The following is a 57,223-nucleotide window of genomic DNA, read 5'->3' as shown; positions in this document are numbered from 1 at the left end:
CGGCGTCAGCCGACCGGTCCGCCGAAGATGTCGATGGTGCCCTCGCGCAGCGTGACGATCGCGCGCTTGGTGTCCTTGCGCTTGCCGAGCCCGAACTTGGTCCGACGGCTCTTGCCCTTGCGGTTGGACGTGTTCACGGAGTCGACCTTCACGCCGAAGACCTGCTCGACCGCGATCTTGATCTCGGTCTTGTTCGCGCGGGGGTCCACGAGGAACGTGTACTTGCCCTCGTCCATGAGCGTGTAGCTCTTCTCGGACACCACCGGCGACAGCAGGATGTCGCGCGGGTCCTTGTTCACGGTGGTCACTTGGTCTCCTCCGCGGCCAGGTCGGACGCCTCGGACTCGGTCGCGACGGCCTTGGCCGCGCGCCCCGCCGGACGCGTGAGGAACGCGTCGAGCGCACCGCGCGTGAAGACGACGTCGTCCGACATGAGCACGTCGTACGTGTTGAGCTGGTCGGCCGTGAGCAGGTGGACCTGCTCGAGGTTCCGCAGCGACTTGATCGAGCCCTCGTCGCCCCGCTCGAGCACCACGAGGACGTGGCGGCGCGAGGTCAGGGCGGTGAGCGTCGCGACAGCGGTCTTGGTCGACGGCTGGTCGTCCGCACCGAGGAAGCTCTCGACGACGTGGACGCGGCCGGCGCGAGCGCGGTCCGACAGGGCGCCGCGCAGGGCGGCGGCCTTCATCTTCTTGGGCGTCCGCTGGCTGTAGTCGCGCGGCACGGGGCCGTGCACGGTGCCACCACCGGCGAACTGCGGCGCGCGGGTCGAGCCCTGGCGGGCACGACCGGTGCCCTTCTGCTTGTAGGGCTTCTTGCCGCCACCGGAGACCTCACCACGGGTCTTCGTCTTGTGCGTGCCCTGACGGGCGGCAGCGAGCTGCGCGACGACGACCTGGTGGATGAGCGGGACGTTGGTCTGGACGTCGAACACCTCGGCAGGAAGCTCGGCGGTGCCGGCCTTCTTGCCCTGGGCGTCGAGGACGTCGACGGTCTGCGTGGTCATCGTGAGCTCACGCCCCCTTCGCGGCGGTGCGCACCAGGACGACGCCGCCCTTCGGGCCGGGAACGGCGCCCTTGACGAGCACCAGACCCTTCTCGGCGTCGACCGCGTGCACGGTCAGGTTCTGGGTGGTCTGACGGACGTGGCCCATGCGACCGGCCATGCGCAGGCCCTTGAAGACGCGCGACGGCGTCGAGGCGCCGCCGATCGAGCCCGGCTTGCGGTGGTTGCGGTGCGCACCGTGCGAGGCGCCCACACCGGCGAAGCCGTGGCGCTTCATGACACCGGCGGTGCCCTTGCCCTTGGTGGTGCCGACGACGTCGACCAGCTGGCCGGCCGTGAAGGCCTCGGCGGTGATCTCCTGGCCGAGCGAGAACTCGCTCGCGTCCGACGTCCGGATCTCGGCGACGTGACGGCGCGGCGTGACGCCGGCCTTCTCGAAGTGGCCCTTGAGCGGCTGGGTCACCTTGCGCGGGTCGATCTGGCCGTAGGCGAGCTGCACGGCGGCGTAGCCGTCGACGTCCTCGGTGCGGACCTGGGTCACCACGTTGGTGCCGACCTGCACGACGGTGACGGGCACGAGGCGCCCGGCCTCGTCCCACAGCTGCGTCATGCCGAGCTTGGTGCCCAGCACAGCCGTGATCGGCTTGGCGTTCTGGGGAAGCGTGGTCATCGTGATCTCCTGAGCCTCAGAGCTTGATCTCGATGTTCACGTCCGCAGGCAGGTCGAGACGCATGAGCGAGTCGACCGCCTTCGGCGTGGGATCGATGATGTCGATGAGGCGCTTGTGCGTGCGCATCTCGAAGTGCTCGCGGCTGTCCTTGTACTTGTGAGGCGACCGGATGACGCAGAAGACGTTCTTCTCCGTCGGCAGCGGCACCGGACCCACGACCGTCGCACCAGCGCGCGTCACCGTGTCGACGATCTTCCGCGCCGAGCTGTCGATGACCTCGTGGTCGTAGGACTTGAGCCGGATGCGGATCTTCTGTCCCGCCATGGCGTCGTCTGACTCTCTCTCTCGAACCGCTGTCTGTCCGACCCCCGCACTCGGGCGTGTCGCTTCTCGCGACGCACCTCCGCGCTGCGCACCGTGAAGGCACGAGGTCGTTGGATGCTGTGGGGATCACCCGGCGCGTGGCCGGCGCATCCCGCTCAACGTCTGTCGTTCGTACGTGGCTGCCGCGCACACCGGTCCGGGCTCGCTCCCCCGCCGAGGCGGTGACGAGCGGACGCAACGGCGCCGGGCAACCTGAACAGTGTGCCAGACGCACGCGGCGATTACCAATCGCGCCGTCTGTGCGCTGCACCACGCCGCAGGCGCACCCGCGAGGGTGGCCGAGCGGCGGCATGACGAGGGCCCGGGCTCGTCGAGCCCGGGCCCTCGTTCACGTCACTTGAGGATCTTGGTGACCCGGCCGGAGCCGACGGTGCGGCCACCCTCGCGGATGGCGAAGCCCAGACCCTCCTCCATGGCGATCGGCTGGATCAGCTCGACCGACATCTCGGTGTTGTCGCCGGGCATGACCATCTCGGTGCCCTCGGGCAGCGTGATGACGCCGGTGACGTCCGTCGTGCGGAAGTAGAACTGCGGACGGTAGTTCGAGTAGAACGGGTTGTGACGGCCGCCCTCGTCCTTGGCCAGGATGTAGACCTGGGCCTCGAAGTTGGTGTGCGGCGTGATCGAACCCGGCTTCACGACGACCTGGCCGCGCTCGACGTCCTCACGCTTGATGCCACGGAGCAGGAGGCCGCAGTTCTCGCCGGCCCACGCCTCGTCCATCTGCTTGTGGAACATCTCGATGCCCGTGACCGTGGTCTTCTGCGCCGGGCGGATGCCGACGATCTCGACCTCGGAGTTGATCGCGAGCTTGCCGCGGTCGACCTTGCCGGTGACGACGGTGCCACGACCGGTGATCGTGAAGACGTCCTCGATCGGCATGAGGAACGGCTTGTCCATGTCACGGACCGGCTCGGGGACCGACTCGTCGACGGCCTCGAGGAGGTCCTCGACCGACTTGACCCACGTGGGGTCGCCCTCGAGCGCCTTCAGGCCCGACACGCGGACGACGGGGGCGTCGTCGCCGTCGAAGCCCTGCGACGACAGGAGCTCACGGACCTCCATCTCGACGAGCTCGAGGATCTCCTCGTCGTCGACCATGTCGGACTTGTTGAGCGCGACGAGCAGGTAGGGCACGCCGACCTGGCGCGCGAGCAGGACGTGCTCACGCGTCTGGGCCATCGGGCCGTCCGTCGCGGCGACCACCAGGATCGCGCCGTCCATCTGGGCGGCACCGGTGATCATGTTCTTGATGTAGTCGGCGTGACCGGGCGCGTCGACGTGCGCGTAGTGCCGCTTCTCCGTCTGATACTCGACGTGCGCGATGTTGATCGTGATACCGCGCTGCTTCTCCTCCGGCGCCTTGTCGATCTCGTCGAACGGCGTGAAGGGGTTCAGGTCGGGGTACTTGTCGTGCAGCACCTTCGAGATGGCAGCGGTCAGCGTCGTCTTGCCGTGGTCGACGTGACCGATGGTCCCGATGTTGACGTGCGGCTTGGTCCGCTCGAACTTGGCCTTCGCCACTGGTGTCCTCCTCGGACTGGGTAGTTGTGCCGAACGGTGCAGGTGCCTTACGACTCCTGCGGGGCGTGCGGGTCTCTACAGGTTGATGGTTGAACTGGTGCGGTCGACCTGTGGGACTACTCGCCCCGGGTCTTCTTGATGATCTCCTCGGCGACGTTCCGAGGAACCTCGGCGTAGCTGTCGAACTGCATCGAGTACACCGCACGACCCTGGGTCTTGGACCGCAGGTCGCCGACGTAGCCGAACATCTCCGACAGCGGGACGAGAGCGCGCACGACCTTGACGCCGGTCGCGTCCTCCATGGACTGGATCATGCCGCGACGCGAGTTGATGTCGCCGATGACCTCACCCATGTAGTCCTCAGGGGTACGGACCTCGACCGCCATGATCGGCTCGAGCAGGACGGGGTCCGCCTTGCGGGCCGCCTCCTTGAGGATCATCGAGCCGGCGATCTTGAACGCCATCTCCGAGGAGTCGACGTCGTGCGCGGCGCCGTCGGTCAGCGTCGCCTTGATCCCCACGAGCGGGAAGCCCGCGAGCACACCCAGCTCCATGGCGGACTGGATGCCCGCGTCCACGCTCGGGATGTACTCGCGCGGGACGCGTCCACCGGTGACGGCGTTGACGAACTCGTACAGCTCGCCCGACTCCGAGTCCAGCGGCTCGAAGGTCATCTGCACCTTCGCGTACTGGCCCGACCCACCGGTCTGCTTCTTGTGCGTGTAGTCGATCTTCTCGACCTTGCGCCGGATCGTCTCGCGGTACGCGACCTGCGGCTTGCCGACGTTGGCCTCGACCTTGAACTCGCGACGCATGCGGTCGACGAGGATGTCGAGGTGGAGCTCGCCCATGCCGCCGATGACGGTCTGGCCGGACTCCTCGTCCAGGCGGACCCGGAACGTCGGGTCCTCCTCGGCGAGCTTCTGGATCGCGACGGAGAGCTTCTCCTGGTCGCCCTTGGTCTTCGGCTCGATCGCGACGTCGATGACCGGCTCGGGGAACGTCATCGACTCGAGGACCACCTGGTTCGCCGGGTCGCACAGGGTGTCACCGGTGGTGACGTCCTTGAGCCCGATGAACGCGTAGATGTGGCCGGCCGTGGCCTCCTCGACGGGGTTCTCCTTGTTGGCGTGCATCTGGAAGAGCTTTCCGATGCGCTCCTTCTTGCCCTTGGTCGAGTTCACGACCTGGGCGCCCGTCGGGACCTTGCCCGAGTAGACGCGGACGTAGGTGAGCTTGCCGAAGAACGGGTGCGCGGCGACCTTGAACGCGAGCGCCGAGAACGGCTCGTCGGCCGAGGGGCGCCGCGTGACGGACTTCTCCTCGTCGCCGACCGCGTGGCCCTCGACTGCCGGGACGTCGAGCGGCGTCGGCAGGTAGTCGATGACGGCGTCGAGCATGGGCTGGACGCCCTTGTTCTTGAACGCCGAGCCGCACAGGACGGGGTAGGCCTCGCCCGAGATCGTGAGCTTGCGGATGCCCGCCTTGATCTCGTCCTCGGTCAGCTCCTCGCCGCCCAGGTACTTCTCGAGCAGCTCCTCGTCCGCCTCCGCGACGGCCTCGATGAGGGCGCTGCGGTACTCCTCGGCCTTCTCGACGAGGTCAGCGGGGATCTCCTCGATCGTGTAGTCCTCGCCCTTCTGCACCTCGCCACGCCACGTGAGCGCGCGCCGGTAGATCAGGTCGACGACACCGATGAAGTCGCTCTCCGAGCCGATCGGGATCTGCAGCGGGAGGGGCTTGGCCTTGAGGCGGTTCACGATCGTGTCGACCGTGAAGTAGAAGTCCGCACCGAGCTTGTCCATCTTGTTGACGAAGCAGATGCGCGGGACGTTGTACTTGTCCGCCTGGCGCCACACCGTCTCGGACTGGGGCTCGACACCCTCCTTGCCGTCGAAGACGGCGACCGCACCGTCGAGCACGCGGAGCGAGCGCTCCACCTCGACCGTGAAGTCGACGTGCCCGGGCGTGTCGATGATGTTGATCTGGTTGCCCTGCCAGTAGCAGGTCGTCGCGGCCGACGTGATCGTGATGCCGCGCTCCTGCTCCTGCTCCATCCAGTCCATCGTCGAGGCGCCGTCGTGCGTCTCACCGATCTTGTAGTTGACCCCGGTGTAGAACAGGATCCGCTCGGTGGTGGTCGTCTTGCCGGCATCGATGTGAGCCATGATGCCGATGTTGCGGACCTTCTTGAGGTCGGTCAGCACGTCCAGTGCCACGGTAAGCCCTTCTCGGTACGGGTCAGGAGGCGGCGCCTCCCGCTGGGGTCACCAGCGGTAGTGCGCGAACGCCTTGTTCGACTCGGCCATCTTGTGCATGTCCTCGCGACGCTTGACCGCGGCGCCGAGGCCGTTGCTCGCGTCGAGGATCTCGTTCATGAGGCGCTCGGTCATCGTCTTCTCGCGACGTGCACGCGAGTAGTCGACGAGCCAGCGCAGCGCGAGGGTCGTCGAGCGCACGGGGCGGACCTCGACGGGCACCTGGTAGGTGGCGCCACCGACGCGGCGCGAGCGCACCTCGAGGGCGGGGCGGACGTTCTCGAGCGCGCGCTTGAGGACGACGACGGGGTCCCCGCCGGTCTTCTCGCGAGCACCCTCGAGGGCGCCGTACACGATCGCCTCGGCGACCGACTTCTTGCCGTCGAGCAGGACCTTGTTGATCAGCTGCGTGACGACGGGCGACCCGTAGACGGGGTCGGCGATGAGCGGCCGCTTCGGGGCCGGGCCCTTGCGAGGCATCAGCTCTTCTCCTTCTTGGCGCCGTAGCGGCTGCGGGCCTGCTTGCGGTTCTTCACGCCCTGCGTGTCGAGCGCGCCACGGATGATCTTGTACCGGACACCGGGGAGGTCCTTCACACGACCGCCGCGCACGAGCACGATCGAGTGCTCCTGGAGGTTGTGGCCGACACCGGGGATGTACGCGGTGACCTCGATCTGGCTCGAGAGCTTGACGCGCGCGACCTTGCGCAGCGCCGAGTTCGGCTTCTTCGGGGTGGTCGTGTAGACGCGGGTGCACACCCCGCGCCGCTGAGGGCTGCCCTTGAGGGCCGGCGTCTTGGAGGAGGACGCCTTGGACGTCCTCCCCTTGCGCACGAGCTGCTGGATCGTGGGCACTACGTCTCCGTGTCTCTCGGTACTGCTCGTCTGGTCGACCGGGGGTTCCCGGTCATGGGGGCCAGGCTTCGCCCGGCCCCAGGATCTTTCGTCCCGCACCGACCCCCGCGTCCGGGCGTGTCGCCCCGTTCGAGCGCGGCTCCACCCGTCGACACCTGTCCGGACGGGGGTTCCGCGCTGCGGGCGGCGGCCCGGCCAACCGTCCCGACCCGGTCCCGTCACGTCCTGGTGGACGTCTGGCGACTCGGTTCGGAGGCGGTTGCGCGCGCGAGAGCCCGACGGCGCGGGCACAGGGTCCCACGTTACCTGTCCGGCCCGTGGACCGTCAAAGCGACGTCGGTCACCGCACGCGCCGCGCCGACGCGGCCCGAGCGGCCGGTCGGCTGGCCGGTCCCGACCACGCGGGAGGGGCCCACCGCGGTGCGGTGAGCCCCTCCGTGCGCGGCGTCCGACGACCTCAGCGCAGGTCGCCGAAGTCGATGTCCTCGAGCGGGATCGCGTCGCCCGAGCCCATGCCGAGCGGCGGGAAGTCGATCTCGTCGTAGCCGAAGGACGGGTACAGCTCGGCCTTCGCCTCCTCGGTCGGCTCGACCGTGACGTTCCGGTACCGGGGAAGTCCGGTACCCGCCGGGATGAGCTTTCCGATGATGACGTTCTCCTTGAGGCCGAGCAGCGGGTCGCTGCGACCGCTCATGGCCGCCTCGGTCAGGACACGCGTCGTCTCCTGGAACGAGGCCGCGGACAGCCACGAGTCCGTCGCGAGCGACGCCTTCGTGATGCCCATGAGCTCCGGACGACCCGAGGCGGGCTGACGCCCCTCGGCGACCGCCCGGCGGTTCGCCTCCTCGAAGCGCCCGCGCTCGGCCAGCTCACCCGGCAGGAGGTCCGTCTCACCCGAGTCGAGCACGGTCACGCGCCGCAGCATCTGCCGCACGATGACCTCGATGTGCTTGTCGTGGATGTCGACACCCTGCGAGCGGTACGTCTCCTGGACCTGGTCGACGAGGTGCTTCTGCGTCGCACGCGGGCCGAGGATGCGCAGGACCTTCTTCGGGTCCACGGCACCCTGGACGAGCTGCGTGCCCACCTCGACGTGGTCGCCGTCGGCGACCACCAGACGCGACCGCTTGGAGACCGGGTAGGCGACCTCCTCCGTGCCGTCGTCCGGCGTGAGGACGAGACGGCGGACGCGCTCTGAGTCGTCGACCGCGATGCGACCGGTGTGCTCCGCGATGGGCGCCTCACCCTTGGGGGTGCGGGCCTCGAAGAGCTCCTGGACACGCGGCAGACCCTGCGTGATGTCCTCCGCCGACGCCACACCACCGGTGTGGAACGTCCGCATCGTCAGCTGCGTGCCGGGCTCACCGATCGACTGGGCCGAGATGATGCCGACGGCCTCGCCGATGTCGACGAGCTTGCCCGTCGCGAGCGACCGGCCGTAGCACAGCGCGCACGTGCCGACGCGCGACTCGCACGTCAGGACCGAGCGGACCTTGACGTCCTCCACGCCGGCCTCGAGGAAGCGCTCGATGAGGACGTCGCCGACGTCGTCACCCGCGTTGCCGACCACGGTGCCGTCGGTGCCGGCGACGTCCGTGGCGAGCGTGCGCGCGTAGACGCTGGTCTCGACCTTCTCGTGGCGCGTGAGCGAGCCGTCCGACAGCCGCTCCGCGATCGGCAGCGTGAGGCCGCGCTCGGTGCCGCAGTCGTGCTCGCGCACGATGACGTCCTGCGAGACGTCGACGAGACGACGCGTCAGGTAGCCCGAGTCGGCCGTCCGCAGCGCCGTGTCGGCGAGGCCCTTACGGGCACCGTGCGACGCGATGAAGTACTCGAGGACCGAGAGGCCCTCGCGGTAGTTCGACTTGATCGGCCGCGGGATGATCTCGCCCTTGGGGTTGGCCACGAGGCCACGCATGCCGGCGATCTGGCGGACCTGCATCCAGTTGCCTCGGGCGCCGGAGGAGACCATCCGGTTGAGCGTGTTCTGCGCCGGGAAGTTCTTGCGCATGACGTCGGCCACCTGGTCGGTCGCCTGGGTCCAGATCTCGATGAGCTCCTGACGGCGCTCGTCGTCGGTGATCAGACCCTTGTCGTACTGCGACTGGATCTTCGCGGCACGCGCCTCGTAGGACTCGAGGATCTGCTGCTTGTCCTGCGGCGTCGCCACGTCGGAGATCGCGATGGTCACGCCCGAGCGGGTGGCCCAGTGGAAGCCGGCCTCCTTGAGCGCGTCCAGGCTCGCCGCGACCTCGACCTTCGGGTACCGCTCGGCGAGGTCGTTGACGATCGCCGAGAGCTTCTTCTTGTCGACGACCCCGTTCACGTACGGGTAGTCGACCGGGAGCAGCTCGTTGAAGAGCGCACGGCCCAGCGTCGTCTGCATGACGATCGACTGACCCGGCTCCCAGCCCTCGGGGGCCTCGAAGCCCTCCGGCGGCACGAGGTCCGTGAACCGCAGGCCGACGACGGCGTTGAGGTCGAGCGAGCCCTGGTCGTGGGCCATGATCGCCTCGGAGACCGAGACGAACGACCGACCCGCGCCCAGCGCGTCGTCCTTGTCCGCCGTCAGGTGGAACAGACCGATGATCATGTCCTGCGAGGGCATGGTCACCGGACGGCCGTCCGACGGCTTGAGGATGTTGTTGCTCGACAGCATGAGGATGCGGGCCTCGGCCTGCGCCTCGGTCGACAGCGGCAGGTGGACGGCCATCTGGTCGCCGTCGAAGTCGGCGTTGAACGCCGCGCAGACGAGCGGGTGCAGGTGGATCGCCTTGCCCTCGACGAGCTTGGGCTCGAACGCCTGGATGCCCAGGCGGTGCAGCGTCGGCGCACGGTTGAGCAGCACCGGGTGCTCGGTGATGACCTCCTCGAGCACGTCCCAGACCTGCGGACGCGCGCGCTCGACCATGCGCTTGGCGCTCTTGATGTTCTGCGCGTGGTTGAGGTCGACGAGCCGCTTCATGACGAACGGCTTGAACAGCTCGAGCGCCATCTGCTTGGGCAGGCCGCACTGGTGCAGCTTGAGCTCGGGGCCGACGACGATGACCGAACGGCCCGAGTAGTCGACGCGCTTGCCGAGCAGGTTCTGGCGGAACCGGCCCTGCTTGCCCTTGAGCATGTCGGAGATCGACTTGAGCGGGCGGTTGCCGGGACCCGTGACCGGGCGGCCGCGGCGGCCGTTGTCGAACAGCGCGTCGACGGCCTCCTGGAGCATCCGCTTCTCGTTGTTCACGATGATCTCGGGCGCGCCGAGGTCGAGCAGGCGCTTGAGGCGGTTGTTCCGGTTGATCACGCGGCGGTACAGGTCGTTCAGGTCCGACGTCGCGAACCGGCCGCCGTCGAGCTGGACCATCGGACGCAGGTCCGGCGGGATGACCGGGACGGCGTCGAGGACCATGCCGAGCGGCGTGTTGGTCGTCGTCAGGAACGCGTTGACGACCTTGAGCCGCTTGAGGGCACGCGTCTTCCGCTGACCCTTGCCGTTCTTGATGATGTCGCGCAGGTTGGCGGCCTCGGCCTCGAGGTCGAAGTCCTCGAGACGCTTCTGGATGGCCGCGGCACCCATGGCGCCCTTGAAGTAGTTGCCGTACCGGTCCTGGAGCTGGCGGTAGAGCATCTCGTCGCCCTCGAGGTCCGCGACCTTGAGGTTCTTGAAGCGGTCCCACACCTGCTCGAGGCGGTCGAGCTCGGCGTCCGCGCGCTTGCGCAGCTGCGCCATCTCGCGCTCGGCCGAGTCGCGCACCTTGCGGCGCGCGTCGGCCTTGGCGCCCTCGGCCTCGAGCTGGGCGAGGTCCTCCTCGAGACGGCGCGCGCGCTTGTCGATCTCGACGTCGCGCCGCGACGTGATCTCCTTCTTCTCGAGGTCGATCTCGTTCTGCAGGTTCGGCAGGTCCTCCTGCCGGCCCTGCTCGTCGACCTCGGTGATCATGTACGCCGCGAAGTAGATGACCTTCTCGAGGTCCTTCGGGGCCAGGTCGAGCAGGTAGCCCAGGCGCGACGGGACACCCTTGAAGAACCAGATGTGGGTCACGGGCGCGGCGAGCTCGATGTGGCCCATGCGCTCACGGCGCACCTTCGAGCGCGTCACCTCGACGCCGCAGCGCTCGCAGATGATGCCCTTGAAGCGCACGCGCTTGTACTTGCCGCAGTAGCACTCCCAGTCCCGGGTGGGACCGAAGATCTTCTCGCAGAAGAGCCCGTCCTTCTCCGGCTTGAGGGTCCGGTAGTTGATGGTCTCGGGCTTCTTGACCTCGCCGTGGGACCACGTGCGGATGTCCTCCGCGGTCGCCAGGCCGATGCGCAGCTCGTCGAAGACGTTGACGTCGAGCAAGGTTCCTACTTCCTTCTCAGTCCGTGTTCACCGTTCGTGGCCGGTGAGAGCCGGTGGCCGGTCCGCGGGGGCCGGGAGGCCCCCGCGGACGGCGAGGTCAGATCTCCTCGATGCTCGAGGCGTTCGGGCGGCGGGACAGGTCGATGCCCAGCTCCTCCGCGGCGCGGTACACCTCGTCGTCGTTCTCCTTCATGTCGATCGAGACGCCGTCCGAGGACAGCACCTCGACGTTCAGGCAGAGCGACTGCATCTCCTTGAGGAGCACCTTGAAGGACTCCGGGATGCCCGAGTCGGGGATGTTCTCGCCCTTGACGATGGCCTCGTAGACCTTGACGCGGCCGGGGACGTCGTCCGACTTGATGGTGAGGAGCTCCTGCAGCGTGTAGGCGGCGCCGTACGCCTCCAGGGCCCACACCTCCATCTCGCCGAACCGCTGACCACCGAACTGCGCCTTACCACCCAGCGGCTGCTGCGTGATCATCGAGTACGGGCCGGTCGAGCGCGCGTGGATCTTGTCGTCGACCAGGTGGTGCAGCTTGAGGATGTACATGTAGCCGACCGCGACCGGGTCCGGGAACGGCTCGCCCGAGCGACCGTCGAAGAGCCGGGCCTTGCCGGTCCCGTCGACCATCCGCTCGCCGTCGCGGTTCGGGTGCGTCACGCTCAGCAGGCCCGTGAGGACCTCCTCGGGCACGCCGTCGAACACCGGCGTCGCCACCGGGTTGCCCGGCTGGCTCGTGAGCGCGGCCTGCGGCACGCGCTCGACCCACTCCGAGCCGTCGGCCGCGTTCGCGACGTCCCAGCCCTGCTTGGCGACCCACCCGAGGTGGGTCTCGAGCACCTGGCCGACGTTCATGCGGCCGGGCACGCCGAGCGGGTTGAGCACGATGTCCACCGGCGTGCCGTCGGGCAGGAACGGCATGTCCTCGACCGGGAGGATCTTGGAGATGACGCCCTTGTTGCCGTGACGGCCGGCGAGCTTGTCGCCGTCGGTGATCTTGCGTCGCATCGCGATGTAGACGCGCACGAGCTCGTTCACGCCGGCGGGCAGCTCGTCGCCGTCCTCACGGTTGAACGTGCGGACCTCGATGACCGTGCCGGACTCGCCGTGCGGGACCTTGAGCGAGGTGTCGCGCACCTCGCGCGCCTTCTCGCCGAAGATCGCGCGGAGCAGACGCTCCTCGGGGGTCAGCTCCGTCTCACCCTTGGGCGTGACCTTGCCGACGAGGATGTCGCCCGCGGCGACCTCGGCGCCGATGCGGATGATGCCGCGCTCGTCGAGGTCGGCGAGGACCTCCTCGGAGACGTTCGGGATGTCCCGCGTGATCTCCTCGGGGCCGAGCTTGGTGTCGCGCGCGTCGACCTCGTGCTCCTCGATGTGGATCGAGGAGAGCACGTCGTCCTGCACGAGACGCTGGCTCAGGATGATGGCGTCCTCGTAGTTGTGGCCCTCCCACGACATGAACGCCACGAGGAGGTTGCGGCCGAGCGCGAGCTCGCCCTCGTCCGTCGCCGGGCCGTCGGCCAGCACGGAGCCGACCTCGACGCGGGCGCCCTCGTCGACCAGCACGCGCTGGTTGTAGGAGGTGCCCTGGTTCGAGCGGCGGAACTTCGCGACCCGGTACGTCGACGTCGTCGCGTCGTCGTTGGCGACCGTGATGAGGTCGGCCGACACCTCGGTGACCACACCGGGCTTGGTCGCGACGATGACGTCACCCGCGTCGACCGCCGCGCGGCGCTCCATGCCGGTGCCGACGAGCGGCGCCTCGGAGCGGACCAGCGGCACGGCCTGGCGCTGCATGTTCGCGCCCATGAGGGCACGGTTGGCGTCGTCGTGCTCGAGGAACGGGATCATGGCGGTCGCGACCGACACCATCTGGCGCGGCGAGACGTCCATGTAGTCGACCTGGTCGCCGGGGACGATCTCGACCTCGCCGCCCTTGGTGCGGCACAGGACACGCTCCTCCTGGAACGTCCCGTCCTCGGTGAGCGGCGCGTTGGCCTGCGCAATGACGAAGTTGTCCTCGTCGTCGGCGGTCAGGTAGTGGACGTCGTCCGTGACCCGGCCGTTCTCGACGCGACGGTACGGCGTCTCGACGAAGCCGAACGCGTTGATGCGGCCGTAGGTCGCGAGCGAGCCGATGAGGCCGATGTTCGGGCCCTCAGGGGTCTCGATCGGGCACATGCGGCCGTAGTGCGAGGTGTGGACGTCGCGGACCTCCATGCCGGCGCGGTCGCGCGACAGACCACCCGGGCCGAGGGCCGACAGACGCCGCTTGTGCGTCAGGCCCGCGAGCGGGTTGTTCTGGTCCATGAACTGCGACAGCTGCGACGTGCCGAAGAACTCCTTGATCGACGCCACGACCGGGCGGATGTTGATCAGGGTCTGCGGCGTGATCGCCTCGACGTCCTGCGTCGTCATGCGCTCGCGCACGACGCGCTCCATCCGCGACAGGCCCGTGCGGACCTGGTTCTGGATGAGCTCGCCGACCGCGCGGATGCGACGGTTGCCGAAGTGGTCGATGTCGTCCGTCTCGACGCGCACGTCGACGGGCTCGCCGTTGCGGGCACCACCGATCGTGGCGACGTCGGCGTGCAGCGCCGCCATGTACTTGATCGTGGCGACGACGTCCTTGACGGACAGCACCGAGTCGCTCAGCGGGACGTCGATGCCGAGCTTCTTGTTGACCTTGTAGCGGCCGACCTTCGCGAGGTCGTAGCGCTTGGGGTTGAAGTAGAAGTTCTCGAGCAGCGCGCGACCGGCCTCGACCGTCGGCGGCTCGCCCGGGCGGATCTTGCGGTAGATGTCGAGGAGCGCCTCCTCCTCGGTGTTCACGTGGTCCTTCTCGAGCGTCTCGAGGACGGCCGGGAACTGCGCGAACTCCTCGCGGATCTCCGCCTCGGACATGCCGAGCGCCTTGAGGAAGACCGTGACCGACTGCTTGCGCTTGCGGTCGACGCGGACGCCGACGGCGTCGCGCTTGTCGATCTCGAACTCGAGCCACGCACCGCGCGAGGGGATGATCTTGGCCGTGAAGATGTCCTTGTCGGACGTCTTGTCGGCGGCGCGCTCGAAGTACACGCCCGGGGACCGCACGAGCTGTGAGACGACGACGCGCTCGGTGCCGTTGATGATGAACGTGCCGCGCTCCGTCATGAGCGGGAACTCGCCCATGAACACCGTCTGGCTCTTGATCTCGCCCGTCGTGTAGTTGACGAACTCGGCCGTGACGAAGAGCGGAGCGGCGTAGGTGAAGTCCTTCTCCTTGCACTCCTCGGCCGTGTACTTGGGCGGCTCGAAGCGGTGGTCGCGGAAGGACAGCGACATGCTGCCGCCGAAGTCCTCGATCGGGGAGATCTCCTCGAAGATCTCCTCGAGGCCCGAGGTCTCCGGCACGTCCTGCCGGCCGGCCTCGAGGGCGGCGGCGACGCGCTCCTTCCACGCGGCGTTGCCCAGGAGCCAGTCGAAGTTCTCGGTCTGCAGACCGAGCAGGTCGGGGACCTCGAGCGGCTCGTGGATCGTGGCGAAGGAGATGCGGCGAGATGCGGTGCGGTTCGCGATAGCGTCGGCGGACGGTGCAGAAGGGGTGCGCGAGGCAGCCAAGAGGGGTCCTTCCCTGCGGATCGTGTGCACACGCGCGGGACGTGCCCTACCGTTTCCCACCTGCCCACGACGATCGTCCGGGCACCGGGCGGAGCTCGGGACCGAAGGGCGGGATGAGGGGAGCAGGCACAGGCCAGCGCAAAGCGCTAGCGTAGCCGGACAGGACAGCATTGTCCAACCCGCCTCGTCAAGGCCCCACGCGGGCGACGCGCCGACGTCGTCGTGCCCGCGCATCCGCCCGGCGGCGCCCGCTCCCCCGCGCCGGCGACGCGCCCCGGGGCGCACCCGCCCGGGCTCCGCGCCCGGCGGACCCGACGCGCGCTCACCTCCCGGACGGCGCGAGGCCCGCACCCGTGACGGGTGCGGGCCTCGCGCTCGTGAGTGCCCGGGGCCGGGCGAACCCGGCTCTCAGGCGCGCGTCACTTGAGGGTGACGGTGGCGCCGGCGCCCTCGAGGGCAGCCTTGGCCTTCTCCGCGGTCTCCTTGTTGACGGCCTCGAGGACCGGCTTCGGGGCACCGTCGACGAGGTCCTTCGCCTCCTTGAGGCCGAGGCTCGTGAGGGCGCGCACCTCCTTGATGACCTGGATCTTCTTGTCACCGGCGGCCTCGAGGACGACGTCGAACTCGTCCTTCTCCTCCTCGGCGGCGGCCTCGGCACCGGCACCGCCGGCGGCGGGGGCGGCGGCGACCGCGACGGGCGCGGCGGCGGTGACCTCGAAGGTCTCCTCGAACGCCTTCACGAACTCCGAGAGCTCGATGAGGGTGAGCTCCTTGAACGCGTCGAGCAGCTCCTCGGTGGTGAGCTTCGCCATGGTGGCGTGTCCTTCCTTGTTGCCCTGGTCCGGTGCAGGCCGGAGAGCAGGTGGGTGTGGTGTGTCGACGAGCGGGTGGTGACGGTGGGCCGGGGCCCGGGCCGTCAGGCCGCCTGCTCCTCGGTCGCCCGCTTCTCACGCAGGGCATCGATGACGCGCGCGGCCTGGGCCGTGGGCGCCGTGAACATGTAGGCAGCCTGGTAGAGCTTGCCCTTCATCGCGCCGGCCATCTTGGCCAGCAGCACCTCGCGGGACTCGAGGTCCGCGAGCTTGGTGATGTCCTCGGCCGCGAGGGTGCGCCCGTCCAGGACACCACCCTTGATCACGAGCTGAGGGTTCGCCTTGGCGAAGTCACGCAGACCCTTTGCCGCCTCGACCGGGTCACCGGTCACGAAGGCGACGGCCGACGGGCCGGCGAGCTGCTCGTCGAGACCCTCGACGCCAGCCTGCTTGGCCGCGATGGCGGACAGCGTGTTCTTCACCACGGCGTAGGTTGCGTTGCCGCTGAGCGACCGCCGCAGCTGCTTGAGCTGCTTGACGGTGAGCCCGCGGTACTCGGTCAGCACGACGGCGTTGGACTCACGGAACTGCTCGGTGAGCTCAGCGACCGCGGCTGCCTTGTCCGGCCTCGCCATGGCAATCCTTCCGGTGGTTGTCCCGCAGTCGTCGACGTCCGGTGCCCCGGTACGAGAAGAGCCCCGCGCAGGTGCACGGGGCTCGGACGACGCGGGCGCGCACGGCGGCCACGATCGGGCTGAGTCACTGTCACCTGCGCCGGCCCCCGCTCGTGAGCGGAGCTTCGGTCCACTGTCCGCGCCTGGGCACGGGCAGCCGACGACCTGCGGTCTTGGGCTCGGACAGCGTACGCGACCGCGGGCGCGGGACCAAATCGTGCCCCGGGCGCCCCACCCGGCCGGCTCAGGCCCACTCCCAGCTCGCGAGCACCGCCTCGACCGTGGCCGTGCGGTCCACCGCGCCCTCGTGCCGGAGGTAGCCCACGGCGACGAGGTACCCGTCCCGCTCGACGAACCACTCCGTGAGGCGGGCGCCGTTCGACGTGAAGTGGGTGTCCGCCTGGAACGCCTCACCGTAGGCGCTGACGACCAGGACCGGGCCCGTCCGCGTCCCAGCGGGGGCCTCCTCGGCGTCCGGCCACGGGGACGCCGCCTCCAGGGCCGTCCCCGCCTGCTCGAGCGGCCCCAGGCACCGCACGGTCACCCACGACTCGTCGTCGAGCTCGAGGTCGGTGCTGCCCTCGGACGTCCGCGGGGTGACCGGGGCCGTCAACCCGTAGCCGGGGCACCCGCCCGACGCAGCGACACGCACCGCGTGCGCGGGCTCGATGGCGGTCGGCTCGAGAGTGACGGTCGCGCTCGGCTCGGCCCTGGGCGGCTCCGGGTCCGAGCACCCCGTCGCGCCGAGGACCGCGGCGGTCACGACACAGGCACCGACGACGGGGCGTGCACGCAGCTGCATGCCCGGACATCGGCGTCACGCGCGCCGATCTTGAGGCCGACACGCGCTGGACGGCCTGGACCGACCCATCCAGCCGGTCCACGGCTCCGAACCACGGGCAGCGCGGGACGTGGCGTCCCGCACCGACCGGAAGGACCGCACCATGACCTCGACCCCCTCCCGCCTGCTCGCCACCGTCCTCGGCGCGGTGTACCTCGTCGTCGGCGCCGTCGGCTTCGCCGTGACCGGCGGCACCGGGCTCACGTCGACCGAGGGCGCGACCCTCCTCGTGTTCGAGGTGAACCCGCTGCACAACGTCGTGCACCTCGGCGTCGGCGCGGCGCTGCTCGTCGCGGCGCGACGGTCCGCGGCCGCGGCGCGCGGCACGTGCCTCGCCGTGGGTGCCGTGTACCTGCTCGTCGGGGTCGCGGGGCTGTTCCTCGTCGACTCCCCCGCCAACCTGCTCGCGCTCAACGGCGCGGACAACGTGCTGCACCTCGCGAGCGCGCTCGTGCTGCTCGGTGTCGCGCTCGCCGACCGCCGCGCCCCCGTCGTCCGGACGGCGTGAGCACGTCCGGGGCGGCGCTCCCGTCGGCCGCCGTCGCCCTCGCAGGCCTCGGAGGGCTCGGTGCGGCGACGGTCGCGACGGGACTGGCCGCCGGGACGCTGGTCCACGAGGGGGGTGCGCCGTGGGCCGCAGGTCTCGCCGCGTCCGCCGCCGGGTTGGCCGTAGCGGGCGTCACGACGCTGGTACGCGCCAGGCCGCTCGCCCCGCGTGGGACGAGCGCGGCGCTCGCCGTGTCGGCGGGGACGTGGTGGCTGGTCGGCACGCCGACCGTCCCGGGCGCGGGCGGCGGCGCTGTCGCACCTTCGGCCGCCGACGCCGCGCTGGTCGCCCTGCTCCTGCTCGGCGCGCTCGGCACCGCGCTCGCCCACCGCCAGGGCCGCCGTCCCGCGCCGCTGCACGCGGCCCCGCGCGGACCCGCCGCCGGGCTCGCGGCGTGGGCGACGGCCGCGGCCCTCGTCGCCGGTCTCACGACGCCCGGTCTCGCCGCCACGTGGGCCGGTCAGCACGCCGTGCCGCACGGGGGCCACGGGGCCGGGGACACCGGGACGCCGTCGTCGCCCGGGCTGCCCAGCCTCCCGGACGGGGACCCGGGCACCCCCTCGGGGCACGGGCACTGAGCCCGACCCCCGCACGCACGAGGGGCCCGGCAGCCGCAGCTGCCGGGCCCCTCGTCGAGCACGTGACGTCAGGCGACGTCGCTCTCCTCGTCGAGGAGGTTGCGCGTCCGGTTCTGGTCGAGCGGGATGCTCGGGCCCATCGTCGTGGTCACGAAGGCCTTCGTGATGTAGCGGCCCTTCGAGGTCGACGGCTTGAGGCGCAGGACCTCCTCGAGCGCGGCCGCGTAGTTCTCCACCAGCTTCTCGTCGTCGAACGACGCCTTGCCGATGATGAAGTGCAGGTTCGAGTGCTTGTCGACGCGGAACTCGATCTTGCCCCCCTTGATGTCCGTCACGGCCTTCGCGACGTCCATCGTGACCGTGCCGGTCTTCGGGTTCGGCATGAGGCCACGCGGGCCGAGCACCTTGCCGAGACGACCGACCTTGCCCATGAGGTCCGGCGTCGCGACCGCGGCGTCGAAGTCCGTGTAGCCCGCGGCGACCTTCTCGATGAGCTCGTCGCCGCCGACCTCGTCGGCGCCCGCGGCGCGGGCCTGCTCGGCGCGCTCGCCGTTCGCGAACACCAGGACCCGCGCGGTCTTGCCCGTGCCGTGCGGCAGGTTGACCGTGCCGCGGACCATCTGGTCCGCCTTGCGCGGGTCGACGCCGAGACGGAAGGCGACCTCGACGGTCGCGTCGTACTTCGTGGTCGACGTCGCCTTCGCCAGGCGGATCGCCTCGAGCGGCGCGTAGACGCGCTCGCGGTCGATCTTCTCTGCGGCGTTGCGGTACGCCTTGCTGCGCTGTGCCATCTGCTTCTCCTCGCAGTCGTGGTCGTGGGGCCGGCAGCCGGCCCTGCCACTCGATGTCCCCCGTCGGTCGACGGGGGGTCCTTCAGCCCTGGACGGATCCTGAGGTCCAGGCCTTCGGTGCTCGCCTTCGGCGGGACCTCGCTGCGCTCGGTCCCACCTCCGGCTGCGCGCCTCAGCCCTGGACGGATCCCATGGTCCAGGCCTTCGGTGCTCGCCTTCGGCGGGACCTCGCTGCGCTCGGTCCCACCTCCGGCTGTGCGCCTCAGCCCTGGACGGTGATGCCCATCGACCGGGCCGTGCCGGCGATGATCTTCATCGCCGCGTCGATGTCGTTCGCGTTGAGGTCCTCGAGCTTCGTCTGGGCGATCTCGCGGACCTGGTCCTGCGTGAGCGACGCGACCTTCGCGGTGTGCGGGGTCGGCGAGCCCTTGGCGACGCCGGCCGCCTTCTTGATCATCTCGGCCGCGGGCGGCGTCTTGGTGATGAACGTGAACGAGCGGTCCTCGTAGACCGTGATCTCGACCGGGATGACGTTGCCGCGCTGCGACTCGGTCGCGGCGTTGTAGGCCTTGCAGAACTCCATGATGTTGACGCCGTGCTGACCGAGCGCGGGGCCGATCGGCGGGGCCGGCGTGGCCGCCCCGGCGTTGATCTGGAGCTTGATCAGGCCGGAGACCTTCTTCTTCGGGGGCATGATGCCTTCCTGGTTCGTGGGCCGACGCCGTGGGCGATGACCCGGTTGCAGTGCTGCCGTCGCGGCGAGGACCGCCGACGAGCTCGGCTCAGATCTTGGCGACCTGGTTGAACGACAGCTCGACCGGGGTCTCCCGGCCGAAGATGGAGACGAGGACCTTGAGCTTCTGCGCCTCGGCGTTGATCTCGGAGATCGTCGCGGGCAGCGTGTCGAAGGGCCCGTCGGTGACGGTGACCGACTCGCCGACCGTGAAGTCGACGGCGATCTGCGGCGCCGCGGCGGCCGCCTTGCGCTCGGTCGTGGGCGCCAGCGTCGGCGCGAGCATCCCGAAGACCTCGTCGAGCGTCAGCGGGACCGGCTGGTGCGTGTGGCCCACGAAGCCCGTGACGCCGGGCGTGTGGCGGACCGCGCCCCACGACTCGTCGGTCAGGTCCATGCGGACGAGGACGTACCCGGGGATCCGGACGCGGCGCACGACCTTGCGCTGCGCGTTCTTGATCTCCGTGACCTCCTCCATGGGCACCTCGACCTGGAAGATGTAGTCCTCCATGTTGAGGCTCTGGATGCGGTTCTCGAGGTTCGCCTTCACGCGGTTCTCGTAACCCGCGTACGAGTGGATGACGAACCAGTCGCCCGGCAGGCGGCGCAGCTCGGCCTTGAAGGCGTCGACCGGGTCGACGTCCTCCTCCTCGGCCACGTCCTGCGCGACCTCGACGGCGGCCTCGAGGTCGCCCTCGGCCTCCGCGACGGCGTCGTCCGCCTCGGCGTCCTCGACGGACAGCAGAGCCTGCTCGTCGAGCGTCTCGACGGCGGGCGTCTCGTCCTGCTGGGTCGGCTCCAGCGACTCCTGCGACACGGGGTGAACCTGCTTCCTTGTGACTGGTGCGTGGTCGGGCGGGCGGACGTCAGCCGCCGAAGACCCAGCCCACGGCGAGGCCGATGCCCAGGTCGAGCACGGTGACGAAGGCCATCACCACGGCGACGAACACGAGCACGACCGCGGTGTAGTTGAGCAGCTCGGACCGGGTCGGACGGACGACCTTGCGCAGCTCGGCGACGACCTGGCGGACGAACAGCGCGATGCGCGCGAAGAAGCCGCGCTTCGCAGGCTCCTTGCGCGCCGGGTGCGCACCGCCCTGGCCGGTGCTCTCGGCGCCGGAGGCGGCCGCGCGTGCGGGTTCGCTCACAGTTCGTCCCTCAGTCTCGTCGTGCTGCTGTCGACCGTCGTCCGGACCACCGGCACCGTCGCGGGTGGACCGCTCGGGCGACCCTCGGCCCGTCCGGCGTCCGGCCGTCGATCACGCCCGAGCCGCGGGCCGACGTCGGGCCGACGACGGCCTGCGACGGCGGGACGGTCCGGCCTGACGGCCGTTCACGCAGGGCAGGAGGGACTCGAACCCACAACCGCCGGTTTTGGAGACCGGTGCGCTACCAATTGCGCCACTGCCCTTCGACGCGGTCGACGCCCGGACCGGCCGACGCGGCGCTCCCGGCGTGCCGGGCGCGCTGCATCACGGTGGACGTCAGCCACCAGCCAGCGAGTGTACGTGGTCCGCGGCCCCCGGTCGAACCCGGCCCCCTCCGGCCGCGAGACGGCGGTCCGGGCGAGGTGGCCCTCTGCCAGTATGGCCCGCGTGAGCCAGACGCCTGCCGCCCCCGTCAGCCCCTCACCCGCACGACGCGTGTCGACGCGCGTCGGGTCGATCGCCGAGTCGGCGACGCTCGCCGTCGACGCCAAGGCCAAGGCGCTCAAGGCCGCCGGCCGCCCGGTCATCGGGTTCGGCGCAGGCGAACCCGACTTCCCCACGCCCGACTACGTCGTCGAGGCCGCGGTGGCCGCGTGCTCGGACCCCGCCATGCACCGCTACACCCCCGCGGCGGGCCTGCCCGCGCTGCGCGAGGCGATCGCCGCGAAGACGCTGCGGGACTCGGGCTACGAGGTGCAGCCGGGTCAGGTCCTCGTGACCAACGGCGGCAAGCAGGCGGTCTACCAGGCCTTCGCGACGCTCGTCGACCCGGGCGACGAGGTGCTGCTCCCCGCGCCGTACTGGACCACCTACCCGGAGGCCGTGCGCCTCGCGGGCGGCGTCCCGGTCGAGGTGTTCGCGGGCGCCGACCAGGGCTACCTCGTCACGGTCGAGCAGCTCGAGGCCGCGCGCACCGAGCGCACCAAGGTGCTGCTCTTCTGCTCGCCCTCGAACCCGACCGGCGCTGTGTACTCGCCCGAGCAGACCACGGAGATCGGCCGCTGGGCGCTCGAGCACGGCGTCTGGGTGATCACCGACGAGATCTACGAGCACCTCGTCTACGACGACACGGTGTTCACGCCCATCGTCCGCGCGGTCCCCGAGCTCGCCGACTCGACCGTCGTGCTCAACGGCGTCGCCAAGACCTACGCGATGACGGGCTGGCGCGTGGGCTGGCTGATCGGGCCGGCCGACGTCGTCAAGGCCGCGACGAACCTCCAGTCCCACCTGTCGTCGAACGTCGCGAACGTCTCGCAGCGCGCGGCGCTCGCGGCCGTCTCGGGCGACCTCGCGGCCGTCGCGCAGATGCGGGCCGCGTTCGACCGGCGACGCCGGACGATGGTCGACATGCTGCGCACGATCGACGGCGTCGTGTGCCCCACGCCCCAGGGGGCCTTCTACGCGTACCCCAGCGTCGAGGGCGTCCTCGGCCGCACGATCCGCGGCCGCACGCCGACGACGTCGGCGGAGCTCGCGACGCTCATCCTCGAGGAGGCCGAGGTCGCCGTCGTGCCCGGTGAGGCCTTCGGGCCGAGCGGGTACGTCCGGCTCTCCTACGCGCTGGGCGACGACGACCTCGTCGAGGGCGTCGGCCGGATCCAGCGGCTGCTCGCCGAGGCCGAGTAGGTCCGTCCTCGTGTCCACCGGTCGGTGGACACGAGGACCAGCCGGAGGACCCTCCCGCAGGACCGGCGCGAGGGCCAGGCTGGACCCATGACCAGCACACCGGGTGACGTCGCGGTCCACGTCCGCGACCTGCACAAGCGCTACGGCGACAAGCACGCCGTCGACGGGCTCGACCTCACGGTCGGCCGCGGCGAGGTGTTCGCCGTCCTCGGGCCCAACGGCGCGGGCAAGACGACGACCGTCGAGATCCTCGAGGGCTACCGCCACCGCGACTCGGGCGAGGTGCTCGTCCTCGGCGAGGACCCGCAGCACGCGGGACTCGACTGGCGCACGCGCGTCGGCGTCGTGCTGCAGAGCGCGAACGACCAGGCCGAGCTGACCGTGCGGGAGCTCGTCCACCACTTCGCGCGGTACTACTCCGAGCCGCGCGACCCGGAGGAGCTGATCGCGGCGGTGGGGCTCGCGGACAAGGCGCGCACGCGCACCCGGCAGCTCTCGGGCGGCCAGCGCCGCCGCCTCGACGTCGCCCTCGGGATCGTGGGCCGGCCCGAGCTGCTCTTCCTCGACGAGCCGACGACCGGGTTCGACCCCGAGGCGCGGCGCGCGTTCTGGCAGCTCATCCTCGGCCTGCGCGACGAGGGCACGACGATCCTGCTGACGACCCACTACCTCGACGAGGCCGAGAACCTCGCGGACCGGTGCGCGGTGGTGCGCGACGGGCGCGTCGTCGCGCTGGGCCGCCCCGCGGACCTCGGTGGGCGCGACCTCGAGCACGCCGTCGTCCGGTGGGAGGGCCCCGACGGCCCGCGCGAGGAGCGGACCGCGGCACCGACGGCCCTGGTCGCCGAGCTCGGCGCCCGCCACGGCGGCGAGGTCCCCGGCCTGCAGGTGCTGCGCCCCACGCTCGAGGACGTCTACCTGTCCCTCATCGGTGAGAAGGAGACCGTGCGATGACCGCCGCACCCGCACCCGCCGTCGCGGCCGCCCCGCCGACCACCACCCGCCGCGCGTCGACCGCGCACCGTCCGTCGACGCTGCGCCTCGGCGCGAGCCGCACGGCGCTGGAGCTGCGCGAGTTCTTCCGCGAGCGCGACGCCGTCGTGTTCGTCTTCGCCTACCCGATCATCATGATGGCGATCTTCGCGACGGTGTTCTCGGGCGACATCGACCTCGGCCCGGGCGGGACGGTCGCGTTCGCGCAGTACTTCCTGCCCGGGATGGTCGCGACGGGCGTCCTGCTGTCGAGCTTCCAGAACGTCGCGACCGGGATCGCCGTCGAGCGCGACGAGGGCCGGCTCAAGCGCCTGCGCGGGACACCCATGCCGCCGTCGGCGTACTTCCTCGGCAAGGTCGGATCGGTGCTCGTGACGAGCCTGGTCCAGGTCGCGCTGCTCCTCGCGGTCGCGACGCTCGCGTTCGGCGTCGAGCTGCCGAGCACGACCGACCGGTGGCTCACGTTCGCCTGGGTCTTCGCCCTCGGGACGGCGTCGGGGACCGTGTGCGGCGTCGCGTTCTCGTCCGTGCCCCGCTCGGGGCGGTCCGCGAGCGCGGTGGTCACGCCCGTCGTGCTCGTCCTGCAGTTCGTCTCCGGAGTGTTCTTCCAGTACGACCAGCTGCCGTCGTGGATGCAGGACCTCGCGGCGCTCTTCCCGCTCAAGTGGATGGCGCAGGGCATGCGCTCGGTGTTCCTGCCGGACGAGGCCCTGGTCATGGAGCCCGCCGGGGACTGGCAGCACGCGGCGACCGCCGGCGTCCTGGTGGCCTACCTCGTCGTCGGGCTGGTGGTCGGGGCGCGCACGTTCCGGTGGCGGCGGCGCGATGACGGCTGAGGCCCCGCGGGCCGCGCACGAGCCGGGCGACGGGCTCCCCCGGCTCGTCGGCGCGGGCGCGGACGAGCGCGACGACGCCGCCGGGTGCGGCGGTGCCGTGGGCGCCGTCGCATCCGACCGGGCGGACGACCGCAGCGACTTCTGGGCGCGGTCGCTGCGCGGCTGGGACGTGGCCACGGTCGCGCTGGTGGTCATCGCGGGCGTGACGCTCGCGCTCGACGACGACCCGCGCCGGGACGTCGCCGTCGCGTGGGGTCTGCTCGCCGGGCTCCTCGTGGCGTACTGGGCCCTCGGCCGGCGCGGGGCGCGGACCGGCGACACGCGCCTCACGGCGGCGTACCTGGCGGTCCTGGTGCCGCTGGTGTCCGGGGTCGTCCTCGTGACGCCCGCGGGCGCGCTGCTGCTGTTCGTGGCGTACAGCCACGTGTGGTTCTTCTCGTCGACGCGCCGCACCGGGATCGCGGTGACGGGCGTGCTGACCGTCGGCGTGTTCGGCGCGATGGCGGCGCACCACGGCTTCGACCGCGACGTCCTGCCGAACGTCCTGGGCCAGGCACTGGTGTCGGTGTCGTTCTCGCTGCTCCTCGGGCTCTGGCTGACCCAGATCGCCGAGCGGGGCGAGGAGCGCGCCGAGCTGCTCGCACGCCTCGAGGCCGCGCAGGACGAGCTGGCCGCGTCGCACCACGCGGCGGGCGTCCTCGCCGAGCGCGAGCGCATGGCCCGCGAGATCCACGACACCCTCGCGCAGGGCTTCACGAGCGTCATCATGCTGACGCAGACCGCGACGGCCGACCTGCGTCGCGACGACGTCGCCGCGGCCGTCGCGCGCATCGAGCTCGCCGAGCGCACGGCGCGTGACAACCTCGCCGAGGCGCGTGCGCTCGTCGCGGCGCTCGCACCCGTCGACCTCGAGGGCACGACCCTCGCGGACGCCCTCGGCCGGCTCGCACGTCGGTTCTCCGCCGAGACGGGCGTGCGCGTCGACCTCGTCCTGCCGCCCGGCCAGCCCGCCGTGTCGCGCGAGGCCGAGGTCGTGCTCCTCCGTGCGGCGCAGGAGGCGTTGACCAACGTGCGCCGGCACGCCGACGCCCACCACGTGCAGCTCGTCCTGCGGGACGCGACCGACGTCGGCGTGGTGCTCGAGGTGGTCGACGACGGGCGCGGCATCTCGCCCGCCGCCGTCGAGGGCTTCGGGCTGCGCGGCATGCGGGACCGGGTCGCGTCGGGCGGCGGCACGCTCGACGTGACGAGCCCACCCGACGGCGGCACGCGCGTGCGCGTCCTGCTGCCCGCCGACGAGGGGAGGATGGACCCGTGACCGCGTCAGGAGTGCGCCTCGTCGTCGTCGACGACCACCCGGTGGTGCGCGCGGGGATCGTCGGCCTGCTCGCGGGCGAGCCCGACCTCGACGTGGTCGGCGAGGCCGCCGACGGCGCCGCGGCGCTCGACGTCGTGGCCCGGACGGCACCCGACGTCGTGCTCATGGACCTGCGGATGCCCGTCGTCGACGGCGCCACCGCGACCGAGCGCATCCTCGCGGCGCACCCGCGCGTGCGCGTCGTCGTGCTCACGACCTACGAGACCGACGCCGACATCCTCCGGGCCGTCGAGGCCGGGGCCGCCGGGTACCTGCTCAAGGACACCCCGCGCGACGAGCTCGTCGAGGGCGTGCGCGCCGCCGCGCGCGGCGAGACGGTCCTGGCACCGTCCGTCGCGCGGCGCCTCGTCACGCAGGTCCGCAACGGCACCGAACGGCTGACGGCGCGCGAGCTCGAGGTGCTCGCGGCCGTCGCCCGCGGCCGCAGCAACGCGCAGATCGGCTCCGACCTGTTCATCGCGGAGGCGACCGTCAAGACGCACCTGCTGCGGATCTTCGCCAAGCTCGGGGTCGACGACCGGACGCGCGCCGTCACCGTCGCGCTCGAGCGCGGGATCCTGCGGACGCCCTGAGCCGGCCCGCCGGGCGTTCTCATCCTCGTCTCATCGGGGGACCCGATACTGGTCGCGTGCGACGCGCCCTGCCCCTCGCCCTGACCGGCGCCGTCGCGGCCGTGGCGGTCGCGGTGGGCGTCGCCGTGGCCGCGCCGCCGCCCGACGTCGACCTGGGCGACCCCGTCGTGGTCGGGCCGACCGGGACGACGGCCCCGGTCGCGCCCACGCCCTCCGCGGAGCCCACGCCGACGACCCCGCCCGCGAGCCCGGAGCCCGAGCCGACCCCGGAGCCGCCGTCCGGGCCGCCGTCGGAGCCCGCGCCGCCCCCACCGGCCGTCGTCGAGCCCGCCCCGCCCGTCGAGCCCTCCGACGACCACGGCGGCGACCGTGACGACGACGGGGATGACGGGGACGACGGGGACGACGACGGCTCGGACGACGACGACGGGGACGACGGCTCGGACGACGATGACGACGACTGAGCCGCGGACGAGCGGGGACGACCAGCCCACCGAGGTCATCCCGCTGCCCGACGACGGGGCCCGCACGCGACCGGCCGACGGCGCCGCCCGACGACCGACGTCCGTGCGGACCCGCATCCTCGCGGCGGTCGTCGCGCTCGCCGCCGTCGGGATGGCGGTCGCGGGCGGCACGGCCTTCCTGCTGCAGCGCGAGCGCGTCGACGAGCTCGCCGACGACTCGCTGCGCCGCCGTGTCGAGGAGTTCCGGACGCTCGCGACCGAGGGCGTCGACCCGGCGACGGGCGGGCCGTTCACGACGGCGGAGGACCTCATGCGGACCGCGATGCGGCGGTCCGTGCCGGCACCGGTCGAGGGCCTCATGGCGGTCGTCGACGGGAGGGTCGCGCTCGTCGAGCCCGACCCCGTCGCGGTCCGCCCGGAGGACGTGCCCCAGCTGGTCGCGGCAGGCGTCGCGGCGCAGGACGACACCCGTGTCCGGCTGCGGACGGTCGTGACCGCCGACCGGTCGTACCGCTACGCGACCGTCCCCGTGAGCGTCGAGGGCGATCCGTCGACGGGCGCGCTCGTCGTCGCCGTCGACCGCGAGACCGCGCACGCCGAGCTCGTGCGCACCTACCGGACGTTCGCACTCGTCGGACTCGCCGCGCTCGCGGTGCTCGCGGCCGTCGGCTGGCTCGTCGCCGGGCGGCTGCTGGCGCCGCTGCGCGCGCTGCGCGACACCGCGCAGCGCATCACCGACACCGACCTCTCCCAGCGCATCCCGGTGCACGGCGACGACGACATCTCCGAGCTCGCGCGGACGGTCAACTCGATGGTCGAGCGGCTCGAGCGGTCGTTCGCGTCGCAGCGCCAGCTCCTGGACGACGCGGGCCACGAGCTCCGGACCCCGGTGACGATCGTGCGCGGCCACCTCGAGGTCATGGACGTCGCCGACCCCGACGACGTGCGGCAGACCCGGCGGCTCGTGCTCGACGAGCTCGACCGGATGCAGCTGCTCGTGGACGACCTCGTCGTGCTGGCGACCGTCGAGCGTCCGGACTTCGTCGCGCCCGTCGCGACGGACGTCGGCGTCCTGACCGACGACGTGCTCGACAGGGCGCGGCTCCTCGGCGACCACGCCTGGCGCGTCGAGGCACGCGCCGACGTCGTCGTGCCGCTCGACGAGCGCCGCGTGACGCAGGCGTGGCTCCAGCTCGCCGCCAACGCGGCGAAGTTCGCGCCGGCCGGCTCCACGGTCCGGCTCGGCAGCCGGGTGCTCGGCGACGAGGTCGAGCTGTGGGTCCGGGACGAGGGGCCGGGGATCGCGCCCGCGCACGCCGAGCGCGTGTTCGCCCGCTTCCAGCGCGGCGTGCAGGGCCGCGGCGTCGAGGGCTCGGGGCTGGGCCTGGCCATCGTCCGGGCGATCGCCCGCGCGCACGGCGGCGACGCGTTCGTGGACCCGCACGTGACGACGGGTGCGCGCGTCGTCGTCGCCCTCCCCCTCGGCACCCCGCCGCCCGACGAGACCCAGGAGGAGCCCCGGTGAGCCAGATCCTCATCGCCGAGGACGAGGAGCGCATCGCGTCGTTCGTGGCCAAGGGGCTGCGTGCGGCGGGCTACGCGCCGTTCGTCGTCGGCACCGGTCGCGAGGCCCACGACCTCGCGCAGACCGGCGACTTCGACCTGCTCGTGCTCGACCTCGGGCTGCCCGACCAGGACGGGTTCACCGTCCTGCGCCGCCTCCGGGACGCGCGGAACGCGATCCCGGTGATCATCCTGACGGCACGGACCTCGGTGACCGACACGGTCGCCGGGCTCGAGGGCGGCGCCGACGACTACATGGCCAAGCCGTTCCGGTTCGAGGAGCTGCTCGCCCGGATCCGGCTCCGGCTGCGCGCCGACGGCGCGGCGGGGGCCGGCGAGCCGGTGCTCGCGCACGGCGACCTCGCGCTGGACCTGCGGACGCGACGCATGCGGGTCGACGGCCGGGACGTCGACCTCTCGGCGCGCGAGTTCGGCCTCGCGGAGGCGTTCCTGCGGAACCCCGGCCAGGTGCTGAGCCGCGAGCAGCTCCTCTCGCGCGTCTGGGGCTACGACTTCGACCCCGGCTCGAACGTCGTCGACGTCTACGTGCGCTACCTGCGCCGCAAGATCGGGGCGGACCGCGTCGAGACGGTCCGCGGCATGGGCTACCGCCTCGTCTGAGCACGGCCCGCGGACGAGCGGGCGGCTCCGGGGAGCCGCCCGCTCGCGTCCTGCCGAGGGGGGCGCGGCAGGTCGGTGCGCCCGGGTGACCGGGCGGGTCGTCAGGCCGAGGGCGCCGACGGCGCGCTGGCCGGCGAGGGCGGCGTCGCGGGCGAGGCGGCCGAGGCCGGGCTCGCGGGCGTCACCGGCGACGGGGCGCTCGGCGGCGTGGGCGGCGTCACGGGCGAGGGCGCCGACACCGGCGACGGCGGCGTGACCGGCGACGGGGCCGACACCGGCGAGGGCGGCGTCACCGGGCTCGGGGCGGTGACCGGCGAGGGCGCCGACGCGGGGGTCGGGGGCGTCGCGGGCGACGGTGCGGACGCCGCGCTCGCGGTCGTGGGGGCCGAGGTCGCCGTGGGCGGGGTCATGGGCGTCATCGCGCTCGACGCCGTCACGGACGTGACGCCCGAGCCAGGTGTGAGCTGCGTGGGGCTCACCGACGGGGCGACGGTGGTGCCGACGGCGGGCTCGCGCGTGACCGACGGCGTCGGCGACGGCTCGTCGTCGTCCGCGGAGCGGGTCGTGACGCGCTCACCCGCGTCCTCGGGCGAGGGGGTCGAGAGCGGGCCGGCGCCGAGCGCGGCGGTCGCACCCACCCCCAGCGCGCCGAGTGCCCCGGTGACGACAGCGACGGTCCGTGCGTTCATGGGTGTCCTCCTCGTTCGGGGGCCGTTGCCGGCCCGACGTCCCCAGCCTCGGCGGACGTCATGAGACGCCGCGGACCGGACGGTGAGAGCTCTCTCAGATCCGTGGCGGCCTGGACCCACTCCTCGACGAGCGCGACGGCGTCCCGAGCCCGACCGCCGCCCTCGGGCGCCGCTCCCGCGACGAGCGAGAGCACCACGCCCGCGACCCGCGCGCGCAGCGCGACGGGGTCCACCGTCGCGTCGGCCGCCGCGAGCCAGCGCGCGAGCGTCGGCGGCACGTGGCGGTGCACCTCTGGCGCGAGCACCGGCAGGACCGCGAGGTGGCCGAGCAGGCAGGCGAGGTCGTCGACCCGGTGACCAGGGCCGGCGGAGTCGACGTCGAGGAGCCCGACCACCGCGTGGCCGGTCGGGCCGAGCAGGAGGTTGGCGTCGTGCAGGTCGCCGTGCGTCGGCACGACGGGGCCCGGGTCGGACCGCCCGACGAGCGAGGCGACCTCGCGTCCGAGCAGTCCGAGCTCGTGGGCCCGGTCGGGGACGACGGCGGCGGCGGCCTCGGCGTAGCGCTGCGCGTGGTCGGCCCACGCCCGGCGGCGCGGGAGCTCGAGCAGCCCGTCGGGGAACCGGTCGAGCAGCTCCACGACGGCCTGCGGGTCGAGGTCCGCCGCGCCGTCGACCGCGAGCGCATCCGTGAGGCGCGTCCCGCGGAGCTCCCCGAGGACCAGGACGCCGTCGCCCGCGTCCCGCACGGGCGCCACCGGGAGCCCCGCGTCGAGCAGGAGCGCGTGGCGACGCACGAGGTCGGGCGCGGTGCGGGGCCGGACGACCTTGAGGTACGCCGTCGTCGTGCCGGTCGTCGTGCCGGTCGTGGTACGCAGCACGGCGCGGCGCAGCGGCCGGTAGGTGACCAGCTCGAGCGTCGGCGGCGGCGCGTCGGGTGCGGGTGCGCCGGGCGCCGGCGTCGCCGCCCCGGGTGGCGTCACGACCGCGACCGCCGACGCGGCGTCGCTCACGCGCGCCAGGCCTGGCAGGACCGGGTCGGCGGGGTGGCGCCACACCGTGACCGGCCGACCGTCGAGCGTCGCCGTGGTGCTGCCGGGCGTGCCCGCCGGGACCGCTGCGGTCGTGCCGAGGAGGTACTCGTCGCCGCGGCTGCGCACGGTGGCCGCCGGACCCGGTCCCGGCCCCGCACCCTCCCAGGACACCGTCCACCCGACGGTCACCCCGACCCCGGGCCGGTGGTGCACCTGGTGCACGGCCCACCCCGTGAGTCGGACGCCCTCGGCCGCGAGCACCGCCGCCAGCAGGTCCCCCGCCGCGGCGCCCGTCAGCAGCGCGAGGTCGGACCGCTCGAGGTCGGCCGACGGTGCGGGGGCGAGCACGGGGGCCGGCACGGGGGCCAGCACGGGGGCGAGCACGGGGGCGTTCAGGGGCACGCCTCGAGACCACCACGTGCCCACGACGGCACCGGTGAGAGTCGGGTGAGAGGACTCTCATCCGACGGCGGGCCGCGGGACCGGCGAGCGCCGTGCCCGAGGCGGTGCGCGGGCACGGCTGGCAGACTGCGGGCGTGCGCGACCTGGCCCGGCTCCCGAAGGCGCACCTCCACCTGCACTTCACGGGGTCGATGCGCCCCTCGACGCTCGCCGAGCTCGCCGCCGCCCACGGGATGCGCCTGCCGCACGCGCTCCAGCACGGCGACCCGCTGCGCGCGCCCTCCGACGAGCGGGGCTGGTTCCGCTTCCAACGTCTGTACGACGCCGCTCGGGCGTGCGTGCGGTCCGAGGCGGACATGCGGCGTCTCGTCGCGGAGGCCGCCGAGGACGACGCGGCCGAGGGGTCCGGGCGCCTCGAGATCCAGGTCGACCCGACGTCGTACGCACCGTTCGTCGGCGGCCTCACGCCCGCGCTCGAGATCGTCCTCGACGAGGCGCGGTCCGCGTCGCGGCGGACCGGGGTCGAGGTGGGGGTCGTCGTCGCGGCGTCGCGGACGCGGCACCCGCTCGACGCGCGGACCCTCGCCCGGCTCGCGGTCCGGTACGCGGGCGACGGACCCGGCGAGGTCGTCGGCTTCGGGCTGAGCAACGACGAGCGGCGCGGGGACACGCCCGACTTCGCGCCCGCCTTCCGGATCGCGGCGCAGGCCGGGCTGGCGCTGGTCCCGCACGGCGGCGAGCTGCTCGGACCCGACCACGTGCGCGAGGTCGTCGACCACCTGCACCCGGACCGGCTCGGGCACGGCGTGCGGACGGCCGAGGACCCGCGCGTCCTGGGCGACCTCGTGCGGCGCGGCGTCGCGTTCGAGGTGTGCCCCGCGTCGAACGTCTCGCTCGGCGTCTACGCCGAGCACGGCCACGTGCCGCTGCGCACGCTCGCCGAGGCGGGCGCGACGGTCGCGCTCGGCGCGGACGACCCGCTGCTGTTCCGGTCCCGGCTCGTCGCGCAGTACGAGACGGCACGCACCGTGCACGGGTTCGACGACGCCGCGCTCGCCGAGCTCGCCCGGGGCTCGGTCCGGGCGTCCCGCGCCTCGGAGGGCACCCGGCGACGGATGCTCGCGGGCATCGACGCGTGGCTCGCGGAGCGGCCCCCGGTAGGCGGTTGACGCGCGGCCGTGCGGCTGTCAATGTATCAATGTCTTAGTTCATTGATGCAGGAGGTCCCGTGTCCGGATCGCTGATCGTCCTCGCCGTCCCGCTGGTCGCGCTGGTGGTCCTCGTCGTGGTCGCGGCCGTCCTCGTCGTCGGCCTGGCACGCCGTCCCGCCCCCGCCCCGTCGCAGGCGGCCGAGGTCGCACGCCGCCACGGCCGCAACGTCCACGTGGCCGCCTGGATCGCGGCCGTCGTGGTCCCACCGGTCGTGTCGTCCGCCGCGCCGGTCGCGCTCCAGACCGGCAGCCGCCCGCTGCTCGGCGGGGTCCTCGTCGGGCTCGCGCCCGCCGTCGCCGGCAGCGCGTTCCTCGCGGCGCACCTCGTCGGCGAGCGGACCTGGCCGCGGCCGACCGGGACGGTCCGGCGCGCGGCGCTGGAGCACCGCAGGGTGGTCGACGTGGTGCCGCGCCCGCTGCTGCGGGTCACGGCCGCGTGGACGGTCGGCCTGGCCCTCGTCCTCGTCGCCGCAGGCCTCACGGCCGCCGACGACGGGCGCTCCGTCGTGCGCACCGTCGGGTCGTCGACGTCCGGCGCGAGCCCGTACCCCGGGTGGTTCTACGGCGTCCCCCTGCTCGTCGCCACCGCGGTGGTCGTCGTCCTGACGGCGATCACGCTGCGCGTCGTGACGCAGCGCCCCGCCGTCGTCGACGCGGACCCGACCTACGACGCCGCGTCACGGCGCCTCTCGGGCCACCGCGTCCTGCGCGGCACGCAGCTCGTCCTCGCCCTGACGCTCGCGGGTGTGCTGTTCTTCGCGGGGAACGCGCTGCGCGGGGTCGAGCTCGTCGGGTTCGGTGCGGGCACCACGATCGCCGGCGTGCTCGTCGCGCTCACGGGTGCGGCGCTCGCGCTCGTCCCGGCCGCGCCGCCCGTGACGAGCTCCCCCCCGTGGCAGGCCGCCCCGGGTCCGGCGCGGGTCGGGCCGTGACGCTCGCGGTCGAGGTGCGCCTCGACTCGGGCGTCCCGCCCTACGAGCAGGTGCGCCTCCAGGTCCGCGCGCACGTCGCGGCGGGCCGGCTGCGCGCGGGCGACCGGCTGCCGACGATCCGCGCGCTGGCCGCCGACCTCGGCGTCGCGACCGGGACGGTCGCCCGGGCGTACCGCGAGCTCGAGTCCGACGGCGTCGTCGTCACCCGGCGGCGGACCGGCACCGTGGTCGCCGAGGGCACGCCGCGCGAGGACGCCGGAGTCCGGGCAGCGGCCGAGCGTCTCGTGACGGTGGCGCGCGCGGCAGGGCTGCCCGACGACGCGGTCCTGGAAGCCGTGCGGGGGGCGCTGCTGGCCGAGCGCGGCTGAGCCGCGTCCGCCCACCCTCTGGCGCGGCGGCCGGTCACGCCGGCCCCGCCGTCGCGTCAGAGCGTCGCGCCGACCACGACCGGCTCGGGCTCGAGCTCGATGCCGAACCGGTCGCGCACGCCGTCCCGCACCGTGCGGGCCAGCGCGAGGAGCTCGGCCGTGGTGCCACCGCCGCGGTGCGTGAGCGCGAGGGCGTGCTTGGTCGACAGGCCCACGGTCCCGGGCAGCCCGTACCCCTTGCCGAAGCCCGCGTGCTCGATGAGCCATGCGGCGCTCGTCTTGACCAGCGACTCGTCGACCACGCCGAGGCTCGGCCCGGTCGTCCGCTCGGGGCGCGCCGAGCGCACCGCGAAGCGGGGCGCACCCTCGGGGAGGCGGTCGGCGACCTCGGCCGGGACCACGGGGTTGGTGAAGAACGACCCGGCGCTCCACGTGTCGGGATCCGCGTCGTCGAGCACCATGCCCTTGCCGCGCCGCAGGTCCAGCACGGTGTCGCGGACCTGCGCGAGTGGGGCCCGCTCCCCCACCGCGACACCCAGGCGGCGCGCGAGCTCGGCGTACGCGACCGGCGCCGAGAGCGTGCCGAGCCGCAGCTGGAAGCCCACGTCGAGCACGACGTACCGCGGGGTCGGCGCCCAGGTGGACCACGACCCGTCGTCGGCGCGCAGCGAGCGCTTGAGCGTCGAGGTCCGGTAGCCGAAGCCGAGGTCGGTGAGCGCGAGGGTGCGCACGCGCGACCGCTCGCGGTCCCACACCCGCACGGTCGAGACGACGCCCGCGACGTCCTGACCGTACGCGCCGACGTTCTGCACAGGCGTCGCACCCGTCGAGCCCGGGATCCCCGCGAGCGCCTCGACGCCGACCCAGCCCTCGGCGACGGCGCGGTCCACGACGTCGACCCAGGGCGTCCCGGCGGGGACGGAGATGCTCGCTCCACCGCACGAGTCGGCCGCCTCGACCTCGATGCCGGTCCGGACGTCACGCACGACGACGCCCGGGAAGCCCTCGTCGGGCACGACGACGTTCGACCCGCCGCCGAGGACGAGGACGGGCTCGTGCGCCTCGTCGGCGAGCCGGACCGTCTCGGCGAGCTCCTCGGCGGACGCCGTCTCGACGTAGCGCGCGGCCGGCCCCCCGAGGCGCAGCGTCGTGAGGTCGGCGAGCAGCCGGCCGCCCGTCGGTGCGGCGCCGGGCCCTGCGGCGCTGGGCTCGGCGCGGCGACCTGCGGTGTAGGACTCGGCCGGGACGTCGGTGCGCGAGGTGGTCACCGGCCCAGGCTAGTTCGCCGCCTCCGCCCGGGCAGGGGTGGTCGCGTCGGCCCCGGCTCGCCCGTCGCCGCCGTCGGCCGAGCGGTCGGTGCCGTCAGGTCGGTCACCGCCCGACTCCGGGAGCGCTGCCGGCTCGACGGGCGGACGGGCCGCCTGGACCACGAGCAGGCCGATGAGCACCGGGACGCCGACCGCGAGCAGCGCGTGCCGGTAGCCCACGTGCTCCGCGAGCAGGCCCAGCAGCGGCGGCCCGGCGAGGAACGCGGTGTACCCGATGGTCGCGACGACGGCGAGGCGCGGCGCGGCGCGGCGCGGGTCGTCCGACGCCGCGCTCATGCCGACCGGGAACCCGAGCGCTGCGCCGAGGCCCCATGCGACGACCCCCACGAGCGCGAGCGGCAGCCACGGGACGAGGCCGAAGACGAGCAGCCCGACGAGCGACAGCGCGGCCGAGGCACGCAGCACCGCGACGCGGCCGAAGCGGTCGAGCAGCGGCGTGCCGAGCAGGCGCATGCCCGTCATCGCGGTCACGAAGACCGCGAAGCCCAGGGCGCCGACGGCGTCGTTCGCGCCGAAGCCGTCGACGACGGCGAGGCTCACCCAGTCGTTGGCCGCACCCTCGGTGAGGGCCGCGGCGAGGACGACGAGCCCGACGAGGAGCGTGCGCGGCTCGAGCCAGGCGTTGAACCGGCGGGTCGGCCCGTCGGTCGCGGGCTCCTCGTGCGCGTCGTGCGTGCCCTCGGGGAGGAACGCGCGCGTCGCGACGAGCAGGGCGACGGTGCTGAGCGAGAGCGCGACGGCGAGGTGGGCGATGACCGCCGCGTCGAGCCACGCGGCGAGCGCACCCGCGGCCGCGCCGGCCATGGTGCCGAACGAGAACCCGGCGTGGAACCGCGGCATGATCGCGCGCCCGAGGCGCTGCTCGACGGCCGCGCCCTCGAGGTTCATCGCCGCGTCGCCGACGCCCATGCCCACGCCGAAGAGCACGAGGCCCACGCCCGCGAGCGGGACGGAGCCGATCAGCACGGCCGTCGCGGCGACGACGAGGCCGCCCACGTGCAGGAGCGCGAAGCCGACGACCGTGCGACGCGCGCCGAGCCGCTGGACGACCATCCCCGACAGCGGCAGGGCGGTCACCGAGCCGAGACTGCCGACGAGCAGCAGCAGGCCGAGCCGGTCCGGGCTGAGCTCGAGCGCGTCCCGCACGGCCGGCAGGCGCGCGGCCCAGCTCGCGAAGTTGAAGCCCGTGACGAAGAAGACGACGAGCACGGCGACGATCGCGCGACGGACGAGACGCGCCTCGGCCGCGGCCGCTGCGGACGGGACGGTGGCGCTCACCGCACGACCTCCTCGAGAAGGGGCCCGCGCTGGGCCGGGACTGCGGACGGCACGGCGGGCGGTCCGGCGGGCACGGTCGGCAGGGCCGCCGTGGGCGTGACCGACGCCTCGTGGGTGGCCGACGTCGCCGCCGGCGCGTCGGGGGCGGTGTCCACCGCGAGGACGAGCGCGTCGTCGTCGACGGGCGGGGTCGCCGTTGCCGGCGTACCGGGCTGGGCGTCGGCGGGGGCGGCGACCGAACGGGCCAGCACGACGCTCACGGCGAGCCCGACGGCGACGAGCAGCAGCGCGTGGCGCGCGCCCACGGCGCCCGCCGCGAGGCCGAGCAGCGGCGGCGCGGCGATCGAGGAGACCGACGCGAACGCCGAGACGACGGCGACCCGGCTCGCGGCGCGCAGCGGCTCGTGCGACACGGCGGCCATGCCGATCGGGACGACGAGCCCCGCACCGAGACCCCAGCCGACGACGCCGACGACCGCCAGCGGCAGGGACGGCGCGAGGCCGAAGAGCAGGAGCCCGCCGAACGCGACCGACCCCGAGGCGGCCAGCACCGTGACGCGCCCGAACCGGTCGATCGCCCACGTCCCGGCGAGCCGGGCGACCATCATCGAGCCCGTGAAGACGCCGTAGACGACCGCCGCGACGGCCTCGGTCTGCCGGAACCCGTCGACGACCGCGATCGCGAGCCAGTTGTTCGCGGAGCCCTCCGAGAGCGCCGCGGTGAGCACGATGACGCCGACGACGAGCGTCCGACGCTCGCGCCACGCGCCGAGCGCGCTGCGCATCCCGCGGGCCGCCGGCGGTGCGTCGGCGGCACGCGGCGGGACGGGCAGCACGGCCGCCGGGATCGACGCGAGGCGCCACACGAGCGAGACCAGGCCGATGCCGCCGAACTGCACGAGCAGCGGCACGTCGAGGAAGGCCGCGCCCGCGCCGAGCAGCGACCCGGTCACCGCGCCCACCGAGAACGCCGCGTGGAACTGCGGGACCACCGTGCGCCCCAGCGCACGCTCGACGACGACCGTCTCGACGTTCATGGGGACGTTGCCGAGCGCGAAGGACGCCGACATCACGAACACGCCGACGACGAGCACCTCGACGCGCCCCAGCGCCGGGCCGAGGCCCAGCAGCACGGTCGCGACGGAGAACATGACCGCGGCCGCGGTGAGCGTGCGCCGGCTGCCGTACCGGGTGACGACGCCGCCCGCGACGAGCACCGTGAGGAGCGAGCCGACGGCGCCGAGAAGGAGGACGACGCCGAGCCCCGCCTCACTGAGGTCGAGCGCCGAGCGGACCGAGGGCATGCGGGCGAGCCAGCTCGAGACGGTCACGCCGAGGAGCAGGTACAGGCCGAGGAGCTGGCGGTGCGCACGGGTCACGTGCGGCGCGACGGGCGGGGCGGTGCGGCCGCGGGGTGCGGCGGCGGGGCGGGGCATGACGGTCCTGGTCTCGTGTGCGGGGTGGGTGGGGCGCGTGGGGCGGGCGACGGGAGCGGTTGCGCTCTCGAAACGATTCGACGGCCCATCGGCGAGTCTCCCGCTAGGCTGAGCCACCGTCAATCCGTTTCCGGCCACGAGCAGGTGAGATGGGGCACAGCCGCACCACCCTGGCCGACGTGGCCGCCGCCGCGGGCGTGTCGGTCTCGACCGCGTCGCTGGCCTTCTCGGGCTCCGGGCCGATCGCCGACGACACGCGCGCGCGGGTCCTCGCGGCCGCTGCGGAGCTCGGCTACTCGGGCCCGAACCCGCTGGGCCGGTCGCTGCGCAGCGGACGGTCGGGCATCGCGGGCGTCGTCATCGGCGACCAGCTCCGCCGCAGCTTCCGCGACCCGGTCTCGGTCCAGGTGCTCGACGGGCTCGTGAGCACGCTCGGGCGGCAGGGGCTCGGCGTGCTGCTCGTCGCGTCCGAGGCCCAGGTCGACGACGAGGACGCGATCGTCCCGTCACCCCTGCTCGAGAGCGCGGCGATGGACGCGGCCGTCGTCATCTGGGGCGCCCACCGGGACGACCCGTCGCTCGCGGTCCTCCAGCGCCGCGGCGTGCCCGTCGTCGTCGGCGAGGGTCCGTCGTCGGTCGACGCACCCGTCGTCGGGATCGACGACCGGGGCGGCTCGGCCGCGCTCGGCCGCCACCTGCTGGAGCTCGGCCACCACCGCGTCGCGACCGTGACGCTGCCGTTCGACCGGCGGCGACGCTGCGGGCCGGTCGACGCCGCGCGCATGGAGCAGCTCGACTGGACGCCGACGCGGCACCGGCTCGCCGGGCTGCGCGACGCGGGGATCGACCCGGTCGCGGTCGTCGAGGCGGACGCGTCCCTCGTCGAGGCGGGGCAGGCCGCCGGGCGCCTCGCGCTCGACGTCGCCGACCCGCCGACCGCCGTCGTGGCGCAGTCGGACCTCCTCGCCGCGGGCGTCCTCATCGCGGCGCGCGACCTCGGCCTCCGCGTGCCCGACGACGTCTCCGTCGCGGGCTTCGACGGCCTCGACCTGCCCTGGCTCGCGCCGGACGTGCTCACGACCGTCGCGCAGCCGCTCGCCGCCAAGGGAGAGGCGATGGGGCAGATGGTCCTCGAGCTGCTGGCCGGCGGGAGCCCGGCGAGCGTCACGCTCGACGTCGAGCTGCGCCCGGGGACGACGACGGGCCCGCCGCGGGGCTGAGCCGCGCGGCGTCCGAGCCGAACGGGACGGCCGGACGGGACGTCAGAGGCGGACGAGCGCCTGCGCCTTGCCGAGCACGCGGGCGCCCTCGACGGTGACCGTCAGGTCGACGCGCACGGTCCCGGCATCGCGGTCGACGGCACCGACCGTCGCGGTGACCTCGAGGACGGCGACACCCTGCTCGGGCACCGGCACGGGACGCGTGAAACGGACCCCGTAGTCGACCACGGCTCCCGGGTCGCCGGCCCAGTCCTCGACGAGCGTCACGGCCGCGCCCATCGTCAGCATGCCGTGCGCGATCACGCCGGGGAGGCCGACCTCGCGCGCGAACCGCTCGTCCCAGTGGATGGGGTTCCGGTCGCCCGACGCCCCGGCGTAGCGCACGAGGGCGGCACGGTCGAGCTCGACCGTGCGCGTGCCCACGACCGCACCGACCTCGAGGTCGTCCAGGACCGGGCGCGTCATGCGCCCTCCCCGCGGACCGCGAGCGTCGACACGACGCTCGCCACCGGCATGCCGCCGGCGTCCGAGATCTCGCACCGGGTCGTCACCATCGCGATCCCCGCGCGCTCGGTGATCGAGTCGACGTGCAGCACCGTCACGAGCTCGTCGCCGGCGTGGACCGGACGGTGGTGCGTGAAGCGCTCGTCGGCGTGGACGACGCGCGAGAAGTCGATGCCCGCCTCGGCGTCCTGGATCAGCTGGGCCTCGGCCCTCTGGGCGACGACGACGAGGAACGTCGGCGGAGCGACGACGTCCGGGTGCCCGAGCGCTCGCGCCGCCTCGACGTCGTGGTGGGCCGGGTGGCTCGCGCCGACGGCGAGGGCGAACTCGCGGACGTGCTCACGCCCGACGGCGTACGGCTCGGTCGGAGCATAGGAACGACCCGCGTAGGCGGTGTTCACAGCCATCGCGGGTCGGCCCGGGGTGCTCGAGCGGACGCGCTCAGCGGGTCTCGCGGTGGACGGTGTGGCGACCGTCGCGCGGGCAGAACTTCTTCATCTCCAGACGGTCCGGGTCGTTGCGCCGGTTCTTCTTGGTGATGTAGTTCCGCTCCTTGCACTCGGTGCACGCGAGCGTGATCTTCGGACGGACGTCCTGGGACTTGCTGGCCACGGTCTTGCCACCTCTCGCGCCGTCGACTGCAGCGCCTCTGTCTGTCGGCGCGCACCACCGGGACCGGCGCGCGCGTTGTCTGCCACTGGGTGGTAGCGGGGGCGGGGATCGAACCCGCGACCTCACGATTATGAGTCGTGCGCTCTGACCTACTGAGCTACCCCGCCCCTATCGGCACCGAAGGTCGCCCGACGGTCTTCGACCGTCCGGCGACCCGGCACCAACAGAGCCCCGAAAGGGAATCGAACCCTTGACCTTCTCCTTACCATGGAGACGCTCTGCCGACTGAGCTATCGGGGCAGCGCGTGCCAGGGTACACGGCGTGGAGGCGTGCCGCGAAATCGGACCCTCGCCACGCGCCCGGCGGCCCCCTCGCCCCGGCTCCCTGCCCGCATCCGGCCTCAGCCAGGCGGGAGGACGCCGAGCACCATGCCGCCGTCGACGGCGAGCTCGGCGCCCGTGACGAAGGCCGCCTCGTCCGAGACGAGGTACGCGACCGCCGCCGCGATCTCCTCGGGCTCGCCGATGCGCGGGATCGCGTACGCCGCGAACATCGCCTCGTCGGCGCCTGCCGCCATCGGGGTCCGCACGCCGCCCGGGTGGATCGAGTTGACACGGATCCCGTCGTGCCCGAGGTCGAGCGCAGCGCACTTCGTCAGGCCCCGCACGCCCCACTTGCTCGACGCGTACGCCGACAGGCCGGGCATCGGCACGAGGCCCGCCGCCGAGGAGATGTTGACGATCGCGCCGCCGCCCGCGGACCGCATGTCCGGCACGACCGCCTGGATCCCGAGGAACGGGCCGACGAGGTTGACGTCGTAGACGCGACGGATGTCGGCCTCGGGCGTCGAGTCGACGGATCCCTGCACGAGGACCCCGGCGTTGTTGACGAGGATGGTGACGGGGCCGAACTCGTTCGCCGCTTCGACGGCGCCGGCCCAGCTCTCGGCCGAGGTGACGTCGAGCGTGACGAACCGCACACGGGCACCGGTCCCCGCGACCTCGTCCGCGAGCGCCTTGCCCTCGGCCTCGAGGACGTCACCCGCGACGACGGCCGCCCCCTCGGCGGCGAGGCGACGCACGTGCGCCGCTCCCATCCCGCGAGCGCCACCGGTCACGATCGCGACCCTGCCGTCCAGACGAGCCATGACGACCTCCAGCCCGCCGACGCGTCGCGTCGGCTCCCGACCCGCGGGCCGTGGCTCGGACCGCGGTCCTGGTCCCACGGTCGTCCGGTGCGCGGCAGCCCGACAGGGCCCAACGTCCCGGCCCGGCGCAGGACGCGCTCCCCCGACCCTCCGGAGATGCAGGACGCCCCGCCCTGGTGGACCAGGACGGGGCGTCACTCGCGGTGGCAGGTGAGGGATTCGAACCCCCGTAGCATGACGCGGCTGATTTACAGTCAGCTCCCTTTGGCCGCTCGGGCAACCTGCCGTGCACCGCACCGGACCGACCGTTCGAGACGTACGAGCGTTCCGAGCCCGGCTGCGGATGGAAGGATAGCAACTCCGGAGGGCGCTCCCGAACACGCCCGGCGCGCACCCCCGCACACGACCACGCAGGAGGACAGCATGGCTTCGGAGTCGTCGTTCGACGTCGTCAGCAAGGTCGACCGCCAGGAGGTCGACAACGCGCTCAACCAGGCCGCGAAGGAGATCTCGCAGCGCTACGACTTCAAGAACGTGGGCGCGTCGATCGCGTGGAGCGGCGAGAAGATCGTCATGACCGCGAACTCGGAGGAGCGCGTCAAGGCGGTCCTCGACGTGTTCGAGACCAAGCTCATCAAGCGCGGCATCTCGCTGAAGTCGCTCGACGCGGGCGAGCCCAAGGCATCGGGCAAGGAGTACCGGCTCGAGGCCGCGGTCAAGGAGGGGATCGCGACCGACGAGGCGAAGAAGATCTCCAAGCTCATCCGCGACGAGGGCCCCAAGGGCGTCAAGGCGCAGATCCAGGGTGACGAGCTCCGGGTGTCGGCGAAGAGCCGCGACGACCTCCAGGCCGTCATCGCGATGCTCAAGGGCGCCGACCTCGACGTCGCGCTCCAGTTCGTCAACTACCGCTGAGGCCCGGCGGGCCGGGCGGCCCGCGCGGGACCGCTCAGTACCGCTCAGTACCGCGTGATGCCGCCCTGCTCGCCCGCCATCGCCCGCAGCCGCGCGACGCGCTCCGCCATGGGCGGGTGGGTCGCGAACATCGCCGCCATGCCGCCCCCGCGGAACGGGTTGGCGATCATCAGGTGCGACACGTCGACGAGGTCCCGGTTCGCCGGGAGCGGCGCCCGCCGGGTCCCCCGCTCGAGCTTCTCGAGCGCCGACGCGAGCGCGAGCGGGTCGCCCGTCAGACGCGCTCCGTCCTCGTCGGCGTCGTACTCGCGCGTGCGGCTGATCGCGAGCTGGATGAGCATCGCCGCGAACGGCGCGAGCAGCGCCATCGCGAGCACCGCGAGCGGGTTGCCGCCGCCGCGCTCCCGGTCGCCACCACCGAAGATCATCATCATCTGCGCGACCGACGTGATGACGCCCGCGAGCGCGGCGGCGACCGACGACGTGAGGATGTCGCGGTTGTAGACGTGCATGAGCTCGTGCCCGAGCACACCGCGCAGCTCGCGCTCGTCCAGCGTCATGAGGATGCCCGTCGTGCAGCACACGGCGGCGTTGCGGGGGTTGCGTCCGGTCGCGAACGCGTTGGGCGCCATGGTCGGCGACACGTAGAGGCGCGGCATCGGCTGGCGTGCCTGCGTCGACAGCTCGCGCACGATCCGGTACATCACGGGCTGCTCGAGCTCGCTCACGGGACGCGCGCGCATCGCGCGGATCGCGATCCTGTCGGAGTTCCAGTACGAGTACGCGGTCCCGAGGACGCCGAACGCCGCGAAGAGCCACAGCCAGCGGCCCTCGCCGACGAGGCCGCCGATCACCAGCAGCACGAGCCAGAGCACGCCGAAGAGCGCCGCCGTCTTGACCCCGTTCAGGTGCCTGCGTCCCACCAGGTCCTCCTCGTCTCCACCGTGCGCCGACGCCACCTGCGCCATCCTGACCTGCACCGGAGTGCCCGCGCCCACCCGGAGAACGGTCGACGGCGGGACGGCGTTCCCCGACGCCGGACACGCGAGGAGCCCCCACCCGGACGGGTGAGGGCTCCTCGCTGCCGCTCGGGGCCGGCGGGCCGCCGGCAGGCGGCCGACGTGCGGGCTGTCAGGCCTCGCCGCGGATGATCGCGAGCATCTCCTCGCGCGGGACGACCTTGATCCGCTCGCGCCCGTGCGGACGACCGAGCTCCTGCTCCCACGCGTCGAGGACCATCCAGCCCGTCCACTCGACGTGGCCGACGCCCTTGGCCGTGAGGAAGTCCGTCACCGCGCCGGGGTCGCGCTCGGGTGCGCGCTCGAGCGTGTCGACGTCCGAGACGAGGTGCTTGATCGTCTCGGTCGCGTCGGACTTCGTGTGCCCGATGAGGCCGACGGGGCCGCGCTTGATCCAGCCGGTCGTGTAGACGCCGGGCACGGGCTCGCCGTCGGGCTGCACGACGCGACCCTCACGGTTGCTGATCACGCCCGCCGCGGAGTCGAACGGGATGCCCGGCAGCGGCGACCCGAAGTAGCCGACCGCGCGGTACACGGCCTGGACGGGCCACTCGTGCATCTCCCCCGAGCCGGCGACCGTCCCGTCGCCGGTGAGCACCGTGCGCTCGGTGCGCAGACCGGTGACGCGGTCCTCGCCGAGCACCGCGACCGGCCGGTGCAGGAAGTGCAGGTGGATCCGACGGCTCGCGGTGAGCTCCTCGGGCTCGCGCAGCGTCCAGTCCGTCAGGGTCTTGACGACCTGCTTGGTCTGGTTCGAGGAGTGGATCGCCGCCATCGAGCCCTCGTCGAACTCGAAGTCCTCGGGGTAGACGACGACGTCGACGTCGGGCACGTGCCCGAGCTCGCGCAGCTCGAGCGGGCTGAACTTGACCTGCGCCGGACCACGCCGCGCGAAGACGTGCACGTCCGTGACGGGGCTCGTCAGGAGCCCCTGGTAGACGTTGTCGGGCACCTCGGTGCTCAGCAGGTCCTTCGGGTGCTTGGCGAGGATGCGCGCCACGTCGAGCGCGACGTTGCCCGCGCCGACGACGGCGATCTGCTCGGCCTCGAGCGGCCAGGTCCGCGGCACGTCCGGGTGGCCGTCGTACCAGGACACGAAGTCGGCCGCGCCGTACGACCCGGGCAGCTCGATGCCCGGGATCCGTAGGTCGGCGTCCTTGATGGCGCCGGTCGAGAAGATCACCGCGTCGTAGAAGCGGCGCAGGTCGTCGAGGTCGACGTCGGTGCCGAAGTCCACGTTGCTGAGCAGGCGGATGTCGCCGCGCTCGAGGATCTTGTGCAGCGCGACGATGATCTGCTTGATGCGCGGGTGGTCGGGCGCGACGCCGTAGCGCACGAGCCCGAAGGGCGCGGGAAGCCGCTCGAACAGGTCGATCGAGACCTCGAGCCCGGACTTGGACAGGATGTCGGACGCGTAGATGCCCGCGGGGCCCGCGCCGACGACCGCCACGCGCAGGGCGTTGCTGCTGCTCACGTGAGAAGGACGCCTTCCGGAAGGGGGAGCCAGGGCCACACGCAGGGCCCGGCAGGACGCTGGGGCCAGTGTAGGCGGTGCGGGACGGCCGCCCACGAGGGACGTCCGTGGGCGTAGGTTCGCCCGGTGCCGACGGTCTCCTCACGCCCCGGGCTCGCGATGGGCCTCGGCGCGTACCTGCTGTGGGGCTTCCTCCCCCTGTACTTCCCGCTCCTCGAGCCCGCGGGACCGGTCGAGATCATCGCCCACCGCGTCGTGTGGTCGCTCGTGTTCTGCCTGCTCGCCGTGGCCGCGCTGCGGGGTTGGGGGGCGCTCGCGCGGGCGGTCCGGGACACCCGCACGCTCGGCACGCTCGCCGTCGCCGCGGTGCTCGTGGGCGCCAACTGGCTCGTCTTCGTCCACGGGGTCCTGACCGGGCACACCGTCGACGCGGCGCTCGGCTACTACATCAACCCGCTCGTGACCGTGGCGCTCGCGGTCGTCGTCCTCGGTGAGCGCATGCGTCCCGCGCAGTGGGTCGCGCTCGGCGTGGGCGCGCTCGCCGTCGTCGTCATCACGGCCGGGGTCGGCCGCCTGCCCTGGATCGCGCTCACGCTCGCGGTCACCTTCGGGCTGTACGGACTCATCAAGAACCGCGTCGGCCGGACGGTGCCCGCCGTGACGAGCCTCGCGGTCGAGACGGCGGTGCTCGCGCCGTTCGCCCTGGCGTACCTCGTGCTGCTCGACGCGCAGGGCACGGGCTCCTGGGGGCAGCACGGTGCCGGGCACGCGCTCGCGCTCGCGGGCACGGGCGTCGTCACGGCGGTGCCGCTGCTGCTGTTCGGGTCGGCCGCCCGGCGGCTCCCGCTGAGCGTCGTCGGGCTGCTGCAGTACGCCGCGCCCACGGTGCAGTTCGCGGTCGGCGTGCTCGTCTTCGGGGAGGACATGCCGACGGCCCGGTGGGTCGGTTTCGGGCTCGTGTGGCTCGCGCTCGTCGTCCTCACGGCCGACGGGCTGCGCACCGGGCGGGCCGACCGGCTCGCCGCGCGACGTCCCGCCGCCTGAGGGGCGCGTCGTGCCCGGGCCCGACGTCGGGGCCCCTCACCCGGGAGCGGGTCAGAGAGCGTCGACCGTCGCGACGCTCAGGCCGTAGTCGCCGAACGCGACCGAGGCACCCGGCGGGATGCGGACCTGCTGGTCCGCACCGCACAGGATCTGCTGGCCGTCGGCGAGCGTCACCACCGTGCCGTTGGTCGAGTCGCGGTCCTTGACCCACAGGCCGGCGCGGTCGACGCCGAGCAGCAGGTGCGTCTTGGAGACCGATCGGCCCGGGTCGGCGACCCGGATCAGGTGGTCGGCGTCCTCACCCGGTCGCGGCGCGGGGTTGCGGCCCACGAGCGCGGTCCCGGTGAAGGTCACGCGCTGGCCGTCGGTGAGCTCGACGGTCACCTCGGCACCGTCGCCCCGCAGCTCGGGGACCTTGCCCCGCGCGGGTCGCAGCCGCGTGCTCTCGACGTCCTCGTCCGCGGACGCGAACGACGTCGCGGTCATGACCTCGTGCGACGGCGGGACGACGCGGCGCACCGGGGCGGTGGGCTCCTCCGCCGCTCGCGTCCGGCGTGACGGGTCGGTGTCACCGCGCACGACCGTCTCGGGCGACGCCGACGGCGCGGGCACGGCAGCTGCCGGCTGGCTCGTCGGCGGGCTCGCCGGCCGGCTCTCCTGCGCGGCCGGCTGGCTCGTCGGCTGGGTGGTGGCCGCCGGGACGTGCGTGACGACCGCCGGCCGCTGGTCGGCATGCTCGTCGTCGTCGGCACGCCGCTCGGCGCGGCCGGGCGCCGCGGGGCGGGTCGGCGCGGCGTCGACCGGCACGTGGGTGACCAGGGGACGCGGCTCGGCCTGCGCGGACGAGACCGGGGGGAACGGGGACCGCGCCGCCGCGACGTCGACGAGGCGCGCGTCGCGGACCTCGGACGCGGGCGCCGCGGCGCGCAGGACGGAGTCCAGGCGACGCGCGGCGTCCTGGCCCGACGTGCCGCCGGACACGGTGGGGTCGACGCCGACGACGACGTCGAGCAGGACCGCACGCGCCGCGCGGTCGTGCCATCCGCGACGCAGACCCGACGGGTCCGCGAACGGCGAGAGCCAGACGGCGAGCGACCCGACGACCGGCAGCACGCCGGCGGCGAGGGGCACGACCCCGCGCAGGAGCGCACGGCCGAGACCGACCGGCCGACCCGTGGTGACGTCGAGCAGGCGCAGCCCCGCGAGACGCTTGCCGAGGGTCACGCCGCGCGCCCCGAGGAGCCACCACTGCGCGACGCCCAGGACCACGAGCATCGCCGCGCCGAGGAGCACCAGCCCGCCCGCGCCGTCCTCGGCGGGGGCGGCGCCGTCGGAGGTCAGCAGGCCGACCACGCCGGCCACGACGAACGCGCCGCCGAGGAGCGCGGCCGCGACGAGGTCGATGACGAACGCGAGGAAGCGCCGTCCCCAGCTCGCGGGCAGGGCTCCGGGCGTCGGCATCAGGTCGTGCTCCCAGCTGGACGTGCGGCTCCGTCCTCGCGGACGGCGGTCTCCTCCCTCATCGGCACGGGAGGCCCGGGACCTGAGGGATGACGGCTGGTCGGCTGGTCCGCGGTGGCGCGGACGCCCGCGCGCCGCGCGACGACCCGTCATGACGCACCCCCTGTGCTCGCCCGGTGCTGCTCACCCGTGCTCGTCGCCCGTGCTGCTCCCCCGGACCGCCATCGTAGGCAGCCGCCCGCGTGCGCGACCGGTCAGCCCGGGGTGCGTGGTCAGCCGCGAGCGCCCCGCGGGTCCCGGCGTCGGCGGCGCGCCTGGCGACCCCGCTCGCGCCCGCGCGCCGCGAGCCGTCGTGCACGGCGCCGCTCGCGCAGCGACGCCGTCGACCAACGTGCGCGGACCCGCTGCCGCCACGGCACCGCGCCCCGCATCGCGCGGACCGTCTCGTCCACCTGGGCCCAGTAGGCCTCGACGTCCGCGTCCGACGGGTCGCCCGGGCCGAAGACCATCGCGTCGGCGCGCGACGCGAGGCGCGCGACCCGGCCGCCCAGGGCACCCCGCCGCTCAGCGGCCGGGGCACCCCGCCGCGCACCCGCGAACGCGCCCGCGAGGTGCACCGCCGCCTCGCGCCGCGTGGCCGACGCGGGGACGGCACGGCGCAGGTCGCGCGCGTGGTCGAGCATCTCCTCCCATCCGCCGACCACGCGGTCGACGGTCGCACCGGCGCGCCGGCGACGACGACGGCGGGTGCGCTTGGCGAGCGCGACGAGCACGAACGGGGCGAGGAGCAGCGCGACGGGGACCGAGACGGCGGCCGCGACCAGCAGAGCGCGTCGCAGGCCGTCCTCCTCGCGCGCGTCGTCGTCGGTCTCCTCGGTTCGCGGCTGCTCGGTGTCGTCGTCGGGCGGACGCACCGGGTCCACGGGCGGCGGCGGCGGCTGGACCACCTGCGGCTGGGGCCGCGACTCGTCCTGGGGGACGTCGTCGCTCGGGGTCTTCGACTCGTCCGGGGTCGGGTGGAACGGCACCCACCCGTGCCCCACGAACGCGATCTCGACCCACGCCTCGACGTCGTCGCCCGTGATCGCAACGGAACCGTCGGCGGCGTCCTCGTCGTCGGGCACGAAGCCCATGACGACGCGCGACGGGAGGCCCATCTCGCGTGCCATGAGCGCCATCGCCGACGCGTACTGCTCGCCGTCGCCGACCATGAGGTCGCCCGTGAGGAGCGTCGTGAGGCGCGCGGCGCCGTGCCCCGACAACGACGGCGCCTCGCCCTCGAGGCCGTGGCTGAACCAGCCGCGCTCCGCGAGGCCCTGCTCGAGGGAGCGCGCGACGAGCACGGGCGTCGCGGCGGTGCCCGCGAGGTCGCCCGCGTAGACCGGGACGGCGTCGGGGACCCGCTCGGCCGCGGGCAGGCGGACGTCGGCGACCGGTGCGTCCCCGATCTCCTCGTCGTCCGGGACCTCGGGCACGACGACCTCGGCCGTCCACCGCGCCCCGGGCACGACCCCGGACGTCAGGACCGCGCTGCCGGTCGCGTCGTTGTAGCGCAGGTCGGCGGCGAGCTCGCCCGCGAGCCCACCGGAGAAGTCGAAGCGGCGCGCGTACCCGACGGTCGGCAGCCACACCGAGGGCAGCCGCTCGACCTCGAAGGCGACCTCGACGGTCCGGCCCGCGGGCACCGACGTGATCGTGTCGCCCACGCGTCGGTACGAGCCCGAGCCGTCGGCGGCCTCGGCGCCGGCCACGTCCCACACCACGCCGTCGAACGCGTCCATGGTCGCGAGCCGCACGGGGGTTCCCGGCGGCAGGCCCGTGACCGTGAGCAGCTCGTCGTCGCCCCAGTCCTTGACGAAGCGCCGGAACGACGCGAGCGGGCTCGGCTGGTCCCGCGGGTCGAACGGCGGGACGAGCTCGTCGCGCAGCACGAGACGTGGCCGCTGCTCGCCGAGCCACGCGCCGCCCGCGGCACCGCCCCCGACGAGCGCGGCGACGACGAGCAGCAGCGCGACCGGGCGGCGCGGCGCGAGCGTCCCGACCCGCCACGACGCCCAGCCGAGCAGGAGCAGCGCGAGGACGACGCCCGCCGCGACGGGGGCGACGGTCTCCTGCGTCGCGAGCACGACCGACACGCCCAGGACGACGACGGGCACGAGCGCCGACCACGCCGCGCGCGGCCCGTGCGGCCCCCCACGACGCGAGCGCGCCGCCCCGGAGACCGCGACGGCCGACCCCACGAGCGCGAGCAGCAGGGGTGCGACGAGGAGGTTGCCGGTCGTGCCGAGGGTCGGGTCGAGCGTGAGCACCTGCTTCCACACCGTGACCGCGCCCGTGAGCAGCAGCACGACCGAGTCACCCGACGGCAGGCGCCCGCCCGACGCGGTGGGGACCGCGAGCGTGGGGCCCACGAGCAGGTAGCCCAGGAGCACCAGGGCCGTCGTGACGGCCGCACCCCACGCGCGCGCGGCGGCGACGAGCGCGACGAGCGTCCCGACGACGAGCCCGCCCGCGACGGGCGGCACGACAGCCGCGACGCCGTACACGGGGACGAGCGGGAGCATCGCGAGGCACAGGGCGCCGTCCAGCACGACGACGTCCACGAGGCGCGCACCGCGACGCCGTCGGCGGACGTCCGCCGCGGTGGGCGAGTCACCCGTCGGGCCGGCGACGTCGACGCCGTCCGCGGCGGTGGACCGCGCACCGGTGCTCGTCGCGGCGCTCATCCGGCCACCACGCGACGCAGCACACGAGGGAGGTCGGCGAGCCGACCGACGGTCGCGACCGACAGCATGCCGTGCGTCGCGACCTCGACCGGGCGGTCCGTGCGGCACCGCAGGACGAGCGTCCGGACGCCCGCGGGCACGTGCGCGGCGCTCGCGCGCAGCGCGGCGGCGTCGGGCACGGAGCCGGTCACGAGCACCGCGACCGACGCGTCGGGCACCTCGCGGGCGACCCACCGCGCGAGGTCCACGCCGCGACGACCCTCCGTCCGGGCCTCGAGGCCGGCGACGTCGTCGAGCAGCCGGGACGGCGTCGAGGTGTGCAGCCGACGCTCGTCCGCGAGCACCGTGAGGTCGCGCTCGTCGCGCAGCGCCTGCACGCCGATCGAGGCCGCGGCGGCCACGGCGAGCTCGAGCTCGTCGTCGTCCGCGTGGTCGTCCGCGGCCGTGGACAGGGCGACGACGGTGTGCGTGCGGCGCGTGTCCTCGAACTGCCGGACCATGAGGCGGCCCGTGCGTGCCGTCGACCGCCAGTGGATGTGGCGCCGGTCGTCACCCGCGACGTAGTCCCGCAGCGCGTGGAAGCTCAGGTCCGCGTCGGAGACGACGCGCGTCGCCTGGCCCTCGAGGTCGCGCAGGACACCGGCCGCCGCGCCGGTCAGCGGCACGAGCTCGGGGTGGACGTACAGCTCGACGGGGTCGGTCCAGCGCACGCGGCGGCTCACGAGGCCCAGCGGGTCGCCGCGCACCGACAGCACGGGCCCCACCGGGACGACCGCGCGGCGCGTCGTCGGCACGGCGAAGAGCTCCTCGTGGACGGCGTCGGGGCCGAGCGACGGCAGCGGGAACGTCGCCGTCACGCTCCCGACGGGCAGCTCGAGCCGCGCGGGCAGCATCCGGCGGCGCGACGTGTTCCGCACCTCGAGGCGCCCGACGGCACGCTGGCCGACGGTCACGCGCCGGTCGGACAGGTCGAGGTCCACGGCGTACGCGGACCGACCGGCGGTGAGCAGCACCGCCGTCGCGAGCACCGCGAGCAGCGCCGCACCGGGCACGCTCGCCTCGAGCCAGCCCCACCACCACCCCGCCGCGGCCAGAACCACCGCGGTGACGAGCGCGCCCCAGCCGAGGTGCGACACGCGCAGACGGCGGCGCCTCACGCGTCGGGCACCCGCGCGGCCGGCGGGCGGGTCGCGGCGAGGATCCGCCCGAGCACCTGACGCTGCGTGACGCCCGCGAACTCCGCCTCGGTGTCGAGGATCATGCGGTGCGCGAGCACGGGCTCGGCGAGCAGCTTCACGTCGTCGGGGATGACGTACACGCGACCCTGCGACGCGGCCCAGACCTTCGCGCAGCGCACGAGCGCGAGCGCACCGCGCACGCTCACGCCGAGCGCCGTCTGCGGGTCCTCGCGCGTCGCCTGCGCGAGGCGCGCGACGTAGTCGAGGACCGACTCGTCGGTGTGCACCGTCGCCGCGAGGTCGGCCATCTCCGCGACGGCGCGCGTCGTGACCCGCGCGCCGAGGTGGAGCGTCCGGTCGCGCTCGGCCGACGCGGAGAGGATCTCGATGGTCGAGTCGTGGTCCGGGTACCCGATCGACGTCTTGATGAGGAACCGGTCGAGCTGGGCCTCCGGCAGGCGGTACGTCCCGGCCTGCTCGATCGGGTTCATCGTGGCGATGACCATGAACGGTCGCCCGACCGGTCGCGACACGCGGTCCACCGTGACGCGCGACTCCTCCATGACCTCGAGCAGCGCCGACTGCGTCTTGGGCGACGCGCGGTTGATCTCGTCCGCGAGCACGACCGACGCGAAGACGGGCCCCTCGTGGAACTCGAAGACGCCGGCCTTCTGGTCGTAGATCGTGACGCCCGTGACGTCCGACGGCAGCAGGTCGGGCGTGAACTGGATGCGCGAGTGCGAGCCCTGGACGGTCGCCGCGAGCGCCTTGGCGAGCGAGGTCTTGCCGGTGCCCGGGGCGTCCTCGAGGAGCAGGTGCCCCTCGGCGAGCATCGCGGTCAGCGCGAGCCGGACGACGTGCTCCTTGCCGAGGACCGCGCGGCCCACGTTGCCCACGAGCACGTCGAAGGTCTCGGCGAACCAGGTGCTCTGCTCGGGCGTCATGCTGCGTGTCTCCTCGGTGGTGGCGTGCGCGGGGTGCGCCGTCGGGGCGGGGCGGCTCATGGCTGGGCCGGGGGCTCGGCGGGCGGCGGGTCCGCGGGCGGCTCGGGGTCCGGCTCGGGGTCCGGCTCGGGCTCGGGCTCGGGCGGCGGTGCCGCGACGACGACGACGCGCTCGGCGGGCTCGCCCTCGCCGCGGGCGTTGACCGCCCACACGCGGATGCGGAGCTGCTCGCCCGCGCGCGCGTCGACCGTGAGGCTCGTCGTCGTGGTGGTGCCGTCGAGCTCCGTGCCGGCGTCGCCGCGCACCTCGTAGCGGTAGCCGGTCACGGGGCTCCCGCCCGAGCCGCCCGGGGTCCACGTCACGAAGGCACGCAGCGGCGTCGTCGTGTCGGGCGTGCCGATCAGCACGGCCTGCGGCACCGTCGTGGGCGTCACCTGCACCGAGGTCGCCGGGCCCCACGCGCCCCGCGCGTTCCGGGCCGCGACCTCGACCGTGTACGGCGCTCCCCCGGTCAGCCCGTCGAGCCGCAGGGACGTCTGCGAGCCGGGCAGCTCGCGCACCGTCCCGCCGAGCTGCACGCGGTAGGCGTCGACCCCCTGGCGGCCGTCGAGCCCGGAGTCCGCGGGCGGCTGCCACGACACGTCGACCGCACCACCGTTCCACGGCGTCCCCGGCGCGGCGACGTCGGCCGCCGCGAGGGAGGTCACGGTGCCGGGCGCCGACCAGATCTCGCCGGACGTCGTCGCGGCGGGCGACCAGCCGACCGTGTTGCGGGCCTCGACGCCGATCGCGTACGTGCGACCGCGCTCGGCGTCGAACGCGAAGGAGAGGACGTCGCCGCCGACCTCCGCGACGGCCTGGCCGTCGACCGTCACGCGGTAGCCGGAGACGGCCTCGCCGCCGTCGTCGCCGGGCGGCGACCAGGTCACGGCGATCCGACGCTCACCGAGCTCGCCGCTGCTCGCGGCGAGCTGCTGCGGCGCGTCGGGAGCGCGGGCGGGCACGACCGCGGCCGACGACGTGCTCCAGTCCCCGGGCTCGGGGGCGTCGTTGACGGCCCGGACGCGCACCGTGTACGCGCGCCCGTTCTGCAGACCGGTGACGACGTGGCTCGTCGAGGTGACGCCGATCGTCGACGGCCCGGACGCGGGCGCGGGGCTCACCTCGAGCTCGTAGCGCGTGATGGGCGTGCCCGTGTTGGTCGGGGCGGACCAGCTGACGAGCAGCCGCGCGTCGCCGCGCTCGACCCGGGGTGCGGACGGTGCGCCCGGTCGCGCGTCGGGCCGTGCGGGCGCCGACGTCGGGCTCTCGTCGGACAGGTCGACCTCGTTGCGCGCCGCGACCGTGAACCGGTACTCGGTCCCGTTGGTGAGCCCGTCGATCGTGCACGTCGTCGACGCGCAGTCACGCGTCGTACCGCCGGGCTGGACGGTCACGCGGTAGCCGGTGATCGGCGCCCCGTTCGCGAGCGGCGCGTCCCACGCGAGGACCACGGTCCCGTCGCGCACCTCGGTGACGCGCGGCGCGCGGGGCGCCTCGGGCCGGCCGCGGACCGTGACGGTGATGCGACCCTCGACCTCGCGCGCGGCGTCGCGCGTCGCGTCGCGCACCGAGTAGCGCACGACGAGCGTGCCGACGTAGCCCTCGGGCGGGCGGACCGTCACGGTCGACCCCGCGACCGACACGTCGCCACCGCCCGCGGTCTCGACGACCGCACCGACGACCTCGAGCGGGCTCGGGTCGAACGGGTTGTAGGCGCCGCGCAGCACGTCCACGCTCGAGGGCCGACCGCCCACGGCGTCGGGGACGACGTGCCCCTGGACCCGCGCGAGGGGGCGCTGGCTCGCGACCACGCGGAAGTCGACCTGGGCGACGACGGGCGTCCTGCCGCCGTACCCGATCTCGACGGTCACCCCGCCGACCGTGCCGCGCGCGACCGTCGCGTCGGCGGCGACGCTGAGCCGCGTGCCGGAGAGCGCGACGCGGAAGCCCGCGGGCGCGGGCGAGGCGAGCCGGTACTCGTACCGGGTGGTCCCGTCGGCGGTCTCCACCGGGGCGGACGTGAACACCGAGAGGTCGACGACGGCGGGCGCCTCGCCGGGGGCCACGTCGAGCACCGAGGGCGTGAAGCGGGGTGGCGTCGCCTCGGCGGCGAGCACCGTGATCGGCAGCGTGAGCACGCGCGTGCGTGCCGTCGTGTCGCCCGGGTCCCCGTCGGTGACCTCGACGGACACCGACGCCGGGCCCGCGTACGAGCGGGGTGCCCGGAAGACGATGAACCCCTCGGCGACGGTCGGGGCGCCGTCGGACCGCGTCGCGGTGAGCTTGGTGAGATCGCCGACGCGCGCGGTGCGGCCCGGTGCGACCTGCACCTGCTCGTCGAGCGAGATGCGCAGCTCCTCGCCCGCGATGACGCGCAGGGTCGGCGCACCCGGACGGCGCACGGGCGGGAAGTCGCCCAGCGCCGGCACGGTGATGAAGGCGTACGACCGCAGGCCCTCGACCGCGGTGTTGCTCACGACGTACGGCAGCGTCTGGGCGCTCGGGCCGAGCGTCACGACGACCGTGCCGCGCTCGGTCACGGTCGCCACGTCCGCGGCCGACGGGTGCACGCCCACCCTCAGGTCGCTGAGCGGCCCGCTCGGGTTCTGCGCGACGGCCAGCACGTCGACCTCGACGGACGTGCTGTTGAGCGTCTCGGTCGCGGGGACGACGACGTCCTGCAGCACGGGCGCGAGGATCTCGGCCTCGGGGTCGACGACGACGCTCAGCACGCTCGAGTCGGAGCCGCCGCGCGTGTTGCGGGCCGTGTAGCCGACCGTCACGACGCCGGGCTCGTCGGGTGCGCGCACGACGACGCGCCTCCCGGACCGCGAGGCCTCGGTGCCCTCGGAGACGACGAGCTCGGGGTCGAGCTCGAGCTCGCCGCCGCCGTTGTCGACGTCGTTCGCGAGCACGCGCACCTCGACCTGGCGCCCCGGGCGCACCGTCACCTCGTCGGGCCGTGCGACGACCTCGTTGACCTCGCTGAGCCGCGGCGCGACGCCGACGCGGACGGTCGCGACCGCGCGCTGGCCGACCCAGTCCTCGACCGCGTACGTGAACGTGTCGGTGCCCGCGGCGTCGGGCAGGGCGGTGTACTCGAGCCAGTCGGCGCCGACGTCCGTGACGTCGCCCTGCAGCGGCGCGCGGTCCTGGCCGAGCAGGTACACGCCGTCGCCGTCGGCGTCGATGCCCGTGAGCGGGACCGGGATGCGCACGGTCCCGCCCGCGAGCACGCGCGCCGTGAGGTTGCGGGGGCGCGGGGGCGCCTTGGTCGCCGCGTCGGACGCGTGGACGTCCACGGTCAGGGAGGCCGCGGTCCGGTTGCGCGACGCGTCCTCGACCTCGAACGTCGCGTGGACCTGCCGCGGCTGGTCCGGTGCGCGGTAGCGCAGCACGTCGCCCGACACGAAGAGCAGGCCGTCGGCGGGGTCGAGCGGCTCCGGGAGGGTCGGCAGGAGCCGGAGCTCCTCGCCGTCCGGGTCGTACGCGTTCTCGAGCACGGCCACGGTCACGACGCCGCCCGCGCGCACGGTGACCCGCTGGTCGGGTACGACCGGGGGCTGGGGCGTGACCGAGGCGGGCACCGGCTGGACGATGACCTGCCCGCGGGCCGACGCCGTGCCGTTCGAGACGGTGTACGACAGCACGACCGGGCCGGTCAGGGTCCGCTCGGACGTGATCCGCAGCAGCTGGTGCTGGAGCACCGCGACCCGCAGCCCGCTGTCCGGCGGCGTGTCGACGGCCTGGAGCACCAGCACGCCGCCGCCCGGGTCCGTGTCGTTGCCCAGCGGGGCGATCGTCACCTCGCCGCCGGGGGGCAGGAGCGCGCGGTCGAGCACCGCGACGGGCGGCGGCGCGGACTCGGGCCGCTCGAGCACGTCGATCCGGGCGAGCCCCTCGGCCTGCTGGGGCGCCGCGGTGACGACGAACGGCACGTAGTAGGTGCCCGCGCGCGGGGCCGTGAACGTGAAGGTGCCCGCGGCCAGGTCGCTCACGACCTCCGTGCCGGAGACCTCCGTCACGCCCGCGAGGCGGACGGGCTCGCGGCCCGCGGACCGCACCGACCGCAGGGGCCGCACGACGACGGGCTCGCCGACGTACGTCGTCGCCTGCACCGGGTCGACCACGGGCGGCACCGACCCGGCGGGCCGGACGTCGACCGAGACGGTGCCCTCCACGGTCTCGGCGCCGTCCGACACGAGCACCGTGACCGGGAACCGGCCGAGCCCGGTGCCGTCCGACGTGAAGGTCAGCCGACCGTCCTGGCGCGTGCTGACCGTCCCGCCGCCCGAGGCGACCGCCCCGGTCAGGACGAGCTCGTCGCCGTCGGGGTCGCGGAAGTCGGGCAGGACGTCGTAGGAGGCCGACGCGCCCTGCTCGACCGTGAGCGCCCCGCCGCGCTCCTGCACGGGTGCGTCGTTGACGCCGTCGGGGCGGACCGTCACGCGCACCGACGCCGTGGACGGCGCCGACGAGCCGCGCCCGTCGGACACCGTGTACGTCAGCTCGACGGTCCCCGACGCCTCGGGTCGCGTCTCGAGCTGGAGCGCGCGGCCGCCCTGGACCGCCTGGAGCGTGCCGAACTGCTCGGGCACCGGGTCGTGCTCGGAGATGGTGAGGATGCCGCAGTCGGACGCCGCGTCGTTGTCGATGACGGAGAGGATCGCCGTCCGACCCGCGCGGACGCCGAACTCGTCGTCGGCCGCGCGCGGCGGCGCCGAGTCCTCGGTGCACCGCGCCTGGAGGGTCCGGTCGGACTCGCGCTCGGTCGAGTCCTGCTCGTCGGAGCGCGACTCCTGCTGCGGGCGCACGTCCTGCCAGCTCGGCTCGTGCAGGTCAGGCCCCTCGGCGGGCAGCCACACGCGCCCCAGCCGCGTGTCGTTGAGGACGACGACGTCGCGGTTGACGCGGAAGACGAGCTCGTCGGCGGTCGTCATGCCGGTGAGGTCGGTGAACGACGAGCCGGCCCCCTCGCAGACGCGCACGCTGCTCGCGACGGCGGACGCCCACGCGCCGTACGCGCACGTGCCCACGCGGACCGGCGCCGCGGGACGCCCCGTCGAGCCGGTCGGGTGCTCGCGGACCGACCCGCCGTCGACCGGCACCTCGAGCAGCGCCGACGGCGTCGCCACGAGCGCGACGCCCGACGCGGGTCCCGACTGCTGGAGCACGAGGTCGTCGCCGTACGCGCCGAGGTCCACGTCGGCCTCCTGCGTGAGGAGCGTCGTCCCGACGAGCGCGACGACCTCCTCGCCGACCGCGGCCGCCTGCTCGAGGGGCCCGCCGGGTGGCTCGACGAGCGCGTCGTCCTCCTCGACCGCGACCCCGCCGTCGGTCGGGACCGCCCGCGACACCGCGCCGTCCGCGCCGACGGCGAGCACCGTGCC

General features: G+C 73.7%; 49 protein-coding genes and 4 tRNA genes (1 of these 53 running past the window's edge). 17 read left to right on the top strand and 36 right to left on the bottom strand.

Translation table 11 applies throughout. From position 1 onward, the window contains the following. Positions 1 to 5 precede the first annotated feature (5 nt). The 13 genes from rplW to IEV86_RS11995 form a co-directional block, all read right to left on the bottom strand. Positions 6 to 308 (bottom strand): 50S ribosomal protein L23, encoded by a 303-nt coding sequence (rplW, locus tag IEV86_RS12055; RefSeq protein WP_043605523.1) that lies wholly within the window; start codon positions 306 to 308, stop codon positions 6 to 8. After that, positions 305 to 1,006 carry a 50S ribosomal protein L4 gene (rplD, locus tag IEV86_RS12050; protein WP_043605525.1) on the bottom strand — a complete coding sequence of 234 codons (702 nt, stop codon included), beginning with the start codon at positions 1,004 to 1,006 and terminating at the stop codon, positions 305 to 307. Before rplD ends, rplW begins: the two co-directional genes overlap by 4 nt. 7 nt (positions 1,007 to 1,013) lie before the next feature. Continuing rightward, complete coding sequence (gene rplC / locus IEV86_RS12045; RefSeq protein ID WP_043605527.1) at positions 1,014 to 1,676, bottom strand: 50S ribosomal protein L3; 663 nt, start codon at positions 1,674 to 1,676, stop codon at positions 1,014 to 1,016. A gap of 16 nt (positions 1,677 to 1,692) precedes the next feature. Beyond that, positions 1,693 to 2,001 carry a 30S ribosomal protein S10 gene (gene rpsJ / locus IEV86_RS12040; RefSeq protein ID WP_012867945.1) on the bottom strand — a complete coding sequence of 103 codons (309 nt, stop codon included), beginning with the start codon at positions 1,999 to 2,001 and terminating at the stop codon, positions 1,693 to 1,695. Between the two features lie 393 nt (positions 2,002 to 2,394). Next, entirely contained in the window at positions 2,395 to 3,585 is a 1,191-nt protein-coding gene (gene tuf, locus IEV86_RS12035; protein ID WP_043605539.1) for an elongation factor Tu, read from the bottom strand. Positions 3,586 to 3,701: 116 nt separating this feature from the next. Beyond that, entirely contained in the window at positions 3,702 to 5,804 is a 2,103-nt protein-coding gene (gene fusA, locus IEV86_RS12030; protein WP_043605541.1) for an elongation factor G, read from the bottom strand. Between the two features lie 48 nt (positions 5,805 to 5,852). Continuing rightward, positions 5,853 to 6,323 carry a 30S ribosomal protein S7 gene (rpsG, locus tag IEV86_RS12025; RefSeq protein ID WP_034223459.1) on the bottom strand — a complete coding sequence of 157 codons (471 nt, stop codon included), beginning with the start codon at positions 6,321 to 6,323 and terminating at the stop codon, positions 5,853 to 5,855. After that, complete coding sequence (gene rpsL / locus IEV86_RS12020; RefSeq protein ID WP_043605544.1) at positions 6,323 to 6,697, bottom strand: 30S ribosomal protein S12; 375 nt, start codon at positions 6,695 to 6,697, stop codon at positions 6,323 to 6,325. Before rpsL ends, rpsG begins: the two co-directional genes overlap by 1 nt. A 457-nt stretch (positions 6,698 to 7,154) precedes the next feature. Next, on the bottom strand, positions 7,155 to 11,030 hold the full coding sequence (locus tag IEV86_RS12015; RefSeq protein WP_043605546.1) for a DNA-directed RNA polymerase subunit beta': 3,876 nt from the start codon (positions 11,028 to 11,030) through the stop codon (positions 7,155 to 7,157). Positions 11,031 to 11,127: 97 nt separating this feature from the next. After that, on the bottom strand, positions 11,128 to 14,634 hold the full coding sequence (gene rpoB / locus IEV86_RS12010) for a DNA-directed RNA polymerase subunit beta (RefSeq protein ID WP_043605548.1): 3,507 nt from the start codon (positions 14,632 to 14,634) through the stop codon (positions 11,128 to 11,130). Between the two features lie 419 nt (positions 14,635 to 15,053). Continuing rightward, positions 15,054 to 15,446 (bottom strand): 50S ribosomal protein L7/L12, encoded by a 393-nt coding sequence (gene rplL, locus IEV86_RS12005; RefSeq protein ID WP_043605550.1) that lies wholly within the window; start codon positions 15,444 to 15,446, stop codon positions 15,054 to 15,056. Positions 15,447 to 15,550: 104 nt separating this feature from the next. After that, positions 15,551 to 16,081 carry a 50S ribosomal protein L10 gene (gene rplJ / locus IEV86_RS12000; RefSeq protein ID WP_043605552.1) on the bottom strand — a complete coding sequence of 177 codons (531 nt, stop codon included), beginning with the start codon at positions 16,079 to 16,081 and terminating at the stop codon, positions 15,551 to 15,553. 283 nt (positions 16,082 to 16,364) lie between these two features. Beyond that, complete coding sequence (locus IEV86_RS11995; protein WP_043605554.1) at positions 16,365 to 16,922, bottom strand: hypothetical protein; 558 nt, start codon at positions 16,920 to 16,922, stop codon at positions 16,365 to 16,367. Between the two features lie 142 nt (positions 16,923 to 17,064). On the opposite strand from IEV86_RS11995, the gene IEV86_RS11990 reads away from it, so the two are divergent. Continuing rightward, positions 17,065 to 17,469 (top strand): DUF4383 domain-containing protein, encoded by a 405-nt coding sequence (locus IEV86_RS11990; protein ID WP_043605561.1) that lies wholly within the window; start codon positions 17,065 to 17,067, stop codon positions 17,467 to 17,469. Further along, positions 17,466 to 18,086, top strand: coding sequence for a hypothetical protein (locus IEV86_RS11985; RefSeq protein ID WP_188484690.1), 621 nt, complete (start codon positions 17,466 to 17,468; stop codon positions 18,084 to 18,086). The genes IEV86_RS11990 and IEV86_RS11985 overlap by 4 nt, the downstream gene beginning before the upstream one ends. Before the next feature lie 68 nt (positions 18,087 to 18,154). Here IEV86_RS11985 and rplA read toward each other — a convergent pair whose 3' ends face one another. The 5 genes from rplA to IEV86_RS11960 form a co-directional block, all read right to left on the bottom strand. After that, positions 18,155 to 18,877: a 50S ribosomal protein L1 gene (gene rplA, locus IEV86_RS11980; protein ID WP_043609053.1), complete on the bottom strand. Its 723-nt coding sequence runs from the start codon at positions 18,875 to 18,877 to the stop codon at positions 18,155 to 18,157. A 262-nt stretch (positions 18,878 to 19,139) separates the two neighbouring features. Next, entirely contained in the window at positions 19,140 to 19,571 is a 432-nt protein-coding gene (gene rplK, locus IEV86_RS11975; RefSeq protein WP_043609054.1) for a 50S ribosomal protein L11, read from the bottom strand. A gap of 88 nt (positions 19,572 to 19,659) precedes the next feature. Beyond that, positions 19,660 to 20,427 (bottom strand): transcription termination/antitermination protein NusG, encoded by a 768-nt coding sequence (gene nusG / locus IEV86_RS11970; RefSeq protein WP_043609056.1) that lies wholly within the window; start codon positions 20,425 to 20,427, stop codon positions 19,660 to 19,662. A 49-nt stretch (positions 20,428 to 20,476) separates the two neighbouring features. Next, positions 20,477 to 20,758, bottom strand: coding sequence for a preprotein translocase subunit SecE (secE, locus tag IEV86_RS11965; RefSeq protein WP_043609057.1), 282 nt, complete (start codon positions 20,756 to 20,758; stop codon positions 20,477 to 20,479). 190 nt (positions 20,759 to 20,948) lie between these two features. Next, positions 20,949 to 21,021 (bottom strand) — tRNA-Trp (locus IEV86_RS11960). 175 nt (positions 21,022 to 21,196) lie between these two features. Between IEV86_RS11960 and IEV86_RS11955 the strand changes: the two genes are divergently transcribed. From IEV86_RS11955 to IEV86_RS11915, 9 genes are all read left to right on the top strand, one after another. Next, a complete protein-coding gene (locus IEV86_RS11955) occupies positions 21,197 to 22,444 on the top strand; it encodes a pyridoxal phosphate-dependent aminotransferase (protein WP_043609061.1) in 1,248 nt (415 codons plus the stop codon). Between the two features lie 87 nt (positions 22,445 to 22,531). Continuing rightward, the gene (locus IEV86_RS11950) at positions 22,532 to 23,398 is read left to right on the top strand and encodes an ABC transporter ATP-binding protein (protein WP_043609064.1); all 867 of its coding nucleotides are present in this window, start codon (positions 22,532 to 22,534) and stop codon (positions 23,396 to 23,398) included. Beyond that, positions 23,395 to 24,273, top strand: coding sequence for an ABC transporter permease (locus tag IEV86_RS11945; RefSeq protein ID WP_043609067.1), 879 nt, complete (start codon positions 23,395 to 23,397; stop codon positions 24,271 to 24,273). Before IEV86_RS11950 ends, IEV86_RS11945 begins: the two co-directional genes overlap by 4 nt. After that, complete coding sequence (locus tag IEV86_RS11940) at positions 24,263 to 25,591, top strand: sensor histidine kinase (RefSeq protein ID WP_081978892.1); 1,329 nt, start codon at positions 24,263 to 24,265, stop codon at positions 25,589 to 25,591. The genes IEV86_RS11945 and IEV86_RS11940 overlap by 11 nt, the downstream gene beginning before the upstream one ends. Further along, complete coding sequence (locus IEV86_RS11935) at positions 25,588 to 26,223, top strand: response regulator transcription factor (RefSeq protein WP_043609072.1); 636 nt, start codon at positions 25,588 to 25,590, stop codon at positions 26,221 to 26,223. The genes IEV86_RS11940 and IEV86_RS11935 overlap by 4 nt, the downstream gene beginning before the upstream one ends. A gap of 56 nt (positions 26,224 to 26,279) precedes the next feature. After that, positions 26,280 to 26,687, top strand: a complete 408-nt coding sequence (locus IEV86_RS11930) for a hypothetical protein (protein ID WP_052426484.1) — start codon at positions 26,280 to 26,282, stop codon at positions 26,685 to 26,687. After that, a complete protein-coding gene (locus IEV86_RS11925; RefSeq protein ID WP_152605753.1) occupies positions 26,674 to 28,212 on the top strand; it encodes a sensor histidine kinase in 1,539 nt (512 codons plus the stop codon). Before IEV86_RS11930 ends, IEV86_RS11925 begins: the two co-directional genes overlap by 14 nt. After that, entirely contained in the window at positions 28,209 to 28,871 is a 663-nt protein-coding gene (locus tag IEV86_RS11920; RefSeq protein ID WP_043609075.1) for a response regulator transcription factor, read from the top strand. The genes IEV86_RS11925 and IEV86_RS11920 overlap by 4 nt, the downstream gene beginning before the upstream one ends. Before the next feature lie 75 nt (positions 28,872 to 28,946). Continuing rightward, complete coding sequence (locus tag IEV86_RS11915) at positions 28,947 to 29,624, top strand: hypothetical protein (protein WP_188484677.1); 678 nt, start codon at positions 28,947 to 28,949, stop codon at positions 29,622 to 29,624. Here the strand turns inward: IEV86_RS11915 and IEV86_RS11910 are convergent. Further along, on the bottom strand, positions 29,557 to 30,993 hold the full coding sequence (locus tag IEV86_RS11910; protein ID WP_052426348.1) for a phosphotransferase: 1,437 nt from the start codon (positions 30,991 to 30,993) through the stop codon (positions 29,557 to 29,559). The two genes, IEV86_RS11915 and IEV86_RS11910, sit on opposite strands and share 68 nt — an antisense overlap. A gap of 134 nt (positions 30,994 to 31,127) precedes the next feature. Between IEV86_RS11910 and IEV86_RS11905 the strand changes: the two genes are divergently transcribed. The 3 genes from IEV86_RS11905 to IEV86_RS11895 are packed head-to-tail and all read left to right on the top strand — an operon-like array spanning position 31,128 to position 33,504. Then, complete coding sequence (locus IEV86_RS11905; protein ID WP_043607864.1) at positions 31,128 to 32,162, top strand: adenosine deaminase; 1,035 nt, start codon at positions 31,128 to 31,130, stop codon at positions 32,160 to 32,162. A gap of 59 nt (positions 32,163 to 32,221) precedes the next feature. After that, positions 32,222 to 33,136, top strand: a complete 915-nt coding sequence (locus tag IEV86_RS11900; RefSeq protein WP_043607847.1) for a hypothetical protein — start codon at positions 32,222 to 32,224, stop codon at positions 33,134 to 33,136. Further along, complete coding sequence (locus IEV86_RS11895) at positions 33,133 to 33,504, top strand: GntR family transcriptional regulator (protein WP_043607863.1); 372 nt, start codon at positions 33,133 to 33,135, stop codon at positions 33,502 to 33,504. The genes IEV86_RS11900 and IEV86_RS11895 overlap by 4 nt, the downstream gene beginning before the upstream one ends. A 56-nt stretch (positions 33,505 to 33,560) precedes the next feature. Here IEV86_RS11895 and IEV86_RS11890 read toward each other — a convergent pair whose 3' ends face one another. From IEV86_RS11890 to IEV86_RS11880, 3 genes are all read right to left on the bottom strand, one after another. After that, complete coding sequence (locus IEV86_RS11890) at positions 33,561 to 34,649, bottom strand: UDP-N-acetylmuramate dehydrogenase (protein WP_438501608.1); 1,089 nt, start codon at positions 34,647 to 34,649, stop codon at positions 33,561 to 33,563. A gap of 132 nt (positions 34,650 to 34,781) precedes the next feature. Beyond that, on the bottom strand, positions 34,782 to 36,110 hold the full coding sequence (locus IEV86_RS11885) for an MFS transporter (RefSeq protein ID WP_081978821.1): 1,329 nt from the start codon (positions 36,108 to 36,110) through the stop codon (positions 34,782 to 34,784). After that, positions 36,107 to 37,546 (bottom strand): MFS transporter, encoded by a 1,440-nt coding sequence (locus IEV86_RS11880; protein WP_052426347.1) that lies wholly within the window; start codon positions 37,544 to 37,546, stop codon positions 36,107 to 36,109. Before IEV86_RS11880 ends, IEV86_RS11885 begins: the two co-directional genes overlap by 4 nt. A gap of 149 nt (positions 37,547 to 37,695) precedes the next feature. On the opposite strand from IEV86_RS11880, the gene IEV86_RS11875 reads away from it, so the two are divergent. Further along, the gene (locus tag IEV86_RS11875; protein WP_043607844.1) at positions 37,696 to 38,766 is read left to right on the top strand and encodes a LacI family DNA-binding transcriptional regulator; all 1,071 of its coding nucleotides are present in this window, start codon (positions 37,696 to 37,698) and stop codon (positions 38,764 to 38,766) included. A gap of 42 nt (positions 38,767 to 38,808) precedes the next feature. Here the strand turns inward: IEV86_RS11875 and IEV86_RS11870 are convergent, their stop codons facing one another. The 7 genes from IEV86_RS11870 to IEV86_RS11840 form a co-directional block, all read right to left on the bottom strand. Next, the gene (locus tag IEV86_RS11870; protein ID WP_043607843.1) at positions 38,809 to 39,231 is read right to left on the bottom strand and encodes a MaoC family dehydratase; all 423 of its coding nucleotides are present in this window, start codon (positions 39,229 to 39,231) and stop codon (positions 38,809 to 38,811) included. Further along, complete coding sequence (locus IEV86_RS11865; protein WP_043607841.1) at positions 39,228 to 39,677, bottom strand: FAS1-like dehydratase domain-containing protein; 450 nt, start codon at positions 39,675 to 39,677, stop codon at positions 39,228 to 39,230. Before IEV86_RS11865 ends, IEV86_RS11870 begins: the two co-directional genes overlap by 4 nt. Before the next feature lie 34 nt (positions 39,678 to 39,711). After that, positions 39,712 to 39,882, bottom strand: a complete 171-nt coding sequence (gene rpmG / locus IEV86_RS11860; protein ID WP_034223958.1) for a 50S ribosomal protein L33 — start codon at positions 39,880 to 39,882, stop codon at positions 39,712 to 39,714. 90 nt (positions 39,883 to 39,972) lie between these two features. After that, positions 39,973 to 40,049 (bottom strand) — tRNA-Met (locus tag IEV86_RS11855). Between the two features lie 60 nt (positions 40,050 to 40,109). Next, positions 40,110 to 40,182 (bottom strand) — tRNA-Thr (locus IEV86_RS11850). A gap of 101 nt (positions 40,183 to 40,283) precedes the next feature. Then, positions 40,284 to 41,030, bottom strand: coding sequence for a glucose 1-dehydrogenase (locus IEV86_RS11845; protein ID WP_043607854.1), 747 nt, complete (start codon positions 41,028 to 41,030; stop codon positions 40,284 to 40,286). Positions 41,031 to 41,234: 204 nt separating this feature from the next. Then, a tRNA-Tyr gene (locus tag IEV86_RS11840) sits at positions 41,235 to 41,316 on the bottom strand. Between the two features lie 137 nt (positions 41,317 to 41,453). Here IEV86_RS11840 and IEV86_RS11835 point away from each other — a divergent pair. Further along, positions 41,454 to 41,945 carry a YajQ family cyclic di-GMP-binding protein gene (locus IEV86_RS11835; RefSeq protein ID WP_043607838.1) on the top strand — a complete coding sequence of 164 codons (492 nt, stop codon included), beginning with the start codon at positions 41,454 to 41,456 and terminating at the stop codon, positions 41,943 to 41,945. A 44-nt stretch (positions 41,946 to 41,989) separates the two neighbouring features. On the opposite strand, the gene htpX is transcribed toward IEV86_RS11835, so the two are convergent. Both htpX and IEV86_RS11825 read right to left on the bottom strand, forming a co-directional pair. Continuing rightward, positions 41,990 to 42,913 carry a zinc metalloprotease HtpX gene (htpX, locus tag IEV86_RS11830; protein ID WP_052426346.1) on the bottom strand — a complete coding sequence of 308 codons (924 nt, stop codon included), beginning with the start codon at positions 42,911 to 42,913 and terminating at the stop codon, positions 41,990 to 41,992. A 163-nt stretch (positions 42,914 to 43,076) separates the two neighbouring features. After that, positions 43,077 to 44,438, bottom strand: a complete 1,362-nt coding sequence (locus IEV86_RS11825; RefSeq protein ID WP_043607837.1) for an FAD-dependent oxidoreductase — start codon at positions 44,436 to 44,438, stop codon at positions 43,077 to 43,079. A gap of 126 nt (positions 44,439 to 44,564) precedes the next feature. Here IEV86_RS11825 and rarD point away from each other — a divergent pair, with 126 nt between their 5' ends. Beyond that, entirely contained in the window at positions 44,565 to 45,482 is a 918-nt protein-coding gene (rarD, locus tag IEV86_RS11820) for an EamA family transporter RarD (protein WP_043607836.1), read from the top strand. Between the two features lie 51 nt (positions 45,483 to 45,533). Here rarD and IEV86_RS11815 read toward each other — a convergent pair whose 3' ends face one another. The 5 genes from IEV86_RS11815 to IEV86_RS11795 form a co-directional block, all read right to left on the bottom strand. Beyond that, positions 45,534 to 46,943 carry an RDD family protein gene (locus tag IEV86_RS11815; protein WP_052426345.1) on the bottom strand — a complete coding sequence of 470 codons (1,410 nt, stop codon included), beginning with the start codon at positions 46,941 to 46,943 and terminating at the stop codon, positions 45,534 to 45,536. Between the two features lie 272 nt (positions 46,944 to 47,215). Next, positions 47,216 to 49,669: a transglutaminase-like domain-containing protein gene (locus IEV86_RS11810; protein WP_188484676.1), complete on the bottom strand. Its 2,454-nt coding sequence runs from the start codon at positions 49,667 to 49,669 to the stop codon at positions 47,216 to 47,218. Then, on the bottom strand, positions 49,666 to 50,826 hold the full coding sequence (locus IEV86_RS11805) for a DUF58 domain-containing protein (RefSeq protein ID WP_229734620.1): 1,161 nt from the start codon (positions 50,824 to 50,826) through the stop codon (positions 49,666 to 49,668). The genes IEV86_RS11810 and IEV86_RS11805 overlap by 4 nt, the downstream gene beginning before the upstream one ends. Further along, positions 50,823 to 51,791, bottom strand: coding sequence for an AAA family ATPase (locus IEV86_RS11800; RefSeq protein ID WP_043608911.1), 969 nt, complete (start codon positions 51,789 to 51,791; stop codon positions 50,823 to 50,825). The genes IEV86_RS11805 and IEV86_RS11800 overlap by 4 nt, the downstream gene beginning before the upstream one ends. 56 nt (positions 51,792 to 51,847) lie before the next feature. Further along, positions 51,848 to 57,223: the 3' portion of a fibronectin type III domain-containing protein gene (locus IEV86_RS11795; RefSeq protein WP_152605734.1), read on the bottom strand. It continues 519 nt past the right edge of the window; the window shows 5,376 of its 5,895 coding nt (coding positions 520-5,895); its start codon lies beyond the right edge, outside the window; the stop codon is at positions 51,848 to 51,850.

Origin of the sequence: Cellulomonas carbonis, from assembly GCF_014636275.1 — a bacterium.
Classification (GTDB): Bacteria; Actinomycetota; Actinomycetes; order Actinomycetales; family Cellulomonadaceae; genus Actinotalea; species Actinotalea carbonis.
The sequence above is the reverse complement of the archived record's forward strand: the minus strand, read 5'-3'. Positions and strand labels throughout refer to the sequence as shown.

What these genes read in the sequence shown, in the direction of transcription:
- rplD (WP_043605525.1), bottom strand. Translation starts at nt 1,006, where the DNA reads ATGACCACGCAGACCGTCGACGTCCTCGACGCCCAGGGCAAGAAGGCC.
- rplC (WP_043605527.1), bottom strand. Translation starts at nt 1,676, where the DNA reads ATGACCACGCTTCCCCAGAACGCCAAGCCGATCACGGCTGTGCTGGGC.
- rpsJ (WP_012867945.1), bottom strand. Translation starts at nt 2,001, where the DNA reads ATGGCGGGACAGAAGATCCGCATCCGGCTCAAGTCCTACGACCACGAG.
- rpsG (WP_034223459.1), bottom strand. Translation starts at nt 6,323, where the DNA reads ATGCCTCGCAAGGGCCCGGCCCCGAAGCGGCCGCTCATCGCCGACCCC.
- rplL (WP_043605550.1), bottom strand. Translation starts at nt 15,446, where the DNA reads ATGGCGAAGCTCACCACCGAGGAGCTGCTCGACGCGTTCAAGGAGCTC.
- rplJ (WP_043605552.1), bottom strand. Translation starts at nt 16,081, where the DNA reads ATGGCGAGGCCGGACAAGGCAGCCGCGGTCGCTGAGCTCACCGAGCAG.
- IEV86_RS11995 (WP_043605554.1), bottom strand. Translation starts at nt 16,922, where the DNA reads ATGCAGCTGCGTGCACGCCCCGTCGTCGGTGCCTGTGTCGTGACCGCC.
- IEV86_RS11990 (WP_043605561.1), top strand. Translation starts at nt 17,065, where the DNA reads ATGACCTCGACCCCCTCCCGCCTGCTCGCCACCGTCCTCGGCGCGGTG.
- rplA (WP_043609053.1), bottom strand. Translation starts at nt 18,877, where the DNA reads ATGGCACAGCGCAGCAAGGCGTACCGCAACGCCGCAGAGAAGATCGAC.
- rplK (WP_043609054.1), bottom strand. Translation starts at nt 19,571, where the DNA reads ATGCCCCCGAAGAAGAAGGTCTCCGGCCTGATCAAGCTCCAGATCAAC.
- IEV86_RS11955 (WP_043609061.1), top strand. Translation starts at nt 21,197, where the DNA reads ATGGCCCGCGTGAGCCAGACGCCTGCCGCCCCCGTCAGCCCCTCACCC.
- IEV86_RS11950 (WP_043609064.1), top strand. Translation starts at nt 22,532, where the DNA reads ATGACCAGCACACCGGGTGACGTCGCGGTCCACGTCCGCGACCTGCAC.
- IEV86_RS11945 (WP_043609067.1), top strand. Translation starts at nt 23,395, where the DNA reads ATGACCGCCGCACCCGCACCCGCCGTCGCGGCCGCCCCGCCGACCACC.
- IEV86_RS11940 (WP_081978892.1), top strand. Translation starts at nt 24,263, where the DNA reads ATGACGGCTGAGGCCCCGCGGGCCGCGCACGAGCCGGGCGACGGGCTC.
- IEV86_RS11925 (WP_152605753.1), top strand. Translation starts at nt 26,674, where the DNA reads ATGACGACGACTGAGCCGCGGACGAGCGGGGACGACCAGCCCACCGAG.
- IEV86_RS11880 (WP_052426347.1), bottom strand. Translation starts at nt 37,546, where the DNA reads ATGCCCCGCCCCGCCGCCGCACCCCGCGGCCGCACCGCCCCGCCCGTC.
- IEV86_RS11875 (WP_043607844.1), top strand. Translation starts at nt 37,696, where the DNA reads ATGGGGCACAGCCGCACCACCCTGGCCGACGTGGCCGCCGCCGCGGGC.
- IEV86_RS11870 (WP_043607843.1), bottom strand. Translation starts at nt 39,231, where the DNA reads ATGACGCGCCCGGTCCTGGACGACCTCGAGGTCGGTGCGGTCGTGGGC.
- IEV86_RS11865 (WP_043607841.1), bottom strand. Translation starts at nt 39,677, where the DNA reads ATGGCTGTGAACACCGCCTACGCGGGTCGTTCCTATGCTCCGACCGAG.
- IEV86_RS11845 (WP_043607854.1), bottom strand. Translation starts at nt 41,030, where the DNA reads ATGGCTCGTCTGGACGGCAGGGTCGCGATCGTGACCGGTGGCGCTCGC.
- IEV86_RS11835 (WP_043607838.1), top strand. Translation starts at nt 41,454, where the DNA reads ATGGCTTCGGAGTCGTCGTTCGACGTCGTCAGCAAGGTCGACCGCCAG.
- htpX (WP_052426346.1), bottom strand. Translation starts at nt 42,913, where the DNA reads ATGGCGCAGGTGGCGTCGGCGCACGGTGGAGACGAGGAGGACCTGGTG.
- IEV86_RS11815 (WP_052426345.1), bottom strand. Translation starts at nt 46,943, where the DNA reads ATGCCGACGCCCGGAGCCCTGCCCGCGAGCTGGGGACGGCGCTTCCTC.
- IEV86_RS11810 (WP_188484676.1), bottom strand. Translation starts at nt 49,669, where the DNA reads ATGAGCGCCGCGACGAGCACCGGTGCGCGGTCCACCGCCGCGGACGGC.
- IEV86_RS11800 (WP_043608911.1), bottom strand. Translation starts at nt 51,791, where the DNA reads ATGACGCCCGAGCAGAGCACCTGGTTCGCCGAGACCTTCGACGTGCTC.